51 protein-coding genes (1 of these 51 only partly in view) are annotated in these 56109 nt (G+C 73.0%); 30 read left to right on the top strand and 21 right to left on the bottom strand.

The window, feature by feature from the left end:
• On the bottom strand, positions 1-1434 hold the 5' portion of the coding sequence (locus ACFVU7_RS16615) for an AMP-binding protein (protein WP_388045629.1). It extends 666 nt beyond the left edge of the window; 1434 of the gene's 2100 nt are visible here — the first part of the coding sequence; its start codon is at positions 1432-1434; the stop codon falls past the left edge of the window.
• A 202-nt stretch (positions 1435-1636) separates the two neighbouring features.
• On the opposite strand from ACFVU7_RS16615, the gene ACFVU7_RS16610 reads away from it, so the two are divergent.
• The 5 genes from ACFVU7_RS16610 (at position 1637) to ACFVU7_RS16590 (ending at position 6981) form a co-directional block, all read left to right on the top strand.
• Complete coding sequence (locus ACFVU7_RS16610) at positions 1637-2461, top strand: ABC transporter ATP-binding protein (protein ID WP_049655803.1); 825 nt, start codon at positions 1637-1639, stop codon at positions 2459-2461.
• Positions 2462-2655: 194 nt separating this feature from the next.
• Positions 2656-3804, top strand: a complete 1149-nt coding sequence (efeO, locus tag ACFVU7_RS16605; protein WP_117486588.1) for an iron uptake system protein EfeO — start codon at positions 2656-2658, stop codon at positions 3802-3804.
• 114 nt (positions 3805-3918) lie between these two features.
• A complete protein-coding gene (efeB, locus tag ACFVU7_RS16600; protein ID WP_049655800.1) occupies positions 3919-5220 on the top strand; it encodes an iron uptake transporter deferrochelatase/peroxidase subunit in 1302 nt (433 codons plus the stop codon).
• A 48-nt stretch (positions 5221-5268) separates the two neighbouring features.
• Positions 5269-6117 (top strand): iron uptake transporter permease EfeU, encoded by an 849-nt coding sequence (efeU, locus tag ACFVU7_RS16595; protein WP_380741450.1) that lies wholly within the window; start codon positions 5269-5271, stop codon positions 6115-6117.
• A 252-nt stretch (positions 6118-6369) separates the two neighbouring features.
• On the top strand, positions 6370-6981 hold the full coding sequence (locus ACFVU7_RS16590) for a DUF4232 domain-containing protein (protein ID WP_388045626.1): 612 nt from the start codon (positions 6370-6372) through the stop codon (positions 6979-6981).
• A 139-nt stretch (positions 6982-7120) separates the two neighbouring features.
• On the opposite strand, the gene ACFVU7_RS16585 is transcribed toward ACFVU7_RS16590, so the two are convergent.
• From ACFVU7_RS16585 to ACFVU7_RS16575, 3 genes are all read right to left on the bottom strand, one after another.
• Positions 7121-9682 (bottom strand): ABC transporter permease, encoded by a 2562-nt coding sequence (locus tag ACFVU7_RS16585; protein WP_388045624.1) that lies wholly within the window; start codon positions 9680-9682, stop codon positions 7121-7123.
• Positions 9683-9744: 62 nt separating this feature from the next.
• Complete coding sequence (locus tag ACFVU7_RS16580) at positions 9745-10515, bottom strand: ABC transporter ATP-binding protein (protein ID WP_049655792.1); 771 nt, start codon at positions 10513-10515, stop codon at positions 9745-9747.
• A gap of 213 nt (positions 10516-10728) precedes the next feature.
• A complete protein-coding gene (locus ACFVU7_RS16575) occupies positions 10729-12855 on the bottom strand; it encodes a restriction endonuclease (RefSeq protein ID WP_388045622.1) in 2127 nt (708 codons plus the stop codon).
• Positions 12856-13146: 291 nt separating this feature from the next.
• Here ACFVU7_RS16575 and ACFVU7_RS16570 point away from each other — a divergent pair, with 291 nt between their 5' ends.
• Together ACFVU7_RS16570 and ACFVU7_RS16565 are read left to right on the top strand one after the other, a co-directional pair.
• Positions 13147-13560 (top strand): hypothetical protein, encoded by a 414-nt coding sequence (locus tag ACFVU7_RS16570; RefSeq protein ID WP_143204592.1) that lies wholly within the window; start codon positions 13147-13149, stop codon positions 13558-13560.
• A 40-nt stretch (positions 13561-13600) separates the two neighbouring features.
• Entirely contained in the window at positions 13601-16321 is a 2721-nt protein-coding gene (locus ACFVU7_RS16565) for a KGGVGR-motif variant AAA ATPase (RefSeq protein WP_388045899.1), read from the top strand.
• Between the two features lie 1080 nt (positions 16322-17401).
• Here the strand turns inward: ACFVU7_RS16565 and ACFVU7_RS16560 are convergent.
• Entirely contained in the window at positions 17402-17725 is a 324-nt protein-coding gene (locus ACFVU7_RS16560) for a hypothetical protein (RefSeq protein ID WP_388045620.1), read from the bottom strand.
• A gap of 165 nt (positions 17726-17890) precedes the next feature.
• Between ACFVU7_RS16560 and ACFVU7_RS16555 the strand changes: the two genes are divergently transcribed.
• Both ACFVU7_RS16555 and ACFVU7_RS16550 read left to right on the top strand, forming a co-directional pair.
• The gene (locus ACFVU7_RS16555) at positions 17891-18844 is read left to right on the top strand and encodes a DUF2797 domain-containing protein (protein WP_388045618.1); all 954 of its coding nucleotides are present in this window, start codon (positions 17891-17893) and stop codon (positions 18842-18844) included.
• 105 nt (positions 18845-18949) lie between these two features.
• Positions 18950-19894, top strand: coding sequence for an alpha/beta fold hydrolase (locus ACFVU7_RS16550; protein WP_388045616.1), 945 nt, complete (start codon positions 18950-18952; stop codon positions 19892-19894).
• 41 nt (positions 19895-19935) lie between these two features.
• Here the strand turns inward: ACFVU7_RS16550 and ACFVU7_RS16545 are convergent, their stop codons facing one another.
• The 6 genes from ACFVU7_RS16545 to ACFVU7_RS16520 all read right to left on the bottom strand — a co-directional run bounded on the left by ACFVU7_RS16545 (position 19936) and on the right by ACFVU7_RS16520 (position 25226).
• Positions 19936-20304, bottom strand: coding sequence for a hypothetical protein (locus ACFVU7_RS16545; RefSeq protein WP_388045614.1), 369 nt, complete (start codon positions 20302-20304; stop codon positions 19936-19938).
• Entirely contained in the window at positions 20301-20990 is a 690-nt protein-coding gene (locus ACFVU7_RS16540) for a DUF6232 family protein (RefSeq protein WP_117486581.1), read from the bottom strand. The genes ACFVU7_RS16545 and ACFVU7_RS16540 overlap by 4 nt, the downstream gene beginning before the upstream one ends.
• A 144-nt stretch (positions 20991-21134) precedes the next feature.
• Entirely contained in the window at positions 21135-21440 is a 306-nt protein-coding gene (locus ACFVU7_RS16535; protein ID WP_074003642.1) for a hypothetical protein, read from the bottom strand.
• Between the two features lie 338 nt (positions 21441-21778).
• Positions 21779-22516: a succinate dehydrogenase/fumarate reductase iron-sulfur subunit gene (locus tag ACFVU7_RS16530; protein ID WP_074003641.1), complete on the bottom strand. Its 738-nt coding sequence runs from the start codon at positions 22514-22516 to the stop codon at positions 21779-21781.
• Positions 22513-24456 carry a fumarate reductase/succinate dehydrogenase flavoprotein subunit gene (locus tag ACFVU7_RS16525; RefSeq protein ID WP_388045897.1) on the bottom strand — a complete coding sequence of 648 codons (1944 nt, stop codon included), beginning with the start codon at positions 24454-24456 and terminating at the stop codon, positions 22513-22515. The genes ACFVU7_RS16530 and ACFVU7_RS16525 overlap by 4 nt, the downstream gene beginning before the upstream one ends.
• 65 nt (positions 24457-24521) lie before the next feature.
• Entirely contained in the window at positions 24522-25226 is a 705-nt protein-coding gene (locus ACFVU7_RS16520) for a succinate dehydrogenase cytochrome b subunit (RefSeq protein ID WP_049652714.1), read from the bottom strand.
• Between the two features lie 96 nt (positions 25227-25322).
• On the opposite strand from ACFVU7_RS16520, the gene ACFVU7_RS16515 reads away from it, so the two are divergent.
• On the top strand, positions 25323-26246 hold the full coding sequence (locus tag ACFVU7_RS16515) for a LysR family transcriptional regulator (protein WP_074003639.1): 924 nt from the start codon (positions 25323-25325) through the stop codon (positions 26244-26246).
• A gap of 28 nt (positions 26247-26274) precedes the next feature.
• Here the strand turns inward: ACFVU7_RS16515 and ACFVU7_RS16510 are convergent, their stop codons facing one another.
• The 4 genes from ACFVU7_RS16510 to gcl form a co-directional block, all read right to left on the bottom strand.
• A complete protein-coding gene (locus ACFVU7_RS16510) occupies positions 26275-27543 on the bottom strand; it encodes a metallophosphoesterase (protein ID WP_388045613.1) in 1269 nt (422 codons plus the stop codon).
• Between the two features lie 163 nt (positions 27544-27706).
• Positions 27707-28912, bottom strand: coding sequence for a hypothetical protein (locus ACFVU7_RS16505; RefSeq protein ID WP_388045611.1), 1206 nt, complete (start codon positions 28910-28912; stop codon positions 27707-27709).
• A 148-nt stretch (positions 28913-29060) separates the two neighbouring features.
• On the bottom strand, positions 29061-29549 hold the full coding sequence (locus ACFVU7_RS16500) for a glutathione peroxidase (RefSeq protein WP_049652707.1): 489 nt from the start codon (positions 29547-29549) through the stop codon (positions 29061-29063).
• A 218-nt stretch (positions 29550-29767) separates the two neighbouring features.
• A complete protein-coding gene (gcl, locus tag ACFVU7_RS16495; protein ID WP_074003637.1) occupies positions 29768-31549 on the bottom strand; it encodes a glyoxylate carboligase in 1782 nt (593 codons plus the stop codon).
• Positions 31550-32298: 749 nt separating this feature from the next.
• Here gcl and ACFVU7_RS16490 point away from each other — a divergent pair.
• Together ACFVU7_RS16490 and ACFVU7_RS16485 are read left to right on the top strand one after the other, a co-directional pair.
• On the top strand, positions 32299-33780 hold the full coding sequence (locus ACFVU7_RS16490; RefSeq protein ID WP_388045895.1) for a SulP family inorganic anion transporter: 1482 nt from the start codon (positions 32299-32301) through the stop codon (positions 33778-33780).
• Between the two features lie 114 nt (positions 33781-33894).
• Entirely contained in the window at positions 33895-34206 is a 312-nt protein-coding gene (locus tag ACFVU7_RS16485; RefSeq protein ID WP_049652700.1) for an MTH1187 family thiamine-binding protein, read from the top strand.
• Between the two features lie 18 nt (positions 34207-34224).
• Here ACFVU7_RS16485 and ACFVU7_RS16480 read toward each other — a convergent pair whose 3' ends face one another.
• Complete coding sequence (locus ACFVU7_RS16480) at positions 34225-34698, bottom strand: DoxX family protein (protein WP_074003636.1); 474 nt, start codon at positions 34696-34698, stop codon at positions 34225-34227.
• A 154-nt stretch (positions 34699-34852) separates the two neighbouring features.
• Here ACFVU7_RS16480 and ACFVU7_RS16475 point away from each other — a divergent pair, with 154 nt between their 5' ends.
• From ACFVU7_RS16475 to ACFVU7_RS16465, 3 genes are all read left to right on the top strand, one after another.
• Positions 34853-35431 carry a TetR/AcrR family transcriptional regulator gene (locus ACFVU7_RS16475; RefSeq protein ID WP_074003635.1) on the top strand — a complete coding sequence of 193 codons (579 nt, stop codon included), beginning with the start codon at positions 34853-34855 and terminating at the stop codon, positions 35429-35431.
• 78 nt (positions 35432-35509) lie between these two features.
• On the top strand, positions 35510-36940 hold the full coding sequence (locus ACFVU7_RS16470; protein WP_388045609.1) for an MFS transporter: 1431 nt from the start codon (positions 35510-35512) through the stop codon (positions 36938-36940).
• A complete protein-coding gene (locus tag ACFVU7_RS16465; protein ID WP_049655613.1) occupies positions 36937-37698 on the top strand; it encodes an SDR family NAD(P)-dependent oxidoreductase in 762 nt (253 codons plus the stop codon). The genes ACFVU7_RS16470 and ACFVU7_RS16465 overlap by 4 nt, the downstream gene beginning before the upstream one ends.
• Positions 37699-37765: 67 nt before the next feature.
• Here ACFVU7_RS16465 and ACFVU7_RS16460 read toward each other — a convergent pair whose 3' ends face one another.
• On the bottom strand, positions 37766-38452 hold the full coding sequence (locus ACFVU7_RS16460; protein WP_143204591.1) for an SMI1/KNR4 family protein: 687 nt from the start codon (positions 38450-38452) through the stop codon (positions 37766-37768).
• Positions 38453-38667: 215 nt separating this feature from the next.
• Between ACFVU7_RS16460 and ACFVU7_RS16455 the strand changes: the two genes are divergently transcribed.
• From ACFVU7_RS16455 to ACFVU7_RS16445, 3 genes are all read left to right on the top strand, one after another.
• Positions 38668-39588 carry a carbohydrate ABC transporter permease gene (locus ACFVU7_RS16455; RefSeq protein WP_049655615.1) on the top strand — a complete coding sequence of 307 codons (921 nt, stop codon included), beginning with the start codon at positions 38668-38670 and terminating at the stop codon, positions 39586-39588.
• Positions 39585-40487, top strand: coding sequence for a carbohydrate ABC transporter permease (locus tag ACFVU7_RS16450; protein WP_079272327.1), 903 nt, complete (start codon positions 39585-39587; stop codon positions 40485-40487). Before ACFVU7_RS16455 ends, ACFVU7_RS16450 begins: the two co-directional genes overlap by 4 nt.
• A 61-nt stretch (positions 40488-40548) precedes the next feature.
• Positions 40549-41949 carry an ABC transporter substrate-binding protein gene (locus tag ACFVU7_RS16445; RefSeq protein ID WP_388045607.1) on the top strand — a complete coding sequence of 467 codons (1401 nt, stop codon included), beginning with the start codon at positions 40549-40551 and terminating at the stop codon, positions 41947-41949.
• A 92-nt stretch (positions 41950-42041) separates the two neighbouring features.
• On the opposite strand, the gene ACFVU7_RS16440 is transcribed toward ACFVU7_RS16445, so the two are convergent.
• Complete coding sequence (locus ACFVU7_RS16440; RefSeq protein ID WP_049655616.1) at positions 42042-42311, bottom strand: helix-turn-helix domain-containing protein; 270 nt, start codon at positions 42309-42311, stop codon at positions 42042-42044.
• A gap of 98 nt (positions 42312-42409) precedes the next feature.
• Between ACFVU7_RS16440 and map the strand changes: the two genes are divergently transcribed.
• The 5 genes from map (at position 42410) to ACFVU7_RS16415 (ending at position 48618) form a co-directional block, all read left to right on the top strand.
• Complete coding sequence (gene map, locus ACFVU7_RS16435; protein WP_388045605.1) at positions 42410-43177, top strand: type I methionyl aminopeptidase; 768 nt, start codon at positions 42410-42412, stop codon at positions 43175-43177.
• A 24-nt stretch (positions 43178-43201) separates the two neighbouring features.
• On the top strand, positions 43202-43897 hold the full coding sequence (locus ACFVU7_RS16430; protein ID WP_388045603.1) for an HAD-IA family hydrolase: 696 nt from the start codon (positions 43202-43204) through the stop codon (positions 43895-43897).
• Positions 43898-43981: 84 nt separating this feature from the next.
• On the top strand, positions 43982-44407 hold the full coding sequence (locus ACFVU7_RS16425) for an acyl-CoA thioesterase (protein WP_387971055.1): 426 nt from the start codon (positions 43982-43984) through the stop codon (positions 44405-44407).
• A 169-nt stretch (positions 44408-44576) separates the two neighbouring features.
• The gene (locus ACFVU7_RS16420) at positions 44577-46109 is read left to right on the top strand and encodes an alpha/beta hydrolase (RefSeq protein WP_388045601.1); all 1533 of its coding nucleotides are present in this window, start codon (positions 44577-44579) and stop codon (positions 46107-46109) included.
• A 199-nt stretch (positions 46110-46308) separates the two neighbouring features.
• Positions 46309-48618 carry a transglycosylase domain-containing protein gene (locus ACFVU7_RS16415; protein ID WP_380744869.1) on the top strand — a complete coding sequence of 770 codons (2310 nt, stop codon included), beginning with the start codon at positions 46309-46311 and terminating at the stop codon, positions 48616-48618.
• 123 nt (positions 48619-48741) lie between these two features.
• On the opposite strand, the gene ACFVU7_RS16410 is transcribed toward ACFVU7_RS16415, so the two are convergent.
• Positions 48742-49338 (bottom strand): hypothetical protein, encoded by a 597-nt coding sequence (locus tag ACFVU7_RS16410; RefSeq protein ID WP_049660092.1) that lies wholly within the window; start codon positions 49336-49338, stop codon positions 48742-48744.
• A gap of 49 nt (positions 49339-49387) precedes the next feature.
• Entirely contained in the window at positions 49388-49936 is a 549-nt protein-coding gene (locus tag ACFVU7_RS16405; RefSeq protein WP_049660091.1) for an alpha/beta hydrolase, read from the bottom strand.
• Between the two features lie 257 nt (positions 49937-50193).
• Between ACFVU7_RS16405 and ACFVU7_RS16400 the strand changes: the two genes are divergently transcribed.
• From ACFVU7_RS16400 to ACFVU7_RS16390, 3 genes are all read left to right on the top strand, one after another.
• Positions 50194-50760, top strand: coding sequence for a DJ-1/PfpI family protein (locus ACFVU7_RS16400; protein ID WP_388045599.1), 567 nt, complete (start codon positions 50194-50196; stop codon positions 50758-50760).
• Between the two features lie 174 nt (positions 50761-50934).
• Positions 50935-52233, top strand: coding sequence for a serine hydrolase domain-containing protein (locus ACFVU7_RS16395; protein WP_388045597.1), 1299 nt, complete (start codon positions 50935-50937; stop codon positions 52231-52233).
• Between the two features lie 56 nt (positions 52234-52289).
• On the top strand, positions 52290-52808 hold the full coding sequence (locus tag ACFVU7_RS16390) for a gamma carbonic anhydrase family protein (RefSeq protein ID WP_049659101.1): 519 nt from the start codon (positions 52290-52292) through the stop codon (positions 52806-52808).
• An 11-nt stretch (positions 52809-52819) separates the two neighbouring features.
• On the opposite strand, the gene ACFVU7_RS16385 is transcribed toward ACFVU7_RS16390, so the two are convergent.
• Positions 52820-54016 (bottom strand): MFS transporter, encoded by a 1197-nt coding sequence (locus tag ACFVU7_RS16385; protein ID WP_388045595.1) that lies wholly within the window; start codon positions 54014-54016, stop codon positions 52820-52822.
• Between the two features lie 199 nt (positions 54017-54215).
• Here ACFVU7_RS16385 and ACFVU7_RS16380 point away from each other — a divergent pair, with 199 nt between their 5' ends.
• From ACFVU7_RS16380 to ACFVU7_RS16365, 4 genes are all read left to right on the top strand, one after another.
• Positions 54216-54461 (top strand): DUF2277 domain-containing protein, encoded by a 246-nt coding sequence (locus tag ACFVU7_RS16380; RefSeq protein WP_117486559.1) that lies wholly within the window; start codon positions 54216-54218, stop codon positions 54459-54461.
• Positions 54462-54476: 15 nt separating this feature from the next.
• Positions 54477-54713 (top strand): DUF6296 family protein, encoded by a 237-nt coding sequence (locus ACFVU7_RS16375; RefSeq protein WP_049659098.1) that lies wholly within the window; start codon positions 54477-54479, stop codon positions 54711-54713.
• A gap of 68 nt (positions 54714-54781) precedes the next feature.
• Positions 54782-55066 carry a DUF427 domain-containing protein gene (locus ACFVU7_RS16370; RefSeq protein WP_049659097.1) on the top strand — a complete coding sequence of 95 codons (285 nt, stop codon included), beginning with the start codon at positions 54782-54784 and terminating at the stop codon, positions 55064-55066.
• 45 nt (positions 55067-55111) lie between these two features.
• Positions 55112-56053: a hypothetical protein gene (locus tag ACFVU7_RS16365; RefSeq protein WP_388045593.1), complete on the top strand. Its 942-nt coding sequence runs from the start codon at positions 55112-55114 to the stop codon at positions 56051-56053.
• Positions 56054-56109 lie beyond the last annotated feature (56 nt).

Here is a 56109-nt window from a genome sequence, read left to right as displayed (position 1 = left end):
GTACACGGCCGGATCGGTCACCGCGTAGCCGACCAGCCGCCGCCGCCCCGGTACCGGCTCCACATAGACGACGGCCGCCTCCCGCACCGCCGGGTGCCCGCGCAGCGCGCCCTCCGCGTGGACCGCCGCCCGCACCCGCGCCAGCACGCCGGTCGGCCGCTCCGCGCCGAGCGGGCCGACCACGGTCGCGGCCCGGGCGGTGAACTCCAGCACGCCGTCCGCCCGCAGCACCCCGAGGTCGCCGGTCAGCAGCACCCGGCCGTCCGGGTCGAAGTCCGCGCGGACGAAGCGGCGGGCGGTGTCCGCCGGCCGGTTCAGGTAGCCGCGGGCCAGGCCGGCGCCGGCGATCGCGACCTCCCCCGTCATGCCCTGCTTGGCGGGGGTGCCGTTCGGGCCCAGCACGTACACCCGGGTGCCGGGGAAGGGCCGGCCGACCAGCGAGACCCGTTCGGCGCCCTCGGCGGCCGCGGTGCCCCGGGCGTCGAACCAGGTGCTGTCCACGGTGGCCTCGGCCAGCCCGTAGACGTTCAGCACCCTCGCCTCCCCGCCGAGCAGCCGTTGCAGGCCCAACTGCTCGTCCAGGTACCACTTCTCGGCGCCCACGGTGAGCAGCCGCACCCCGGGCAGCCTGCCGCCGGTCCGCGCCAGCAGGGCGGTCAGCCGGCGCGCGGTGCGGACGTTCAGCTCCAGGACGGTGATCCGCTCGGCGGCGACCAGGGCGGGCAGCGCGCCGAGGTCGGCGGCGCGGTCCAGGGTGAGGTTGAACGGGGTGACGACCAGGGTCGCGCCGGTGCCGAGGGCCCGGACCCAGTCGGCGGTGAAGACGTCGAACTCCAGGCTCGCGGTCTGCAGGATCCGGTCCTCGGCGGTGAGCCCGTACACCTCGCGCCAGCCCTCGTACGCGGCCAGCAGGTTGCGGTGCTCGATCAGCGCGCCGAGGGGCAGGCCGGTGGAGCCGGAGGTGTAGAAGACGCAGGCGAGGTCGGCGGCGGTGACCTCGGGCGGCTCGAAGGGGGCCCGCGCGGGGGCGGCCGTGTCGACGCAGACCAGCGGCGCCCCGCCCGCGTCCGCCAGTCGGACCCGGTGGCGCTCCTCGGTCACCACCACGTCCGGTGCGGCGTCCGCCAGCACGTGCCGCAGCAGCGCGTCCGGTGCGGTGGGCTCCAGCGGCACGAACGCCGCGCCCGCCGTCAGCACGGCCAGCAGCGCCACGTACACCTCGGTGCCCCGGCCCAGCGCGACCGCCGCCCGGCCGCCCGGGGCCAGGCCGCGCTCCGCCAGCACGGCGGCCAGCCGCCCGGCCCGCTCCACCAGCTCCCCGTACGTGAGCTCCTGCCCGCCGCAGCGCACGGCCACCGCGGCCGGCGCCCGGCGGGCCCGTTCCTCGACCAGCCCGTGCAGCGTGCCGGCGGCCCGTTCCCCGTCCGCGGTCATCGAGTCCCCCCTCGTCCCCCCTCGGAAAGGGCACCATCCTCCTCCCAACTCCCGCCGGGCGACAGGGTTCTGGCGCGTCCACCCCTCGGACGCCCCGACCTCCCGCGACTCGACGGTTGTACTCTGCACGCGGACGGACGGCGCCGGACCGTCCCGTGCGGCGCCCCGCCCGCACCCTGCCCGGCACCGTGATCGGAGTCCCATGAACTCATCCGCCCCCGACTTCGCCGGGCCGGTGCTGCGCACCCGCGACGTGGACGTCGTGCGCGACGGCCGCCACCTGCTGCGCGGGATCACCCTGGAGATCCGGCCCGGCGAGCACTGGGCGCTGCTCGGCCCCAACGGCGCCGGCAAGTCCACCCTGCTCGCGCTGCTCGGCGCCGTCTCCCACCCCACCCGCGGCGAGGTGGACGTGCTCGGCCGCCGGCTCGGCCGGGTGGACGTCCGCGAGCTGCGCGCCCACCTCGGGCACGTCAACCCGCGCCACCCGCTGCGCTCGCCGCTGAGCGTGCGCGAGGTGGTGCTCACCGGCTACACCAACACGATCGAGCCGGAGTTCCACCGCAAGCCGGCCCCGGAGGCGCTGGAGCGGGCCGAGCAGCTGATCGACACGCTCGGCATGCGCGCGATGGCCGAGGCCGCGTGGACGACGCTGTCCCAGGGCGAGCGCGGCCGGGCCCTGATCGCCCGCGCGCTGATGCCCAGCCCCCGGCTGCTGCTGCTCGACGAGCCCGCCACGGGGCTCGACCTGACCGCCCGGGAGCTGCTGCTGGACAGCCTGGACCTGCTGCGCCACCAGCACCCGGAGCTGGCCAGCGTGCTGGTCACCCACCACCTGGAGGAGCTGCCGGAGAGCACCACCCACGCCCTGCTGCTGCGCGGCGGCGAGTGCGTGGCGGCCGGGCCGGTGGACGAGGTGATGACCACGGAGCTGATCAGCGAGACCTTCGGCCACCCGATCCGGATCAGCCGGCACGAGGGCCGCTGGACGGCCCGGGCCGCGGCCCGCCGGACACCGGGACGGTAGCCGCCGGCCGGGACGGTGGCGGCCTGCCGGGCAGGACGGCCGCCCGCCGGACACCGGGACGGTAACGGTTCAGGGGGTGGGTGTAGACGGAAAATCGTCTTTACGTAAGGTATGCCTTAGCTAATGATGGTCTGCTGGTCCCCGGTCGGCCGCACTGCCTTGGCACACCCATGCCCTTTCCCGTTGGAGCCCGCATGTCCGCCCGTCGCCGTTCCACCGCAGCCGCGCTGCTCACCCTCGCCGTGGCGACCGCAGCCCTGGCCGGCTGCGCGTCCAAGAAGGACGACAAGGCCGGCGGCTCCGACGCGGTCAAGGTGAACGCGACCGACACCGCCTGCGAGGTCTCCAAGACCACCTTCCCGGCCGGCCACGTCGTCCTGGACATCAGCAACAAGGGCTCCAAGACCACCGAGGTCTACGTCTACGGCGACGGCGACAAGATCGTCACCGAGCGCGAGAACATCGGCCCCGGCACCAAGGCGAGCATCAACGCCGAGATCAAGGCCGGCTCGTACGAGATCGCCTGCAAGCCCGGCATGGTCGGCAACGGCATCCGCCAGAAGATCACCGTCACCGGCGAGGGCGGCAGCGCCGCGCCGGCCGACCCGCGCCTGGCCGCCGCCGTCGACGCCTACCGGAAGTACGCCCAGGAGCAGGCCGACGCCACCATCCCGGCCGTCGAGGCCTTCGCCGCCGCGATCAAGGCGGACGACCTGGAGAAGGCCAAGTCGCTGTACGCGCCCTCGCGCACCGGCTGGGAGCGCACCGAGCCGGTCGCCGAGAGCTTCGGCGACGTCGACCCGAAGACCGACACCCGCGAGGACAAGCTGGAGCCGGGCCAGGCCTGGACCGGCTGGCACAAGCTGGAGAAGTCGCTCTGGGCCGACGCGAAGATCGGCGACGACGAGAAGAAGCTCGCCGACCAGCTGGTCGCCGACCTCAAGGACTGGCAGAAGAAGATCCCCGAGGCGGAGATCACCGCGACCAGCATGGCCAACGGCGCCAAGGAGCTGCTGGACGAGGTCGCCACCAACAAGATCACCGGTGAGGAGGACCGCTACAGCCACACCGACCTGGCCGACTTCCACGCCAACGTCGAGGGCGCGCAGAAGGCCTACGAGCTGCTGAAGCCGGTCGCCTCCGAGAAGGACGCGGAGCTGGCGAAGACGCTGGACTCCGAGTTCGCCGCCATCAACACCCTGCTGGCCAAGTACAAGCAGGCCGACGGCACCTTCACCTCCTACGACAAGGTCACCGAGGCCGAGCGCAAGGCCTTCTCCGACGCGGTCAACTCGCTGGGCGAGCCGCTGTCGAAGCTGGCCGCCGCCGTGGTCGTCAAGTAACCGGCCACCCCACCCCGAAGTACCCCGCCGACGCCGTGGCGGCCCGCGATCCGGGCCCCACGGCCTCCGCGGGTCAGCGCAGAAGTCCAGCACAGTAGAAGGGCCCGCCCGCCGATGGACGCGGAGAACGAGCAGCAGAACGGGACGCCGGCCGCCGCCGACGCCACCGGGACCAGGGGCGCGGTCAGCCGACGCGCCGTCATCGGCTGGGCCGGCGCGGGCGTCGCGCTCGGCGCCGCCGCCGTCGGCTCGGTCGCCGCGGCCACCCGGCAGGACGACGCCGTCCCGGTCGCCGCCCCCGTCGGCGCCGAGGTGCCGTTCTACGGCGAGCACCAGGCGGGCATCTCCACCCCGGTCCAGGACCGGCTGCACTTCGCCGCCTTCGACGTCTCCGAGAAGGCCACCCGGGAGTCCCTGGTCAAGCTGCTCAAGGAGTGGACCAAGGCCGCCGCCGCGATGACCGGCGGCCGCGAGGTCGGCACCGGCGCGGTGCCCGGCTCGCCGGAGGCGCCGCCGGACGACACCGGCGAGGCCCTCGGCCTGCCCGCCTCCCGGCTCACCCTGACCATCGGCTTCGGGCCGAGCCTGTTCGAGAAGGACGGCGTCGACCGCTTCGGCCTCCAGGCCAAGCGCCCCGAGGGCCTGATCGACCTGCCGAACTTCAAGGGCGACAAGCTCGACCCGACCCGCAGCGGCGGCGACCTCTGCGTCCAGGCCTGTGCCGACGACCCGCAGGTCGCCGTGCACGCGATCCGCAACCTGGCCCGGATCGGCATGGGCACCGTCAACATCCGCTGGTCGCAGCTCGGCTTCGGCAAGACCTCCTCGACCACCCCGGACGAGCAGACCCCGCGCAACCTGATGGGGTTCAAGGACGGCACCCACAACATCGCGGGCACCGACGGCGCGAAGCTGGCCGACCACGTCTGGGCCGCCCCCGGCGACGGCCCGGAGTGGATGACCGGCGGCTCCTACCTGGTCGCCCGGCGGATCCGGATGCACATCGAGACCTGGGACCGCGCCTCGCTGAAGGACCAGGAGGACACCTTCGGCCGCACCAAGGGCGAGGGCGCCCCGTACGGCAAGGGCAAGGAGCACGACGCGCCGGACCTCGCGGCGATGCCCGCGACCTCGCACGTCGCCCTCGCCCACCCGGACGCCAACAGCGGCCTGATGATCCTGCGCCGCGGCTTCTCCTTCACCGACGGCACCGACGGTCTCGGCCGCCTGGACGCCGGGCTGTTCTTCCTCGCCTACCAGCGCGACACCCGCAAGGCCTTCGTCCCGCTCCAGCAGAAGCTCGCGGCGAGCGACAAGCTCAACGAGTACATCCAGCACGTCGGCTCCGCCCACTTCGCCTGCCCGGCGGGCGTGCGCAAGCCGGGGGAGTGGTGGGGCCAGGCCCTCTTCGGCTGACACCCCTCCTGTTCTCCCGTACCATCTCGACACCCCCCAGGAGCCCGCGTGTTCGGCAACTACCTGATCGGCCTGCGCGAAGGCCTCGAAGCCAGCCTGGTCGTCTGCATCCTGATCGCCTACCTGGTCAAGACCGGCCGCAAGGACCGGCTGCCGCCGGTGTGGATCGGCGTCGGCTCGGCCGTGGCGCTCTCCATGGCCTTCGGCGCGGTGCTCCAGTTCGGCTCCTCGCAGCTCACCTTCGAGGCCCAGGAGGCGCTCGGCGGCTCGCTGTCGATCATCTCGGTCGGCCTGGTGACCTGGATGGTCTTCTGGATGCGGCGCACCGCCCGGCACCTGAAGACCGAGCTGCACGGCAAGCTGGACGCGGCGATCGCGATGGGCACCACCGCCCTGGTGGTCACCGCCTTCCTGGCCGTCGGCCGTGAGGGCCTGGAGACGTCCCTGTTCATCTGGACCGCCGTCCAGGCCACCGGGGACGGCTGGAACCCGCTGATCGGCGCCGCGCTCGGCCTGCTCACCTCGGTGGTGCTCGGCTGGCTGTTCTACCGGGGCGCGCTGAAGATCAACCTGGCCAAGTTCTTCACCTGGACCGGCGCGATGCTGGTCGTGGTCGCGGCCGGCGTCCTCGCCTACGGCGTGCACGACCTCCAGGAGGCCGGCTGGCTGCCCGGCCTGCACAGCACGGCCTTCGACATCTCCAGCACCATCCCCAAGGACAGCTGGTACGGCACCCTGCTGAAGGGCGTGTTCAACTTCCAGCCGGACCCGACGGTGCTGCAGCTGGTGGTCTGGCTGCTCTACCTGGTCCCGACCCTGGCGGTGTTCTTCAACGTCCTCGGCGGCGGCAGGAGCAAGAAGCCCGCCCAGCCGGTGGCCGCCAAGCCGGCCGCCTGATCCGGCCGTTCGACCTGTTCCACCCGTAGCACCCGCTCCACCCCGCTCCACCCGTACCGCCCCGTCCGGCACCCGCCGGTCGGGGCGGTTTCGTACGAGCGGAGCCAGTTCTCGCCAGGAGCGGTCGGAACCAGTCAGGAAGACGACGAAAACGGTCAGCTCTGACAAACTGCAGTCCCAGTGGAACCGTTGCGCCACCACCTTCGTACTTAGGGTGACAGCACCATGCCATTACCCACACATGGGGGGAACATGACCGTTCGCAGGCCTGCCAGGTTAGTCGCCGCCGGTGTCGCCGCCCTCGCGGCGACCGTGTTGCTGACCGCGTGCGACGACGTGAAGTACACCGACGACAAGCCGGGCGACCCGAAGGCGAGCGCCGCCGGGGCCACCGTCCCGGGGGACCCGATGGCCGGCCAGGCGGCCGGTTCGCGCTGCAAGAGCGACGACATCACCGCCACCGTGCAGCTCAAGGGCGCGGGCTCGGCGATGCTGACGATCAAGAACAAGAGCAGCCACAACTGCACCCTGTACGGCTACCCGGGCTTCGGCGGCCTGAAGGCCGACAACAGCGCGGACGCGCTGGCGGCCAACCGCGAGTCGCACCCCGGGCCCGCGGTGCTGGTCACCCTGAAGCCCAACAAGTCCGGCTACGCGGGCATCAAGTGGAGCGCCTGCGACAAGTCGGACGCGACCTGCCACGTGCTCACCGGCCTCCAGGTCACCGCGCCGGACGAGACCACGGCGGTCAACGCCGAGGTGCTGGGCACCGACGGCAAGCCGGCCGGCCAGCTGCTGGTCTCGGCCGCCGGGCTGACCACCGGCACCCTGCAGCCGAACAACGAGAAGGTGCTGTTCAACTGATCCGCTTCACCCGATCCGGTTCACCTGATGCTGTCCGGTTGACGATGTCCACCTGATGATGCTCGCCTGATGACACGACGGAGCCCCCGGGCCGGTTCTTCCGAACCGCCCCGGGGGCTCCATCCGTTCCGGGCCCGGACTACTGGCTCTTGATCGAGTCCAGGATGTCCAGCTTCGCCGCCCGGTGGGCCGGCCAGAGCGCGGCCAGCAGGCCGATCACGGCGGCCGCGAGCAGGAAGCCGACGGTCTGCACCGGCGGCACCACGGTGGTGATGCCCTTGAGGCTGTCCGCCAGCGTGCGCACACCCGCCCAGGCGACCAGGATGCCGAGTCCGACACCCACCAGCCCGCCGAACAGCGCGATCAGCAGCGACTCCAGCCGGACCATCCGGCGGATGCCGAGCCGGTCCAGGCCGATCGCCCGCAGCATGCCGATCTCCCGGCGGCGCTCGAACACCGACATGGCCATGGTGTTGACCACGCCGAGCACCGCGATGACCACGGACATGCCGAGCAGCCCGTACATCATGTTCAGGATGCCGGTGATCATCTGGCGGTTCTCCGCCTTGATCTCCTTCGCGCCCTTGACCGCGATCAGCGGGTTGCCGCCGGTCGCGTCGCGCAGCGCCTGCTTCAGCTCCTCGGTCGCGCCGTTGGTGCCCTTGACCAGGACCTTCTCCAGGCCGGTGGCGGGCGCCAGGTGCGGGGCGACCACGGCCTCCGGGACGATGACCGAGGCCAGCGCGGTGTTGGCCTCCAGGATGCCGCCGACGGTCAGCGAGCCCTTGGCGCCGTCCGGGTAGGTGACGGCGAGGGTGTCGCCGACCTTGTAGCCGGCGCGCTCGGCGCGGCCCGAACTGACCAGCAGCCTGCCCTGCTTGAGGGCGTCCGGGGAGCCCTCCTTGACCTTGACGGTGGCCACCTGGTCGATGGTCGCGGCGTCCACCGCCGTCATCCACTCGCTGTCCTCGCCGTTCTGCCCCGTCTTGACGGTGACGCTGCGCTCGGCGCTGATCACGCTGACGCCGGGCGCCTTGGCGATCTGGGCGGCGACCTCGGGGGAGAGCTTCGAGAAGTTCTGCATGGCGACGGTGTAGTCGGCCTTGAGGTCGGTCTCGGCGGCCTTGTCCACGGCCTGGTTCACCGAGGCGCCGATCACCGTCAGCGAGGTGATCAGGGTGACGCCGATGGTCAGCGCCGAGGCGGTCGCGGCGGTGCGGCGCGGGTTGCGGACCGCGTTCTCCTGGGCCAGCTTGCCCGGGGCGCCGTACACGGCGCGCAGCAGCGGGGCGAACAGCGCGATCAGCGGCCGGGACAGCAGCGGAGTCAACACGAACACGCCGATCAGCAGCGCGCCGGCGCCGAGGCCGACCAGCTTGACCTCCTTGCCGCCGACACCACCGGCCAGCGCGGCGAGGCCGGCCAGGGAGAACAGCAGGCCGATGGTGTTGCGGATCCGCAGGCCCTTCTGGGTCGCGGGCTGCTCGGCCGAGCTCATCGCCGCCACCGGGGCGATCCGGGAGGCCCGGCGGGCGGGCAGCCAGGCGGCCAGCACCGTCACCAGCACGCCGACCGCGAGCGCGGCGACCACCGTGGTCGGGGCGATGATCAGCGGGCCGTCCGGCAGGTTGGCGTCCATCGGGCCGTTGAGCAGCGACTTGAGTCCGGCGGCGATGCCGATGCCCGCCAGCAGACCGGTCACCGCGGCGGTCAGGCCGACCAGCACGGCCTCGATCAGCACCGAGCGGGTGATCTGGCGGCGGGTGGCGCCGACGGCGCGCAGCAGCGCCAGCTCCTTGGTGCGCTGGGCGACCAGCATGGTGAAGGTGTTGGCGATGATGAAGATCCCGACGAACAGCGCGATGCCCGCGAAGCCCATCAGGACGGTGGTCAGGACGGTGGTGCCCTTCCTGATCATCTCGTCCTGCTCGGCGGCGAGTTCGCGGCCGGTCTTCGCCTCGATGGAGTCGCCCTGCGGGACGGCCTGCTTGACGGCGGTGAGCAGCGCGGCGTCGTCGGTGCCCGGCTTGGACCTGACGTCCAGCTCGGCGTAGCGGCCCGGGGTCAGGTAGAGCTGCTGGGCGGTGGCGGTGTCGAAGGCGGCCAGCGAGCCGCCGGCCACCACGCGCGGGTCGTTGGTGGTCAGGGTGCCGGTGAGCTTGAGCTTCATCACCGGGCCGTTGACCGCGACCCGGACGGTGTCGCCGACCTTGTAGCCGCCCTTGTCGGCGGTCTTGCGGTCCAGCGCGATCTCGGTGGCGTCCTTCGGGCCGCGGCCCTCGACCAGCGGGTAGCGCGGGTCGGTGCCGTCGGCGCCCGGCACGTAGTTGGTGCCGGTGGTGGAGAAGCCGTTGCCGATCAGCGCGCCCTTGGTGTCGGCGATGCCGGCGAAGCCGCTGACCACGCCGCGGACCTCGGCGACGCCGGGCACCGCGGCGACCTTGGCACGGGTCTCCTCGGTGAGCGTCGGGCCGGCGAGCTGCTCGCCGCGGTCGTCGCTGAGGTTGCGGGCCTCGCGGTCGGCGACCGTGACGGCGACGTCGGTGTAGCTCTTGGAGTTCTGGGTCCTCAGCGCGTTGCCGAAGGTGTCGGAGAAGACCAGCGTGCCGGACACGAAGGCGGTGCCGAGCATGACGGCCAGTACCGTCATCAGCAGCCGGCCCTTGTGGGCGAGCACATTGCGCAGTGCGGTGCGGAACATGAGGGAGTGTCAGTCCTGGGGGTACTCGGGGGACGGGTGGCTTCGGGCCTCGGTGGGCCGGATCAGCTGGTGCGGCCCTTGGCGTCGAAGCGGCGCATGCGGTCCAGGACGGTGTCGGCGGTGGGCTGGTGGAGTTCGTCGACGATGCGGCCGTCGGCGAGGAAGACGACGCGGTCGGCGTAGGAGGCGGCGACGGGGTCGTGGGTGACCATGACGACGGTCTGGCCGAGCTCGCGCACGGAGTTGCGCAGGAAGGAGAGGATCTCGGCGCCGGAGCGGGAGTCGAGGTTGCCGGTGGGCTCGTCGGCGAAGATGATGTCGGGCTTGCCGGCGAGGGCGCGGGCGCAGGCGACGCGCTGCTGCTGGCCGCCGGAGAGCTGGGAGGGGCGGTGGCTGAGGCGGCCGGAGAGGCCGACGGTGTCGACGACGCGGTCGAGCCAGGGCTTGTCGACCTTGCGGCCGGCGATGTCCATGGGGAGGGTGATGTTCTCCAGGGCCGTCAGCGTGGGGAGCAGGTTGAAGGCCTGGAAGATGAAGCCGATGTGGTCCCGGCGCAGCTGGGTGAGCTGCTTGTCCTTGAGGCCGACGAGCTCGGTGTCGCCGATGGTGGAGGAGCCGGAGGTGACGGTGTCGAGGCCGGCCATGCAGTGCATGAGGGTGGACTTGCCGGAGCCGGAGGGGCCCATGATGGCGGTGAACTCGCCCTGGGGGAACACGACGCTGACGTTGTCGAGGGCGACGACGCGGGTCTCCCCCTCCCCGTAGACCTTGTTCAGGCTGGTGGCTCGGGCGGCCGCGCGGCCGGTGTGGACGGCGGTTGCGGGGAACGTCACGTGGACTCCTCGGGCTGATTAACGGAATGTTTAACTCCGTAACATCATCCCAAGCTGTTCGAATGCGATTCGTATGCCACGCGGAGGGTCGGCCCCCGCCGACCCGGCGGGACGGCGGGGGGCCTTCTCCTCCTCAGGTATGACGCCGGACCCTGAGGACCAAGGGCCCCGGCAGGTTCCGGACGGTTCCGGAAGGGGCCGGGGCCCGGCCGACTACTCGACCGCCACGCCGAAGGCCGCCGCCAGCCCGGCCAGGCCGTTCGTCACCGCCCGCCCGGACGGGCTGAACTCCCAGCCGCCGGCGGCCCGGCGGAACGCCCCGAGCAGCATCGCGCTGTCCGGCACCCCGCCGGTCGGGCCCGCCCAGGCGTCCGGTCCGCCGGCGCCCGGCCCGTACGCGGCGGCGAGCGCCAGCCCGTGCACGTAGCCGAGCGGCAGCGCCGGGTGGTCCTCCTCCTCGGTGGAGACGGCGACCACCACCTCCTCGACGGCGGCCGGCAGCCGGTGCAGGTCCAGGGCCAGCCGGGCCGCCCGGGTCGGCTCGCCCGGCACCGAGCGGGTCGGGTGCAGCCGCACGGCGCCGTCCGGGTCCTGCGGGCTGTTGAAGAACACGAAGTGCTCGTCGCTCAGCACCCGGCCGCCGGCGCACAGGAAGGCGGTGACGTCCAGCTCCACCGCGTCCCCGCCGGCCGTCCGGCTCTGCCAGCTCACCGTGAGGGCGGTCTCGCGCGCCTCCTCGGACCGGTCGTTCGCGACGGCCGAGGCGGCAGCGGAGGAGCCGTCGCCGCCGAGCCGGCCGCGCAGGCCCTGCTCGGCGAGCAGGGCGACCAGCTCCGGGCCGCTCACCAGGGCCAGCGGCTTGCCCTCGATGTAGCTGTACGAGCCGCGGCCGAAGCCCGCGGTGGTGACCAGGATGCCCTTGATCGCGCCGTGGTGGCGGACGGTGGACTCCAGGTCGCGCACCGCCGTCGGCGGGACGGTCTTCTTGTAGCGCTTCGCCTGGATCACGATCGTGCCGCCGGTCACCGGGTCCAGGTCCTCGGCCACCACGTCCACCCCGACGTCGCCGCTGCGGGCCGTGGTCATCACCCGGAAGCCGCGCAGCCGGAACAGCTCGGCGATCAGCTCCTCGAAGTCCAGCGGGTCCATCTCGAACAGGTCCGGCTCGTCCTCGCCGCCGTGCCCGGCCAGGCTCCCGCCGACGCTCTCCGGCCGCCGGTCCGGCCGCACCTCGTCCAGCCGCTCCGGGCGCGCCGACAGCCGGCCGCCCAGGCCCTGGAAGCACTCCACCGGGTCCACCCGGTCCAGCGCCAGGGCGGCGAAGCCCGCCCGGGTGGCGGTCAGCGTGGAGAGGAAGCGCTCGGCCTCCCGGCCGGTCGCCGGGTCGATGCCGAGCACGAAGCCGTTCAGCACCACCGAGTCCAGCAGCCCGTCCCGGTCCGCCCGGAACAGCTCCACTGCCACCCGCAGCGCCGACTGCGCCAGCACCTCCCGGTACAGCGCCTTGCGCTCCGTCGCCGGGCGGGCCACCTCCGCCTCGCGGTCGTCCGACTTCACGTACCGCACCCGGCCGGCGGCCGGCACCACGTCCGGCCCGGGCAGCTCCCAGTCCACCACCAGCTGCCGGCTCCCGGCGTCGAACGCCGCCGCCAGCCGGTGCGGGAAGCCCTCCGGCCAGGCCGCCGAGGCGTACAGACCGGCCGTGAAGTACTCCTGCACCGCCTCCGGCTCGCCCGCCCGCAGCCGGCGCAGCAGCTCCTCGGTCCGGGCGGCCAGCTCCTCCTGCTGCCGGCGGGACTGCTCGACCCCGGCCAGGTACTCCTGGTGGTACGCGGCCAGCCGGTGCTGCCGGTCCACCTCCCGGGCCTGCGCGGCGTACCAGTCCTGCTCGAACCGGGCCCGGGCCTGGGCCAGGTACTGCTCGTACTGCTGCCGCACCCCCGGGTTGCGGGCCTGCACCGGGTCCGGCGGCGGCACGAAGTACCGGGCCGAGGACTGGTCCGGCATCGGCACCGGCTCGCCCAGCGGCCCCGGATCGAACGGCGGCACCGCCCGCGGCGCCAGCAGGGCATGCGGGCCGAAGGCCGGCGCGGCCAGCCCGGCGGCCAGCAGCCCCCGCAACTCCTCGACCCGGGCGTCCAGTTCGGCCGTCCGCCGGGCCACCTCCGCCTCCCGCGACTGCTGGTAGGCGCGCTGCGCCTCGCGCTCGCCGCGGGCCGCCGCCTTCTGCACCTCCCGCTGCTCCCGCTCCCGGCGGCGCTGCTCCGCCGCCTCGGCGCGCCACCGGGCCTCCTCCCGGCGCTGCTGCTGTCGCTGCGCCTCCGCCCAGATCGCCAGCACCCCGCTGCTCCGCCGCCCCGACACCGTCCGCCCACCCCATTCGCCTCGCGCCCGATGCGGCCGCCGCGGCGCCGCCTCCCGACCGCGCCGCCGACCGCGCCCGCCACAATAGAACGTGAACACCCCGCCCGGCCAAGCGCCAGTGACCAGCCCCGCGACCGTCAGCGCCGAAGGCCGCCGGGGGCAGTAGACATGATCACGCGATCCGTTGGTCGATCAAAAAGCGATCTCTATCGACCTTTTGATCACATCGCTGCCTCTCAAGCGAGCCGCAGTGCCATGATGTGCGCCATGGTGCTTCACGTGGGGGTGGCTGCGCTCCGCAAACGACGGTGGCAGTTGCGGGTCAGTGCGGGCAGGGTGGCTGACGGCGGGGACACGGTCACATCCTGTCTTCTCCTCTTCTATGCGGCGGAGTGCGCGCTCAAGGAGAGAGTGCTGGTACGCCGGGGTCTAAGGGACACGTCGTACCTCGAGCCGACGCACGATCTCTGGAAGCTGGCCCGGGATCTAGGCATGCCGGCGCGTCTTGGCGCTGCGCTGAAGGGGATGAAGAACTGCCGCGCGGCAGGGAATCCGGGCGTGAACGTGGCCCTGGCCGAACTGCACCAGGCTTGGCGTTATGGTGTGAAACTGCATGTCGAGGACGAGAAAAAGGCCCGCGATCTTTTGGATGAGCTCATCTCATGGTGCGAGCAGGACTGAGGGGGATCGACTCGTGGCAGAACATGGAAAGTTGGAGATCATGGACAGTGGAATCGTTCCCCCTGATCACCTCTTCAGCTGGGTCAATGTGGATGAGCATTTGGCGAGGTTGGCTGCGGCGGGACAATGGCCCGACTGGCTCGTTGCCACGGACAGCTGGTGGGACTGTCTGGAGCTGGTCACCAGCACCAAGGTCGATACGGAGACGGTGAAGCGCTGGCTGGACCAGGCGTTCGGCACGGGGTCGGCGGGGTGGGTCGAGGGCGACCTGCTGCTCGGCCTCGACGACCCGCGGAGCACTGAGTTCACCGGATTGCGGGTCGAACTCACAGTGGACGCCGATCAACGTGGTGCGGGGAGGCGGCGCGTTCCGTTGCTTCGGGAGAAGCACATCACGCGTGAATTGGCTGAACCCCTGCAGCGGCCCGAGGTGCCGGGATATTCCGGTGATGTCCAGCTCATGGCGTTCCACTCGTTCAAGGGAGGTGTCGGGCGCACTGTCCACGCGGTTGCGGTCGCGGACAGGCTGGCGCGGAGCGGTGGGAAGGTCCTTCTGATCGACGCCGACCTGGAAGCTCCCGGCATCACGTGGATGCACAAGGAGCAGGGTGGGCAGTGCGACTTCACCTACGAGGACTTCATCACCCTCCTGCAGGGAGGGGACAACGGCGATCCTGCGGCAGCGGTCGACATCGCAGCCGCGTACCTGCCCAATCAGCAGGCCGGTCACTATGCGAGTGGCGGGACTCTGACGGTCATGCCGTCGAGCCGTCGCGCGACGCTGACTCCGCCCCGAATCGAGCCGGCGGACCTTCTTTCCCCCGGGAGGTCCGTGTACTTCGTGACGGAGGCCCTGGCAGCTCTGGGGGCGCGACTCGGAGTGGACACGGTCGTCATTGACCTCAGGGCCGGCGCTTCCGAGCTCTCGGCCCCGGTGCTTCTCGATCCGAGAGTCCAGCGTGTCTTCGTCACGACGCTGAGTCATCAGTCCCTTGTCGGTACCGAGTTGATGATCCGACAGCTCGGTGGAAAGGCTCCTACGGTCCAAGGCGTCGACCCCGCGACGTCTGTCATTGTCACCCAGTACCGGATGGATACCCACACGGTCCAGGCGGAAGCTGCGCGCAGCGCTCTCTCGGCAGCTCTGGGAGGTGCGCTCCGCGTTCCGGAGGGGGGCGACGGAGACGAGACGGAACCCGTTGATGCCGCGCTGCTCGCCCGGCCGGTGCTGAGCCCCTTCAGAGAGGAACTTCTCGCGCTTCCCTCATCGTGGGACGCGGTGTTGGAGGTGATCTCATCGTGCGGAGTAGCCGACGGACTCGAATCCCTGCTCCCAAGCCCCGTACCCCGCAGCGCGACCGAACCTGAGCCCGGGGCGATGGAGGTGGAATACGGTCAATTGCGGCGCAACCTCGCTCGGACCGCTGAGAACCTCGTCTATGCGGAGCAGAGTGGGCTCTCCTCGGCCGGCGGCTTTCTCGTGACGGAACCCCTTCGTCGTCTCCTCGCCGATCATCGGACCGAGCTGCCGCAGGCTCTCGTGGTGGGGGCGAAGGGATCCGGAAAGACCTTCATGTACGCGAAGGCGTGTGCGGCGCGGACATGGCAGACTTTCGCGGGGCAGTCCGGGATCAGGGGCGTCACGGTCGAGGCGCCCATTGTTCCTGTTCTGGAGTCGGCGAATCTGGAGTACGGGGATTTTGAGCCGCAGGACCTGCGTGATGACTTTGCCTCGAAGTACGGGGACGTGCCGCGACGGAATCTCACTGCATCAAGCATTCCGGACCGGCTGAAAGCTGGTCTGGGAAGGTTGGACGGCCTGGATGAACTCGGTTGGCGGAGCCTGTGGCTGGAGTGTCTGGCCGTGGCCTGCGGACTGGAGCCATCCGAGCAGCGGACCTCGGAAGAGGCCCTGATCGATCTCGGCCGGCAGGCCAAGGCGGTCTTCGTGGTCGACGGCCTCGAGGACCTCCTGCAGAACTTGGACAACGATACGAAGCGCACCGCATTGCGAGTGCTACTGATCGACGTCCTGGGATGGCTCCGCTCGCTGCGAGGCCGGCCCTTCGGGCTCGTGGTGTTCGTCAGGCGTGACCTTGTCACCGGTGCGGTTCGGCAGAACAACGCGCAGCTCCTAGGCAGGTACGCTCACTACGCTTTGCACTGGAGCAAGGTGGAGGCGTTGCGCCTCGCGCTTTGGGTGGCCTCGCACGCCGAAGCGCTGCCCGAACCTGTGTCGCCCTCCGGGATCACAGATCTCTCGGAGGAGGATCTGATCAACGGCCTGATCCAGCTGTGGGGTTGGAAGATGGGGAGCGCGAAGTCTCGTGAGGCGCGTTCCCACATGTGGGTACCTGCGGCGCTCGGGGACTTCAAGGGCCAGGTGCAGGCGCGTGATGTAGTCATGTTCCTCGCAACGGCCGCCAAGAATTCGGAGCAGTACAACGACACGGTGGACGATCGCGTGCTCGTTCCCACTGCCATGCGTAAGGCCCTGCTCGAATGCAGTAGTAACAAGATCACTGCAGTGGGGGAAGAGGACAAGGAGATCGGCCGACTCCTGACGCACATGCAGGGACTCAGCCATTCGATTCTGGTCCCGTTCGAGCTGGAACAGGTCGAGCTGGCTGTCGCGGAAGCGGATCTGCTGATCGAGTTCGGGGTTTTCAGCAAGGGAGCTGACGGGCGCTACTGGGTGCCGGAAATCTATCGACATGGTCTCGGATTCAACAGCGAAGGGCGTGCAAGGGTGCTCTGGTAACGAATGTGCTGCCTCAAGGCGATCGTCTAGTTCCCCGGTCCGGTCTTTTTATTAGTGCGTCGCCTCATGCCGAGGCAACGGGCTGGTGGGGTGGACGGGCTGCTGGCGGTCCGGTGTGACCGGGGGTAGAAAGGAAGCCGAATGGGAACCGGTGCGGGAAGTCGATTCGGTCGACCTCCCGCACCGGCCGACCGTTGAACACCCGCAGGTTGCGCCCGGGCGTCGGCGTACCAGCGCCAGCCGGTGCGCAGCGGGACGCCGGGCAGGTCGGGGGGCGCCGATGGCCGGGACATCGGGGAAGAGCCGGGCCAAGGTGTGCTCGCAGACGTCGGCGGGCGGCGTCCAGGGAAGGCCGAGGGCCTCGGGTGACGTCGTGTAGGTGGTTCAGGGTCTCGACCAGGCTCATGGCCACGAAGCCGACAGAGTCAGTCAGGTCCCAGGGGTGGAAAGCGCGAGTGTCCGGTGGGGCGACCCGGACCATGGCGGCCATCAACCCGCCGCTAGTGTCCAGCACTTCGAGCAGTCCCGGGACGCGATCGGCGGCTTCGACGCGGACGGAGTTGTTCGGGTCGCCGGGGACATGGCGGGTCGCCGCGAAGGGCACATACTGCTCGCACGGCGGCGGTGTCGGGCCGAGCCGGGCGTCGCAGGCGAGAAGGTCGTCGGCGAGGTGCTCGATGGTCTCCCAGTGCCTCCAGTCGAGCGGGCTGGCGGGCCGGATCCAGTCCGTGGCCGCTGGCGCGGCCGACAGGGCGTCGAGGGCGAGGCGGAGCGCAAGGGCGAGGGCGGGACCAGGGCCGGTGAGTCGATGACGGGCGGACGGCAGCAGCGGCCAATGGCTGGTGACCGCGGAAGGTGTGGTGGAGGGTTGATCCTGCTCTCCGTCAGTCTCGATCCAGGAGATCCGGTGGGGAGCGGTCGGGTGAGCAGGCAGTCGGGGACTCGCCGAGGTCGGGGGCGAGGGCTCCAGCGGGGTGTGGGTGGCGAAGTGGCGGTGGAGCCCGGGGGAGCGGGCGCGGGCCCGCCCGGCGGTGTGTCGCCGGACGGGCCCGCGGTCTTCCGCGTGGCGCTGCCGAGGGGTCAGGAGGGGACGCCGTCGGCCTTCTGGATCGTCGCGCCGAGGTCGCACCAGATGGTCGAGGTGCCGCCGGACTCGACGCGGTTGCCGTAGTGGGTGTAGTTGCCGTAGCCCGGCTTGTAGCAGACGATCCGGCCGGTGAAGGCCGAGCCGACGCAGCGGATCGACGCGCCCGCGTGGCCGCCGCTGCCGGTGAAGTAGGACGGCGCGTTGCAGCTCAGCCCGGTGGTGGTGGCCGAGGCCGGCACGGCGGCGGCGAGGACGAGGCCCGAGGCCGCGAGGGCGAGCGAGCCGGTGACGGCCGCGGCACGCTGGAGGATGCGCATGGTTGTTCCCTTCCCGAAGTGGATCGTTCGTGGGGGATGCACTGGGAAGGACGCTAACTGCTTTGACGGAGTCACGTCAATGAGCTTCCGGTGCGGTTCCGCCGGGCCGCCCGGCCTGTCGGTGGCACCGGGTAGTCTCGTCGGCTACCGACGGCCAGGAGAAACGTGACGATCCCCCCGCAGCCCCCGCAGACCCCCGAGCACCGGGCCCGCCCCGCCGGCTGGGTCTCCACCGGCCTGAGCTGGCGGGACGGCCGCGCCGTGCTCGGGGCCGCGCGCGGCGCGCAGGTGCACGAGCGCGCCGTGGCGCCGGGGGTGGAGGTCGGCTGGCTGCTGGGCGGCCCGCGCCGCTGCGTGGGGGCCTGGCTGGTCGGGGCGACGGAGCGCACGCCCTGCCCGCACCACGCGGTGATCGACCCGGGCGGCGGCGCGACGCAGTGCCCGGCCTGCCAGAGCGTGGACCGCGGCCTCGCCCTCGCCCGGGACCAGATCCTCGACGACGGCCGCACCTACCTGCTCTACCTCGCCTGGTTCGGCGAGGGCCTGCTCAAGGTCGGCCTGACCGCCGAGCAGCGCGGCGACAGCCGGCTGCTCGAACAGGGCGCGCTGGCCTACGCGTTCACCGCCCGCGGCGCCCTGCCGGCGGTCCGGCGCGCCGAACTCACCGTCGCCGCCTCGGGCCTGGCCCGCGAGCGGTACAAGTCCCGGATCAAGACCGAGCAGTGGTGGTCGCACGGCGACGTCCCGTACCGCCGTACGGTGCTCGGCGACGCCCGCGCCCGGGCGCACCGGCTGCTGGACGGCCACGCCGTGGAGCTGCTCGCCGACCGGCCGGTGGTCGACCACGTCGAGCGCTACGGGCTGGCCGGCGGCGCCCCGGAGGCGTACCGGGAGATCGCCGGGCTGGCCGACGGCGCGGTGCTCGCGGGCCGGCTCCGCGCGCCGGTGGGCCGGCACCTCTTCCTGGATCAGGCGGACGGCTCCGGCCCGCTGCTGCTGGACACCCGGCTGCTCACCGGCTGGACGCTCAGCCCGGTCACCGGCCGCGGGTCCGAGGGCATGGTCCTCCAGGAGCGTCTGCGCCCGCCGGAGCCGGACACCCAGGAGGCGCTGTTCTGAGACCGCCAATGACCGCTCCGACCAGCATGGTTGCGTAATAAAACCGCAAGGCCTAGCCTCGGCCTTGCGGTTTTAAGTTGCTACCACCTTGGAGCGAGCCCGACCATGATCGCCGCCCACGAGACCTTCGACGGCACCTTCCCGTACCGGCCGCACTTCAGCACCGCCGCCGGCTTCCGCCAGCACTACGTGGACGAGGGCAGCGGCCCCGTGGTGCTCTGCCTGCACGGCGAACCCACCTGGGGCTACCTCTTCCGCGACCTGGTCCGCCGCCTGGCCCCGACCCACCAGGTGGTCGTCCCCGACCACATGGGCTTCGGCAAGAGCGCCACCCCGGCCGACCGGACCTACTGGCTGCAGGACCACGTCGACAACCTGGAGGCGCTCGTCCTGGACCTCGGCCTGCGCGAACTCACCCTGGTCCTGCACGACTTCGGCGGGCCGGTCGGCATGGGCCTGGCCGCCCGCCGCCCGGAGCTGATCGCCCGGGTGGTGAGCGTCAACGGGCCCACGCCGTTCGGCCAGCCCGGCCTCGGCGCGGCGCTCGCCGCCAACGCGGCCGAGTCCCCGTGGTTCGGCTGGATCGCCCGGGCGCACGCCGACGGCAGCCTGGACGCCGTCCTCGGTGAACTCCGGCACACCGTCCTCAGCACCCTGAAGCTCAACGGCTTCGAGAACAACGCCCTGATCACCGACACCTGGCTGGCCGCGTACGGCGCGGCCTTCCCGTCCCCCGCGGAGGCCGTCGGGGCGATCGGCTGGGCGAAGGGCTTCGCCACCGGGGCGCACGCCTTCGAGACCCCGGGCGCCGAGGCCCGCGCGGCGCTCGCCGCCCTGCCCGCGCTCGCCCTCTGGGGCGCGGCCGACCGCACCCTCGCCGCCCGGCACTTCCTGCCCCTGTTCGCCGAGGCGTTCCCGCGCGGCCGGGCCGTCGAACTGCCCGGCGTCGGCCACTACAGCCCCGAGGACGCCCCGGAGACCGTCGCCGAGCTGGTGGAACGCTTCCTCGCCGAGACGGCGGCGGAGACGGGGGCAAGGGGTACGGCGTAGGCCGGCGCCCGCCCGCGAGTGGGTGGGCGCCGGCCGGTCGGTCAGCCGCTGAGCAGGGCCAGGAGCTGGTTCGCCAGGCCCAGCGCGGGCGCGGCGGCCTCGCCGACGCTCTGGGCCAGGCCGGCCAGCAGCAGCAGGGTGTTGCGCCGGCTCCTCGGCTCCTCGGCGGCGGGGCTGGTCAGCACCGGCAGGGCCTCGGCGAGGCTCTGCCGGTCCGCCTCGTGGAGCCGCCCGTCCCGGGCCAGGTCGGTGACCACGGCGGCGAGCCGCGCGAACAGCGCGACGACCTCCGGCGGCAGCGCCTTGTCCCCGGCCGGCCCGTTGTTGTGCTGGATGCCGACGTTGCCGCTGCCGCCGTGGATGGTGACGCGGTCGCCGTACTGGACGTCCGGACGCTCGTTGTCGTTCACTTGCTGACTCCCGTGTTTCCCTGGCCGCCGTAGATGTTGACGCTGTCGCCGAACTGGTACTGCCGCAGGTCCACGCTGATGGTCTGGACGATCTGCTGGAACTCGGCCTGCGGGTTCTCGATCGCGCGGGTGATGGTGGCCTGCAGCTCGAACGCCGGCTCCGCGGTGAGCCAGGCCAGCACCGCGGTCGGCGGGCCGGCCGTGTCCACGGCCAGCACGTACAGGTCGGGCCGGCGCAGCACCGGCCAGGTGAAGATCAGGAAGTAGAGCGCCACGAGGATCATCGCGACGAGGAACAGCGTGCCGGACCCGGAGTCCGAGGACGATCCGTCGGTGGCCTGCGCGATCACGAGCACCGGCAGGAAGACGACCAGGGCGAAGGCGAGCAGCCGCAGGAGCGCGCGGCGCCGGCCGGGCACGATCAGGGAGGTGCCGACCCGGGCCACGTTGGCCAGCGGGTACGCGGCCTGCCCGATCCAGAGGATGCGGTTGGTGACCGCGACGCGGGTGGTGGTCGGGGTGCCGGCGGGACCGCTCGTGAAGGCCGGCGGCGGGGTGGTGGGCGGCGGCGGCCCGAACGGGGCCGGTGTCGGCGGCCCGCCGGGCGGAGGCGGCGGAACGAACGGGAAGGAGCCGGTCTGTCCGGCCCGGGTCGAATCGGAAGGATCGGTCGGCTGCATGGCCATGTCCCCCAAGGCTGTCGTGCGAGGGAGGACAATGTGCCAGCACGTCCCGGGTCCGCACAAGTTCATTGTCGTGGCGGATAACTGACGCACCGTCGGTTCGTGTGCCCCGGCCCTGGCCCCGCCGACCCGTCGTCCCGCGGGCCGTCAGCCCAGCTTGCCGCGCAGCACGCCGGGGCCGGAGCGGGCCCGGCGGGACCGCGGCGGGCGGGACGGGCGGACATCGGGGCGGGCGGGCTGCTCGGCCGCCTCCGCGGCCCGCCGGGCCAGTGCGGCCCGGGCGGCGGCCAGCGCGACCCGGGCGAGCAACGGGTCCTCCCGGACGCCGGCCGCGCGCTTGGCGCTCTGGCAGGCGGTGCACCAGACCGGCGAGGCCGGCCCGTCCGGGTACACCATCTCCTCGGGCGGCAGGTAGTGCCCGCCGCACTCGACGCATTCGAAGACGAACCTCATCCGACGATCACCGTTCCGGATCCGTGGCACCGGCCGCAGGGCGACCAGAAGGTGTGGACACTGGGCACCATGCTTCCTTCCTCGTCCAGTTCGACCGTGGCCTCGGTCTTCTGGGTCCCCCCGGACCCGCCGCAACCGGAACAGGACTGAACCTCGGGCATATGCCGTCCTTCCGTAGCGGACACCACCGTAGCGCGATTCCCCGTCAGGAAGCACGGCCCCGGGCGATCCACCACCCGTACGGGTAGCGCGAACCGCGACCGCACGCCCTGTTCCAGAACGGCGTCGGCCCCTCGCCTGAGCACCAGAGCGAGGGGCCGACCGTCGTGGGGGAGTCGTCAGCCGCGGGCGGCCCGCAGGAACTCCCGGTTCATCGCCGCGATGCTGGGCAGCGGGATGCCCTTGGGACAGGCGGTGGCGCACTCACCGGTGTTGGTGCAGCCGCCGAAGCCCTCGGCGTCCATGGCCGAGACCATGTCCCGTACCCGGGCGGCCCGTTCCGGCGCGCCCTGCGGCAGCACGTTGAGGTGCACCACCTTGGCGGAGGTGAAGAGCATCGCCGAGCCGTTCGGGCAGGCCGCCACGCAGGCGCCGCAGCCGATGCACTCGGCGTGCTCGAAGGCGGTGTCGGCGGTCTCCTTGGGGACGGGCGTGGCGTGCGCCTCGGGGGCGCTGCCGGTGGGGGCGGTGATGTAGCCGCCGGAGCCGATGATCCGGTCGAAGGCCGAGCGGTCCACCACCAGGTCCTTGACCACCGGGAACGCCGCCGCCCGCCAGGGCTCGACGTCGATGGTGTCGCCGTCCTGGAAGTGCCGCATGTGCAGCTGGCAGGTGGTGGTGCGCTCGGGGCCGTGCGCCTGGCCGTTGATGACCATGCCGCAGGCGCCGCAGATGCCCTCGCGGCAGTCGTGGTCGAAGGCGACGGGCTGGTCGCCGCGGGTGATCAGCTCCTCGTTGAGGGTGTCCAGCATCTCCAGGAAGGACATGTCCGGGCTGATCCCGTCGACCCGGTAGGTGGTCATCGAGCCGGGTGCGTCCGGGCCCGCCTGGCGCCAGATGCGCAGGGTGAGGTTCATGCGTAGCTCCGCTGGGTGGGGTGGACGTACTCGAAGTCGAGGTCCTCGCGGTGGAGGACGGGTGCCGCGCCGGTGCCGGTGAACTCCCAGGCGGCGGCGTAGGAGTAGTCCTCGTCGCGGCGGGCGGCCTCGCCGTCGGGGGTCTGGCTCTCGGTGCGGAAGTGGCCGCCGCAGGACTCGGCGCGGTGCAGCGCGTCCAGGCACATCAGCTCGGCCAGTTCGAAGTAGTCGACCAGCCGGTTGGCCTTCTCCAGCGACTGGTTGAGCTCCTGCCCGGTGCCCGGCACCTTGATCCGGCGCCAGAACTCCTCGCGCAGCAGCGGGATCCGCTCCAGCGCCCGGCGCAGCCCGGCCTCGTCGCGGGCCATCCCGCACTCGTCCCAGAGCAGTTCGCCGAGTTCGCGGTGGAAGGAGTCCGGGGTGCGGTCGCCGTCCACCGCGAGGATCAGGTTGAGCCGGTCCTCGACCTCGGCCTCCACCTCGGCGAGCACCGGGTGGTCGGCGGGCACGGCCGGCAGCGGGTGGCGGGCCAGGTAGTCGTTGATGGTGGGCGGCAGCACGAAGTAGCCGTCGGCCAGGCCCTGCATCAGGGCGCTGGCGCCGAGCCGGTTGGCGCCGTGGTCGGAGAAGTTGGCCTCCCCGATCGCGAACAGGCCCGGGACGGTGGTCTGCAGGTCGTAGTCGACCCAGAGCCCGCCCATCGTGTAGTGGATCGCCGGGTAGATCCGCATCGGCACCCGGTACGGGTCCTCGGCGGTGATCCGCTCGTACATCTCGAAGAGGTTGCCGTACTTGGCCTCGACGGCGTCCCGGCCCAGCCGGCGGATCGCGTCGGCGAAGTCCAGGTAGACGCCCTGGCCGCCGGGGCCGATGCCGCGGCCCTCGTCGCAGACGTTCTTGGCGGCCCGGGAGGCGATGTCGCGCGGCACCAGGTTGCCGAAGGAGGGGTAGATCCGCTCCAGGTAGTAGTCCCGCTCCTCCTCCGGGATCTGCCCGGGCGGCCGGTTGTCGCCCTTCGCCTTGGGCACCCAGATCCGCCCGTCGTTGCGCAGCGACTCGCTCATCAGGGTGAGCTTGGACTGGTGGTCGCCCGAGCGCGGGATGCAGGTCGGGTGGATCTGGGTGAAGCACGGGTTGGCGAAGTACGCGCCGCGCCGGTGCGCCCGCCAGATCGCGGTGGCGTTGGAGTTCTTGGCGTTGGTGGAGAGGTAGAAGACGTTGCCGTAGCCGCCGCTGGCGAGCACCACGGCGTCCGCGGTGTAGGAGCGGATCTCGCCGGTGACGAGGTCGCGGGCGACGATGCCGCGGGCCCGGCCGTCGACCACCAGCAGGTCGAGCATCTCGGTGCGCGGGTGCAGCTCCACGTTCCCGGCGGCGACCTGCCGGGAGAGCGCCTGGTAGGCGCCGAGCAGCAGCTGCTGGCCGGTCTGGCCGCGGGCGTAGAAGGTCCGGGAGACCTGGACGCCGCCGAACGACCGGGTGTCCAGCAGGCCGCCGTACTCGCGGGCGAAGGGCACGCCCTGGGCCACGCACTGGTCGATGATCTCCACCGACACCTGGGCCAGCCGGTGCACGTTGGACTCGCGGGCCCGGAAGTCGCCGCCCTTGACGGTGTCGTAGAACAGCCGGCGGACCGAGTCGCCGTCGTTGCGGTAGTTCTTGGCCGCGTTGATGCCGCCCTGGGCGGCGATCGAGTGGGCCCGCCGTGGGGAGTCCTGGAAGCAGAACTGGACCACGTGGTAGCCCTGTTCGGCCAGGGTGGCGCCGGCCGCGCCGCCGGCCAGGCCGGTGCCGACCACGATCACGGTGTGCTTGCGCCGGTTGGCCGGGTTGACCAGCTTGGCGTCGAACCGCCGCTGGTCCCAGCGCTGTTCGATCGGCCCGGCGGGGGCCTTGGCGTCGGCGACCGGCTCGCCGAGGGTGTACTCCAGGTAGCTCATGTCACCACTGCTCACTTCACCGCTCCGGTCAGCACTGCTCACTTCACGCCTCGGGCCACCACTGCTCACTTCACGACTCCGGTCATCACGGCCACGGGGACGGACAGGAAGCCGGCGGTCAGCACCAGCGCCAGGCCGTTCGCGACCAGCTTGAGCGCCCGGTCGCGGCGGGCGTTGTTGGCGCCGAGGGTCTGCGCGGCGCTCCAGAACCCGTGCCGGATGTGCAGGCCGACGGCCAGCATCGCGACGACGTAGAACACGTCGACGTACCAGCGGCCGAAGGAGGCCACGATGTTCTGGTACGTCTGGCCGTGATCGGTGCCCGGGTTCACGGTCAGCGTGGTGAGGTCGAGGATGTGCCAGACGATGAACAGCGCCAGGATCACCCCGCCCCAGCGCATGGTCCGCGTCGCGTAGCTGGCGCGGCGGCGCTTGTGCACGTACCGGCTCGGGCGGGCCGCGAGGTCGCGGCGGCTGAGCTGGTACGCGGAGACGCCGTGCAGCACCACGGCGGCCAGCAGGCCCGCCCGGGCGATCCACAGGAACCACTCGTGGCCCAGAAAGGGCTGTCCGATGGTGCGCAGCCAGGCCGCGTAGCCGTTGATGTCGTCCGGGCCGAAGAACACCTTGAGGTTGCCCAGCATGTGCGCGACCAGGTACAGCAGCATGGCCAGTCCGGTGACGGCCATGACCGCCTTCTTGCCGACGGTCGACCGCCACAGGGTCGCCAGGGTGGACGGATGCCGGGCCGTCCGAGTCGCGGTTGTCATGGCAGCAACGGTAGGGACGGCGGCGAGGGTACGTCCAAGACATGATGCGGCTCATGACGATAGGCATGGACTATCGATGCGGCCTATCCTGGCCCTGTGCAGCTCCAGCAACTCCGCTACTTCCTGGCCGTCGCCGAGACCCGGCACTTCACCCGGGCCGCCGAGGCGGCACACGTCGCGCAGCCGTCACTCTCGCAACAGATCCGGGCCCTGGAACGGGAGTTGGGTGCGGAGCTGTTCCACCGCACCCGGGGCAACATCGCGCTCACGGACGCCGGGGACGCCCTGCTGCCGCTGGCCCGGCGCATCCTCGCGGACACCGAGACCGCCCGGCTGGCCGTGCAGGAGACGGTGCAGCTGCGCCGCGGCCGGGTCCGGCTGGGCGCACCGCCGAGCCTGTGCACCAGCCTGGTGCCGGACGTGCTGCGGGTCTTCCGGGACCGCTACCCGGGGGTGGCGCTGGTGGTCCGCGAGGGCGGCTCGCGCGACCTGGTCGGCTGGCTGGCGGCGGGGGAGCTGGACCTCGCGCTGACCATCACCCGGCCGAGCGGCGAGCAGGAGCCCGCGCTGGCGGTCACCGAACTGCTGCACGAGGAGCTGGTGCTGGTCGCGGCCGGGCGGCCGGCCCGGCGCAAGGTCCGGGTGACGGAGCTGAAGGGCCGGCCGCTGGTGATGTTCCGGGAGGGCTACGACGTCCGCGAGGCGACCCTGGCGGCCTGCCGGGCGGCCGGGTTCGAGCCGGAGTTCGCGGTGGAGGGCGGCGAGATGGACGCGGTGCTGGGCTTCGTCCGGGCCGGGATCGGGCCCGCCGTCGTCCCCGGCATGGTGGCCGCCCGCTCCGGCCTCGCGGTGACGGCCTTCGCCGGGCCCGGACTGGGCCGCACCATCGCCGTCGCCCACGGCCACGAGGTGCCGCTCACCCGCGCGGCGGAGGCGCTGCGGGACACCCTGCTGGCGCACCTGCGCGACGCCGCCCGGGACGGCGAACTGCCACCGGGGACGCGGCTGTTGCTGCCCTGAGCCCCGGTTCGAGCCTTTCAGTGGTCGGTCACGCGGTGGGCGACGGACCGCCCGAGCGCAGGGTGAGCAGGGTGATCTCGCTCGGGGCGAAGACCCGGAACGGCGGGCCCCAGAAGCCGGTGCCGCGGCTGGTGTAGAGCTGGGTCCGCTCCCCGTGCCGGCTCAGGCCGTGCACCACCGGCTGGTCGATCCGGACGAGGAAGTTGAACGGCCAGATCTGGCCGCCGTGGGTGTGCCCGGAGACCTGCAGGTCGATGCCGGCGGCAGCGGCCTGCGGGACGTACTTGGGCTGGTGGGCGACGAGCAGGACCGGCAGGGCCGGGTCCGCCCCCGCCAGCGCGCCGACCAGGTTCGCGCGGTGTCCGGCCAGGCCGGAGGACTCCGCGGTCACGTCGTCCACCCCGGCGAGCACGAGGGCGTCGCCGCCGCGCTCCACCACGACGTGGCGGTTGTGCAGCGGCTCCCAGCCCAGGTCCGCCATCCGGTCCAGCCAGCCCTGGGCCTCGCTGCCGTACTCGTGGTTCCCCGTGACGTAGACCTTGGCCAGCCGGGAGCGGACCGTCCCGAGCGGCGCGGACTGCTCCCGGCGCTGGGCCGGGGTGCCGTCGGCGATGTCGCCGGCGTGGACCAGGACGTCCGCGTCGAGCGCGTTGACCGCCTCGGCGACCCGCGCCGACCAGTCCGCCCGGTCGATCGGCCCGTAGTGGGTGTCGGCCAGCACCACGACCCTGGTCCCGTCCAGGCCGGCGCCGAGCCGCGGGAGGTGCACGTCCACCCGCTTCACCCGGGGCACGCGCATCGCCTCGTGGTGCCCCCAGCCCAGCAGCGCGGCCGAGACCACGGCGACGGCCACGGCCACGGCCCTGGCCCGGTCGGTGCCGCCGACGTCGAGCCCGGCCAGCAGCAGGTCCACCGAGCCGCCCAGCACCGACCAGGTGAACAGCACCCAGACCACCCCGAGGCTGGTGTCCGCGACGCGGGCGGCCCGGTCGCTACGCCGCCGCCCGTGGCCCGCGACCATCAGGAAGGGGAAGGAGACCATCCAGGCCGCGAGGACGACCGTGCCGGCCAGGAGGACCGGGAACGGCCAGTCGGCGCCGGAGGCGAACAGGGTCCACCAGGGCGGGAGGCAGAGCAGGACGAGGACGAGCACCAGGACCGCCAGCCGCCGGACCAGGGAACGCCGGCGCCCCGCGCCCCCGCCCGGGGGCTCCGTGCCCGCCTCGGGCCGGCCGGCGGCCGCGACGGTCTCCGGACCCTCGCGGTCCGCCGACCGGTGTCCCGACTCCAACCCCATGGATTCGCCTGCTGTCACCGTGTCGCCCTCACATCCGCTGCCGTGCCCCTGCCCCCATCATCCGGCAGACCGTCGCCGACGGTCCCGCCCGGGGGCCGCCGCCGACCGGGTCGTGGGTCACGGGGCCCCGGCGAGTCGTTCCCGACGGCCCCGAGCCAGGGGCTCAGCCGCCGCCGTAGGTGGACTGGGTGACCGCGAAGACGTTGCGCCCGCCCGTGGTCTCCTGCAGCGACCACAGCAGGTCGGGGCCGGTGGCGTCCTCCCAGTAGGAGAGGCTCTCGCCGCCGCCGACCCAGGCGAAGGTCGAGGCGCCCGCGGTCGGGGTCCAGTAGTAGAGCTTCTTCTGCCCCGAGGAGTTGAACCACCACCGGCCGTTGTGGGAGGCCACGCCGTTGAGGTTGTACCAGGGCAGTTGGAGGGCCTGGCTTGCGGTCGTCGTCGCGGCGAAGGTCGTCGCCCCGGCGGCGAACGGGAAGCGGACGGCCCGCGGCGGGCGGTTCGGGTAGTCGACGCAGTCCGCCTGGCAGGTGTACTCCGTCATCACGATCGACTTGCTGACCCGGTCGAGGGAGACCGACGACCACACCAGCTTGGCTCCGGAGGCGGTCTGCGCGGTGACCGTGCCGACCTGGGGCAGCACGTAGGCGTAGTTGTGGGCGTAGTAGGCGCCTCCGGGCTGGCGGCCGATCTGGTCGGCGGTGCCGCCGGTGTCGGTGTTGAGGATCTTGCGCAGGTCGAAGACGCGCATGCCGCGGCCGGTGTCGGCGACGTAGAGGTGGTCGCCGTACCAGGAGACGCCGCCGGCGTGGATCGGGACGTCCTTGAAGTCCGGTGCGGCCGCGGTGCCGGTCGGTTCCACCAGGAGGATCTTGCGGTAGGTGTCGGGGTAGGTGGCGTCCCAGTCGACCAGGGTGATCCGGCTGCGCTGCTGGGCGCCGCCGCAGCCGTCCTTGGTGTACCAGCTCACCAGCACGAGCTGGTGGCCGTCGTAGTTGCCGCTGTTCGCGGTCCCCACGGCGTCCCGGCTCGTGGTGATGCCCTGGGGGAAGCTCTGGCAGTCGGAGTTGTCGCCGTCGTCGAACCGGAAGCCGGTGGTCAGGCCGGCCACGGAGAAGGACGCGGGGAGGGCCTGCCGGTCGTGGTTCGCGTGCTCCATCACGGTGTGCACGGCGGAGGTCCCGAGCGTCGTGGCGAGCGCCGAGTCGAGGGTGTCGTACTGGTGGTAGTCGGAGGTGAGGGTGTAGTCGGACGCGGTCAGGGCCGTCGGCGCCGCGGCGGCCGCCGCCGGCGAGGCACCGGCCGGTGTGCCGGTGACGAGCAGGCCGGCCGCGAGCAGCGCCCTTGCCGCTGTTCTGATGTGACGGATCATCAGGGTGGGCCCTCCGTGGGCGATGGATCAACGGGGGCACACACGGTAGGGGCGCTTGGGCATGTCCGCAACACCCCGAGGAGGGCCTTGCGTGCGCGCACGACGGAGGCCCGGGGCCGCGGGCCCCGGGCCTCCGCGGTGCGTGTGGTCAGGCCGGCAGGACGGCCTCGAGCGCGGCGACCAGCTCCGGCGACTCCGGCTCGACGGGCGGGCGCAGGCGCGCGACGACGGTGCCGTCCGGGGAGAGCAGGAACTTCTCGAAGTTCCAGGCGATGTCCCCGGCCTGGCCCTCGGCGTCGGCGACCTCGGTGAGCTTGGCGTACAGCGGGTGGCGGTCCTCGCCGTTGACGTCGATCTTCTCGAACAGCGGGAAGGTCACGCCGTAGGTGGTGGAGCAGAAGGTGCGGATCTCCTCGGCGCTGCCGGGCTCCTGTCCGGCGAACTGGTTGCAGGGGAAGCCCAGCACGGTGAACCCGCGCCCGGCGTACCGCTGCTGGAGCCGCTCCAGGCCCTCGTACTGCGGGGTCAGACCGCACTTGGAGGCGACGTTGACGATCAGCAGCGCCTTGCCCTTGTGGTCGGCCAGCGAGGTGGCCGCGCCGTCGAGGGTGCGCAGCGGGATGTCGTACAGGCTCACGGGGGTGGTCCTTTCGGGAAGTCGTCGGGCCGGGCCTCTTCGTGGGCCACGGTAGCGGCCGTCACCTGGTCAACTGCGGTCGGCGTGCCGATGTTCCGGGCACGGGAGTGGGTGGGGGCGTGCGGAGCGGCTCGTCCGCCCCCACCCGCCCGGCGCGGACGACCGGCGCGGACGGCCGGTGCGTGCGACCGGCGTGCGCGACCGGTGCGTGCGCCGCGTTACGGCACCAACGGCCGGATCGCCGTCGGCGCGTGCTCGGGGAGGGTGGCCAACTCCTCGAACTCGTTGACCTTGTCGATGTCGGCGGCGGCCATCGAGATGTTGGTGACCCGCTCCAGGATCGCCTCGACCACGACCGGGACGCGGAACTCGGCGGCCAGTTTCTTGGCCTCCTCGAAGGCGGGCAGCAGGCCCTCCGGCTCGGTGACCCGGATCGCCTTGCAGCCCAGGCCCTCGACGACCTTGACGTGGTCCACGCCGTAGACGCCCAGCTCCGGCGCGTTGACGTTCTCGAACTCCAGGTTGACCTGGTAGTCGATGTCGAAGGCGCGCTGCGCCTGGCGGATCAGGCCCAGGTAGGAGTTGTTCACCAGCACGTGGACGTACGGGATGCGGTGCTGGGCGCCGACCGCCAGCTCCTCGATCATGAACTGGAAGTCGTAGTCGCCGGAGAGCGCGACCACCTGCCCTCCCGGGTCGGCGGTGGCGACGCCCAGCGCGGCCGGGATGGTCCAGCCGAGCGGGCCGGCCTGGCCGCAGTTGATCCAGTGCCGCGGCCGGTAGACGTGCAGCAGCTGCGCGCCGGCGATCTGGGAGAGGCCGATGGTGGTGACGTAGCGGGTCTCCGGGCCGAACGCCCGGTTCATCTCCTCGTACACGCGCTGCGGCTTGAGCGGCACGTCGTCGAAGTGGGTGCGGCGCTGGAGCCGGGCCCTGCGCTCCTGGGCGGCGGCGGCCCAGGCGGTGCGGTCCTTGAGCGTGCCGGCGTCCCGCAGTTCGCGCGCCACCTCGACGAACAGCTCCAGCGCGGCCCCGGCGTCGGAGGCGATGCCGAGGTCCGGGGCGAAGATCCGGCCGAGCTGGGTGGGCTCGACGTCGACGTGGACGAAGGTGCGGCCCGCGGTGTAGACGTCCAGGCCGCCGGTGTGGCGGTTGGCCCAGCGGTTGCCGATGCCGAGGACGAAGTCGGAGGCGAGGAAGGTCTCGTTGCCGTAGCGGTGCGAGGTCTGGAGGCCGACCAGGCCGGCGTTGAGCGCGTGGTCGTCCGGGATGACGCCCCAGCCCATCAGGGTGGGGACCACCGGGACGCCGGTGAGTTCGGCGAACTCCCGCAGCAGCTCGGCGGCGTCGGCGTTGATGACGCCGCCGCCCGCGACGATCAGCGGGCGCTCGGACCGCTGGAGCAGCGCGACCGCCTTCTCGATCTGGACGCGGTTGGCGGCCGGCTTGTAGACCGGCAGCGGCTGGTAGGCCTCCGGGTCGAAGTCGATCTCGGTCAGCTGGACGTCGATCGGCAGGTCGATCAGGACCGGGCCGGGGCGCCCGGAGCGCATCAGGTGGAAGGCCTGCTGGAACACGCCGGGGACCTGCGCGGCCTCCAGCACGGTGGTGGCGGCCTTGGTGACGGGCCCCGCGATCGAGGCGATGTCGACGGCCTGGAAGTCCTCCTTGTGCAGCCGGGCGACGGGCGCCTGGCCGGTGATGCAGAGGATCGGGACGGAGTCGGCGATCGCCGAGTACAGGCCGGTGATCATGTCGGTGCCGGCCGGCCCCGAGGTGCCGACGCAGACCCCGATGTTGCCGGCCCTGGCGCGGGTGTAGCCCTCGGCCATGTGGGAGGCGCCCTCGACGTGCCGGGCCAGCGTGTGCCCGATCCCGCCGGCGGCCTTGAGCGCGGCGTAGAACGGGTTGATGGCCGCGCCCGGCACGCCGAACGCGACCTCAACGCCTTCGAGCTTGAGGATCTCCACGGCCGCGCGGGCGGCTGTCATACGAGGCATCGGATCTCTCCTGCGTCGGCCCGCAGTGGCTCGGAGGGCTCATCTCCTGAATTCCACCATACGGAAGAACGGTTTCTGTATGTGGAAACACGGTAGGGCGGGGCTCGTCGGGGCGTCAAGGGGACTTCAACAGAATGTGGAAGGCGCTGGGCGGACCGTCGGGCGGCGGGGATTCGCACGCCAGGACGGCGATCGCGCTGGTGTGCCCGGGGAAGCGGACGCTCCGCGCCGGGAAGAGCGGCCGGTGTGCAGTGGCGGTGAAGGGACGGTGCCTGCTGTGGGCCCGCCCCGCCGGGCTGGGTACCGTCGGTGCCACGCCGGGCCCGTGACGTCCAACTGAGGCCGCGGCAGGGGGGTTTCGGGAGCACCGCGGAGCGGGGGAACTCCGCCGGTGGCCCCGTCCAGGACCAGCGCGCCCGGTCCGCCGCACCCGAGCGAGGGACGCACCCCCCGGCCGCACCGACCCGACACCCGCCGCCGCGCTCTGGTCCGCCCGGACCCGCGGCCGTACCGCTGTCGCCGCTGTTTCCCCTGCCCTCCCGTTCCCCGCTCCTCCTCCTGCTCCCCGCCCTTGCAACGGCGCGCCCGCTGCGGCGGACGCGCGGAAGGAACGTCCCCATGCGCTGCTGCACCCCTGCCCGGTCCCTGGCGGTGACCGGGTGAACCCGCCGCCCCACCGGAGCGACAGCCCGCCGGGCCGCCTCCGCAAGCACGGCCCGCCGGGCCGGCCCCGCACCCCGGCCGCCGTCCTGCGCGCCGTCCCCTGGCGCCACGACCTGCCGGCCTCGCTGGTGGTGTTCCTGGTCGCCCTCCCGCTCTGCGTCGGCGTGGCCGTCGCCTCCGGCGTCCCGGCCGAACTCGGGCTGGTCACCGGCATCGTCGGCGGCCTGGTGGCCGGCCTGCTGCCCGGCAGCAGCCTCCAGGTCAGCGGGCCCGCCGCCGGACTGACCGTCCTGGTCGCCGACGCCGTCCAGCGCTTCGGCGTCGGCGCGCTCGGCCTGCTGGTGCTCGGCACCGGCCTGCTCCAGCTGGCGATGGGCGCCCTGCGGCTCGGCCGCTGGTTCCGGGCGATGTCCGCCTCGGTGGTGCACGGCATGCTGGCCGGCATCGGACTGACCCTGGTGTTCGGCCAGCTCTACGCGCTCGCCGACCGCCGCGCCCCCGCCACCGGGCCCGAGAAGATCGCCGGACTGCCCGACCTGCTGGGCGACGTGCTGACCGCTGCGGCCAACCCGAGCGCCGTCGCCCTCGGCCTCGGCACCCTGCTGGTCCTGGTCGCCTGGAAGTACCTGCCGGAGCGGGCCGCCCGCGCCGTCCCCGCCCCGCTGGCCGCCGTCGGCCTGGCCGCCGCCGTCACCGCGGCCGCCGACCTGCCGGTGGCCCGCGTCCACGTGGCCGGGCTGCTCGACGTGGTGCACCTGCCCGGCCGCGACGCCCTGACCGCCCTGGCCGGCCCCGCCGGGATCGGCACGGTCGTCGCCTTCACCCTGATCGCCTCCGCCGAGACGCTGTTCAGCGCCGCCGCCGTCGACCGGATGCACCACGGCCCGCGCACCGACTACGACCGCGAGCTCACCGCCCAGGGCATCGGCAACACCGTCTGCGGGCTGCTCGGCGCGCTGCCGATGACCGCGGTGATCGTGCGCAGCGCGACCAACGTCCAGGCCGGCGCGCGCACCAAGGCCTCGCGGGTCCTGCACGGCGGCTGGCTGCTGGTGTTCACCGCGCTGCTGCCGGGCGCGCTCGGGCTCGTCCCGCTCACCGCGCTGGCCGCCGTCCTGGTGCACGCCGGCGCCAAGCTGGTGCCGGTGCGCCGGATCGTCGCGCTCTGCCGCGGGCACCTGGGCGAGGCGGTGGTGCTGGTGGTCACGACGGTCGCGATCATCGCCACCGACCTGTTCGAGGGGGTGCTGATCGGCGTCGGCCTGGCGGTGGCCAAGTCGGCCTGGCAGACCTCGCACCTGCACATCGCGGTGGAGGAGCAGGAGCAGCCGGCCGGGCAGCCGCTGCACCGGGTGCGGCTGAGCGGCAACGCCACCTTCCTGCGGCTGCCCCGGCTGCTGGACACCCTGGAACGGCTGCCGGGGGACCGGCCGGTGGAACTGGACTGGTCCGGGCTGCGCCACCTGGACCACGCCTGCACGGTGGCGCTGGTCTCCTGGGCCGACCAGCACCGGGCCCGCTCCACCGCCCCGCTGGCCGTCGAACCGCCGCTGCCTTCGGTGGCTTGAGGTCCGGTCCGGTCGGGGGGCGTCCAGCCCGGTCGCGGGACGTCTAGCCTGGTCGCGGTCCGGGTGCAGGCCCGGGCCGCGACCGGTGCCGTCGACCACAAGGAGCGCAGAGCCGTGATCGCAGCCTTTTCGGTGACCCCGCTGGGGATCGGCGAGGACGTGGGGGAGGCGGTGGCCGCCGCCGTCCGGGTGGTCCGGGAGAGCGGTCTCCCGAACCGCACGGACGCGATGTTCACCAGCATCGAGGGGGAGTGGGACGAGGTGATGCCGGTGATCAGGGCGGCGATCGAGGCGGTGAAGGCGCATAGCAACCGGGTGAGCACGGTCATCAAGATCGACGACCGGGCCGGGGTCACCGACGGCCTCACCGCCAAGGTCGCCTCGGTCGAGCGACACCTGGCGGCGGGCGGTCCGTCGGACCGTTGACCGGCCCCGGGCGGTGCGTCAGACCGCCGACGTCGGCCGGACCGCCGGTTCGGCCGACGCCGCCAGGGGCCGGCGGGTGAGCAGGCGGTCCACGGCGTACGGGCCGGAGCCGAGCGCCGCGATGGCCAGGAAGGCCCAGCAGAACAGCACCGAGGGCTCGCCCCCGTTCTGCAGCGGCAGCAGCGCGTGCTCCTGGTGGACGGTGAAGTAGGCGTAGGCCATCGAGCCGGAGCAGAGCAGGGCGGCCACCCTGGTGCCGGCGCCGAGCAGCACCAGGACGCCGCCGACCAGCTGGATCAGCGCGGCCCACCAGCCGGGCCACTGGCCGAGCGGGACGGTGCCGCCGCCCTTGGCGCCGCCGAGCACGCCGAACAGCGAGGCGGCGCCGTGGCAGGCGAAGAGCAGGCCGACGACGATCCGGAACGCCGTCAGCACGACGGGTCTGACGGCGTCGGCGGTCTGCCGGGAGTGGGCGGGACGGGATGTGGACATGCGAAGCGCCTCCTGTGGGGGAAGGAGGTGGATGTGGGAGCGGTAAGGGTAGCCATGGTCTAGTCCACTTGGCAATGCTCCGTCAGAGATCAGGTCTGGACCACTGATCGCCCTTTCTTGACCGACCGATCCAGAAAGGGCTACTGTTCCCGGCATGGCGCGAACGAAGGAATTCGACCCGGACGCGGCGCTGCAGGCGGCCCTGGAGCTGTTCTGGCAGCGCGGCTACGAGGCCACCTCGATGGCCGACCTGGTCGAGCGGCTCGGCATCGCCCGGGCCAGTCTCTACGCGACCTTCGGCAGCAAGCGCGAGCTGTACCTGCGGGCGCTGGAGCGCTACTGCGAGCAGAGCGACTCGGCGCGGCTGGACGACCTGTCCCAGCCGGGCCCGGCGCTGCCGGCGGTCCGCGCGCTGGTCCGCCAGTACGCGACGGCGGAGGAGGGGGAGCGGCGGCTCGGCTGCTTCGTCACCAACACGGCGGTGGAGCTGGCCCCGCACGACCCGGCCGCGTCCCGCCGGGTGGAGGCGAGCTTCGACCGCCTGGAGACGCTGCTCGCCGCCGCCCTGGCGCGGGCCGCCGCGCAGGGCGAACTGCCCGCCGGGCGGGACCCGCGGGCGCTCGCCAGGATGCTGGTGGTGCTGCTCCAGGGCATCCGGGTGGTGGGCAAGACCGCCGACGGCGCGCCCCTGGCGCGGGACGCCGCCGAACAGGCGCTGGCACTGCTGGACTGACGCCCGGTCGGCTCGGGTCGGGGTCTTCTGCTGGGCTCATACTGGACCGAACGGTCTACATAGGGGGGAGGGTTTTACATGCCTGTCATCGCTACCGGCCGGTACGGCTTCGCGCTGCTCGGCGTCGTCCAGGCGGTGCTGATCTTCACGATCATGATCCTGACCGTGCCACTGCCGCTGGTGGCACGGGAGTTGGGGCTCGGCCCGTCCGGGGTGCTGCTGCTCAGCGCCGCCTACGGCCTCTCCTTCAGCTCCCTGCTGCTGCTCGGCGGACGGCTGACGGACCGTCACGGCGGACGCCCGGTGCTCCGCGCCGGCCTGGTGCTGCTCGCCGCCGCCTCGATCGCCTGCGCCCTCGCGCCCGGCTACCCCGTCCTGCTGGCGAGCCGCTTCGTCCAGGGCGCGGGCGCGGCCCTCACCGCCCCGGCGGCGGTCGCCGTGGTCCGGGTGCTGCACCCCGAACCGGCCGCCTACCGGCGGGCGATGGCCACCTGGGGCGGCCTGTCGGTGCTCGGTGCCACCGTCGGCAGCGTGGTCTCGGGCGCGGTCGCCGCCGCGGTCTCCTGGCGCTGGCTGTTCGCGGTGCCCGTCGTGGTCGCCCTGGCCGGGCTCGCCTGCTCCGGATCCCTGCCCGCCGCCCTGCCCGCAGCCCCTGGTCATGCCCCCGCCGTCCGCCGACCGGCCCTCGACCTGCCCGGCGCCGCCCTCGCCACCGCCGGTGTCTGCGCGGCGAGTTACGCCCTGGTGGCCTCCACCGAGCAGGGCTGGCGCAGCCCCGGGACGTACGGCCCGCTGGCCGCCGGACTCGCCCTGCTGCTCGCCTTCGCCGCCGTCGAGCGCCGCACCGCCGACCCGCTGCTGCCACCCGGCTTCCTCGCCGACCGGCGCCGCGCCACCGCGCTCGCCGCCGTCATGGCCACCGCCGCCGGCACCGCGCTCACCTTCGTCCTGCTCTCGCTCTACCTCCAGCAGCTGCGCGGCTGGAGCGCCGCGGCCACCTCCGCCGCCTTCGTGCCGTACGCGGTGGTCCTGCTGCTCTCCGGCCGACTGGCCGGCCCGCTGACCGTCCGGTACGGACCGGTGGCGGTCACCGCCGGCGGCCTCGCCGTGGCGGCCGCCGGACTCGGCCTGCTGGCCGGGCTCGCCCCCGGCAGCGGCTACGCCTCCGGCCTGCTGCCCGGACTGCTCCTGCTGCCCGCCGGCGCCGCCGCGGCCTTCGCCGGGGCGGCCGTGCTCGCCACCGGCGGGGTGCCGCCCGAGCGCACCGGGCTGGCCGCCGGAGTGTTCAACACGGCCATGGAACTCGGCCCCACGGCCGGACTGGCCGCCCTGATGGCGCTCGCCGCCACCCGCCCGAGCGTCGTCGGTGGCTACGCCGCGGCCTTCGCGGCGGCCGCGGCGGGGCTGGCGCTGACCGCCGTCGCGGTCGCCGCCCTGCCTCGCGCCACCCCTACCACCCGCACCACCGCACCCGAACACACCACCCGGATCAAGGAGTTCACCTCATGAGCACGCGTTTCGCCGACAAGTCCGTCCTGGTCACCGGCGCGGGCAGCGGCATCGGCCGGGCCATCGCGCTCGCCTTCGCCCGCGAGGGCGCCCGGGTCGCGGTCGCCGGCCGCACCGCCGGACCGCTCGCCGAGACCGTCGAGCTGATCGAGCGGGCCGGCGGCAAGGCTGCGGCGCTCACCGGTGACGTGACGAACGCCCAGGACGCCGCCCGGCTGGTCGGTGAGACCGTCGAGCTGTTCGGCGGCCTGGACGTCGCCGTCAACAACGCCGGGGTGTTCGGCGCCGCCGGCCCGGTCGCCGACATCGACGAGGCCGAGTGGCAGCGGGTGTTCGGCATCAACGTCACCGGCACCCTGCTCGCCATGCAGCCGCAGATCGCCCACATGCGGGCCCACGGCGGCGGCGCGATCGTCAACGTCTCGTCCAACCTGGGCGCCCACAAGCGGCTCGCGGGCGTCGGGGCCTACGCCGCCAGCAAGGCCGCGGTCACCGTGCTGACCAGGGCCGCCGCCCTCGACCACATCGCCGAGGGCGTGCGGATCAACACCGTCAGCCCCGGCGCGGTGGACACCCCGATGTCCTCCCGGCCGGGCGAGGACGCCGCGACCAAGGCCGGGCGGATGAAGGCCGAGGTCCCGGTCGGCCGGGCCGGGGCGACGGAGGAGGTGGCCGCCGCGGTGCTGTACCTGGCTTCGGACGAGGCGGGCTACACCGTCGGCAGCGACCTCGTCCTGGACGGCGGCTCCTCGGCCTGACCGCCTGACCGCCTGACCGCCCGATCGCGTGACCGCCTGACCACCCGATCGCGTCATCCCCGCCGGGCTACTCGTCCGGCGACTCCCCGGGCACCACCCCGTAGAACGCGTCCAGCGCCTGCGGGGTGCGTGCCCGGACCACCACCCAGGCCTCCTCGGCCACCCCGACCAGCACCTCCGGGCCCTGGTACCAGCGGAAGTGGCGACCGAGCGCCGGCAACTCGCCCAGACCGTCCGGCAGTTCCTCGTCCCAGTCGAGGAAGTCGGTCAGCTCGTGGTCCTCCAGCAGCTTCTCCATCAGCGCCATCGCCGCGGCCGTCGCCGAGAAGCGCTCGTCCCAGGGCTCCCACCGCTCCTGCGCCTTGTCCGCCAGGTCGAGCCGGAACACCGTCGGCGGATCCTCCCGGTCGAGGCCGTCCAGCGGCACGCCCCAGTGCGCGCAGCCCTGGTTCTCCGCCCGGAACACCAGGGCGCCGTCCAGCACGTGCAGCTCGTCCGGCGTCAGCAGCACGTCCTGGTTGCTGGTCAGGTCCGCCCGGCGGCCGAACAGCCGGTACGCCTCGCGCAGCGCCACCGGCAGCCGCAGGCCCAGCCGCCGCTCGGCGGCGTCCAGCTCCGCGTCCGTGAAGCCGTCGCCGGGCCCCAGCGGCTCGCCCCAGTACGCGGCGAAGCCCCTGACGAGTGCCCAGGCGCCCGCGCGGGAGCGCACACTTTCGGCCATTGCGGCCGGGATGTCGAATTCCGTTTCGTCCACCCGCGCACCGTACGCCACCCCTCCGACAGCGCGGTGGCCCGCCCAACTGCCCCTCTGCCGCCGGTTCGCCGCCCGTCCGGGCACGACCGGCCGGATCTGACGCGAACGCGTAATCCCCGCGACACCCATTGATCACCGCGGGGTTTCCGCGCCGTCGTTCGGGCAAGACACGGTTTCGGCCGGAACCGACATCACGAAAGGCGGACGCGCGACACATGCCGACCGCACCGCACACCGGGCCCCTCCCGGCCCGTCGAAGCCGCTGGGGAGAACACGGGCTGGCCTGGGCCTTCCTGCTGCCCTCCCTGGTGGTCTTCGTCCTCTTCATCGGCTACCCGCTGGGACGGACCCTCTACCTCAGCGGGCACGCCAACGACCTCTTCGGCGCGCCCTCCCGCTACGTCGGGTTCAAGCACTACACCGACCTCTTCGCCTCGGCCGACTTCGTCCGCACCCTCACGACCACGGCGCTGTTCACCCTGCTCACCGTGGTGCCCGGGGTGCTCGGCGCGCTGGTGCTGGTGCTGCTCCTGGAGAACCGGATCCGGGGCGTGCGACTGCTGCGCTCGGCCTTCGCGCTGCCCTTCGCGTTCTCGGTGGCCAGCGCCTCGGTGGTGTTCGCGGTGTTCTTCAACCCCGCCAGCGGGGTGCTCAACGGGCTGCTCTCGCACGTGGGCCTCGGCCCGATCGGCTGGCTGACCGACTCCCGGTACGCCCTGCTCTCGGTGGCCGTCACCACGGTCTGGATGAACCTCGGCTACAACGTGCTGGTGCTCTCCGCGGGCATCGGCTCGATCCCGGGGGAGATCCTGGAGGCGGCCCGCATCGACGGCGCCTCCGGCCTGCGGCTGGCCCGTTCGATCACCGTCCCGATGCTCGGTCCGAACCTGTTCTTCCTGACCGTGGTCTCCACCGTCCACGCGCTCCAGAGCTTCGGCCAGATCCACATCCTCACCAAGGGCGGGCCGGACGGCTCCACCCGGACCCTCGTCTACTCCGTCTACGAGAAGGCCTTCGCCTACGGCTCCAGCGACTTCGGCACCGCGAGCGCCCAGGCCGTGGTGCTGCTCGTGGTCGTCCTCGCCTGCACGGCCGTCCAGTTCGGCGTCCTGGAGCGGAAGGTGCACTACGCATGACCACCCTCACCACCGAGGCCGAGCCGAAGGCCGGGGCGCCCCGTCCGCCCGCCCGCGCCCGCGCCCTCGCCGGGCGCTCCGCGCGCGACCTTCTCGGCCGCGCCGCCGTCTACCTGCTGCTCGCCGTCGCCGTCGTCACCGTGGCCTTCCCGGTCTACTACGCCGTCGCCGGCGCCTTCATGGGCCCCTCCGAGCTCTCCTCCTACCCGCCGGCCCTGGTGCCGCACTCGGTCACCGGACGGAACTTCTCCGGCGCCGTGGACGCCATCCCGCTGGCCCGCCAGTACGCCAACTCGGCGATCGTGGCGACCGTCATCACCCTCGCCCAGCTGTTCACCTCGGTCCTCGCCGCGTACGCCTTCGTCTTCCTGCCGATGAAGGCCCGCGCCGTGGTGTTCGGGGTGTTCCTGGCCACCCTGATGGTCCCGTGGGAGGCCATCATCATCCCCAACTACCTGACGCTGTCCGGCTGGGGGCTCGGCAACACCTACTTCGGCCTGGTGCTGCCCTTCCTGGCCTCCGGCTTCGGCACCTTCATGCTGCGCCAGGCCTTCCGCCAGCTGCCCGGCGAACTGCGCGACGCCGCCCGGATCGACGGAGCCGGCCACTGGCGCTTCCTGTGGCGGATCGTCGTCCCGCTCAACAAGCCGGCCCTCGCGGCGCTGTCGATCTACGTCTTCCTGTCGGCGTGGAACCAGTACTTCTGGCCGCTGATCATCACCCGCACGGCGAACATGCAGACCCTCCAGATCGGCCTCACCTCGCTGCGCGACGCCGAGATGGCCGACCCCGGGCTGATCCTGGCCGGCGTCGTGCTCTCCCTGCTGCCCACCCTCGCCCTGGTGGTCTTCGGCCAGCGCTTCATCGTCCGCGGCCTCACCGCGGGCGCGGTCCGCTGACCGCGCCCCTCCCGCTCCTCCCGTGTCCCCCCTCCTCGAACGCTCGAAAGAGAGAACCCTCGTGAAGAAGAGTGCGCGCGCGCTCGCTGCCCTGCTGGTGGCCGGCCTGTCCCTGACCGCCTGCAGCTCCAGCGGCTCCGGCTCCGGTTCCGGCTCCGGCGGCTCCGCCGACGCCGGCGCGCCCGGCGCCCAGGCGCTCGACCAGGCCTCCGGTGTCACCAGCGTCGAGTTCTGGCACTCGATGACCGGCAAGAACGCCGAGGTGCTGAACGGGCTGGTCGGCCAGTTCAACGCCGCCCACCAGGGCAAGATCGAGGTCAAGGCGCAGTTCCAGGGCAAGTACGACGAGCTGGTCACCAAGTACAAGGCCGCGGTGCAGCAGAAGGGCACCCCCGCCCTGGCGCAGGTCTACGACATCGGCACCCGGTTCATGATCGACTCCAAGCAGACCGTCCCGGCCCAGGCCTTCGCCGACAAGGACGGCTACTCGCTGGACGACCTGGACGCCAACATCCGCAACTACTACTCGGTCGGCGGCAAGCTCCAGGCGATGCCGTTCAACTCCTCGATGCCGTTGCTCTACCTGAACACCGACGCCTTCAAGGAGGCCGGCCTCGACCCGGCCCAGGCCCCCAAGGACCTGGCCGAGCTGGGCGAGCTGGCCAAGAAGCTGACCAAGAAGGACGGCGACGGCAAGACCGTCCGGTACGGCTTCGGCGCCGCGATCTACGGCTGGTTCGTCGAGCAGCTGCTCGCCGAGTCCGGCACCATGTACTGCGACAACGACAACGGCCGCGGCAACAAGGCGGGCAAGGTCGTCTTCGACTCCGCCCAGGGCGCCCAGATCGTCCAGTGGTGGGCCGACCTGGTCAAGGGCGGCTACGCGGCCAACACCGGCCGCACCACCGACGACGCCCAGGCCGCGTTCAAGGCCGGTACGGTCGCGATGCACCTGGAGTCCACCGGCGTGCTGCGCGGCTACACCGAGGCGGCGAAGTTCGGCGTCGGCACCGCGGCCTTCCCGAAGGTCACCGCCGCCGACCAGGGCGGCCCGGTGATCGGCGGCGCCTCGCTGTGGATCAGCGGCCCCGGCCACTCCGACGCCGAGAAGCGCGCCGCCTGGGAGTTCGAGAAGTTCGTCTCCGCCCCCGAGCAGCAGGCCGTCTGGCACACCGGCACCGGCTACTTCCCGGTCAACACCAAGGCCCTGGACGACCCCAAGGACAAGGAGTGGGTGGCCAAGTACCCGCAGTTCCAGACCGCGATCGACCAGCTGAAGGCCACCAAGCCGACCCCGGCCACGGCCGGCTGCCTGCTCGGCGTGATGCCGCAGGCGCGCAAGGGCGTGGAGACCGCGATCGAGCAGACCATCGCCGGCACCAAGCCCGCCCAGCAGGCCCTGGCCGACGCGGCCAAGGAGCTCCAGCCGGCGATCGAGAGCTACAACAGCTCGGTCGGCTGACCTCCTGGCCCACGACGACGGCCCGCCCCGCGCACCACGCGCGGGGCGGGCCGTCGTCGTTCGTCGGTCCGCCGCGGGCGGGCATGCGCGGGCTAGGCGGAGAGCGCCTCGCCGTCCTCCGAGGGGGCGCACGCGGCCGCCAGTTCGTCCAGGGACAGGTCGAGCGCGAAGGCCAGCGCCGCGATGGTGAAGAAGGACGGCGTCGGCGCGCGGCCGGTCTCGATCTTCCGCAGCGTCTCCGCCGAGACGCCGGCCACCGCCGCCACCTCGACCATGCTGCGCTCGCCGCGCGCCTCGCGCAACAGCGCTCCGAAGTGCTCGCCGCGCTCGCGCTCCCACGGGGTCAGCGGAGTCCTCACCATGCCGACGAGTCTAGGGCCTCCCGTCCGGCGACGCCCCCACCCCCACGACCGTGATACAAATACCGGTATAAGAATTGGATCCAGGGGAGAGAAGCACCATGGTCGAACTCAAGTCGGACGCCGGGCTGGCCGCGATGCGCGAGGCCGGGCGGGTGGTGGCGGACGCGCTGGCGGCCGTCCGGGAGCAGGCGGCGGTCGGAGTGAGCCTGCTGGAGCTGGACGAGGTGGCGCGGGGCGTGCTCAAGGCGGCCGGGGCCACCTCGCCGTTCCTCGGCTACCGTCCGGCCTTCGCGCCCGTCCCGTTCCCGGCCATCATCTGCGCCTCGGTGAACGACGCCGTGGTGCACGGCATCCCGGACGGCTACCGGCTGCGCGACGGCGACCTGGTGAGCATCGACTGCGGCGCCCTCCTGGACGGCTGGGCCGGGGACGCGGCGGTCAGCTTCACCGTCGGCACCGCCCGGCCCGAGGACACCGCCCTGATCGAGACCACCTGGCGCGCCCTGGAGGCCGGCATCGCCGCCGCCGTGGTCGGCAACCGCACCGGCGACATCGCCCACGCCATCGGCGCCGTCGCCCGCGCCGGCCGGTACGGCCTGCTGGACGGCTACGGCGGCCACGGCATCGGCCGCCGGATGCACGAGGACCCGCACGTGCCCAACGAGGGCCGCCCGGGCCGGGGTTACCCGCTGCGCCCCGGTCTGGTGCTGGCGATCGAGCCGATGCTGCTGGCCGGCGGCCGCGACGACCACCGCACCGACCCGGACGGCTGGACCCTGCGCACCGTCGACGGCGCCCGGGCCGCCCACGTCGAGCACACCGTCGCCATCACCGAGGACGGCCCGCGGATCCTCACCCTGCCCTGATCCGGAAGGACTTAGGCTCTGGCCATGACCAAAGCTGTGATGTTCGACTTCTCCGGCACCCTCTTCAGGGTCGTCTCCACCGCCGAGTGGCTGGCGGCCCACCTCGCCGCCACCGGCCTCGCCCTGCCCGCCGGGGAGGAGGCCGAACTGATAGCCCGGCTGGAGGAGTTCGGCGCCCTGCCCGGCGGTGTGCCGCCGCGCCGCATCCCGCCGGAGGTCCAGCAGGCCTGGGACACCCGCGACTTGACCCCCGAGCTGCATCGCACCGCGTACACCGCGCTGACCCGCGCCGCCGAGCCGCCCGCGGCCATCGACGTGGACGCCCTCTACGAGTCCCACCTGGCGCCCGCGAGTTGGCGCCCGTACCCGGACGCCGCCCCCGTGCTGCGCGAGCTGCGCCGCCGGGGCGTGCCGGTCGCCGTGGTGAGCAACATCGCCTGGGACCTGCGGCCGGTCTTCCGCGCGTACGGCCTGGAGGAGCTGGTCGACGTCTACGTGCTGTCGTACGAGGTCGGTGCCCAGAAGCCCGACCCGGTGATCTTCGAGACCGCCTGCGAGCGGCTCGGCCTCCTCCCGGCGGACGTCCTGATGGTCGGCGACGACCGGACCTGCGACGGCGGTGCGACCGCGCTCGGCTGCGGCTTCCACCCGGTCGAGCACCTGCCGGTCGACCGGCGGCCGGACGCCCTCACACCGCTGCTGGCCGTCCTGTCCGGGTGATCCGGGTGGGACGGGTGGGACGGGTGGGACGGGTGACGGAGGACACGAGGTGGTGCCCCGGGGGCCCGGAGTACCGTGCGGGGCATGAGTGATCAGGACTTCACCACGCACATCACCGTCCGCGGGTACGAGACGGACTCCCAGGGGCACCTGAACCAGGCGGTCTACCTCCAGTACGCCGAGCACGCCCGCTGGGAGTACCTCCGGGCGGCCGGGATCCGCCAGGCGGACCTGGTCGCCAAGGGGGTCGGCCCGGTGGTCCTGGAGACCACGGTCAAGTACCTGCGGGAGCTGCGCGCGGGCGACTCGGTGGCGGTCAGCTGCTCGTTCACCTGGCGGGACGGCAAGACCTTCCAGGTGGTGCAGCGGCTGGTCCGCGAGGACGGCGTGCTGGCCGCCGAGATCACCGGTGTCGGCGGCATCCTCGACCTGGCGGAGCGCAGGCTGGTCGCCGACCCGCGCGAGCCGCTGCGCGCCCTGGCCGCCGAACCGGGCCTGCTCGGCCTCTGAGCCGGACCGGACCCCGCCGTACCGCTCCTACCACCCCCACCCCGCGCGGCCGGAGACCGCGGCCGGAAGCGGTCTCCGCCCCTTCCCCGGCGCCCGGGGGATTTCCCCACCCCCGACCGGCCCGCTGCCCGCATGGTCCCAAGTCCCGTGCCCCAGCAGACTCTTGGGCATGACGAAGCCCACCCGCACCACAGCCGCCCGCACCACCCCCACCCGCACCGTCACCGCCGCGTTCACCGCGGCCGCCGCCCTGGCCGTGACCGCGCTGAGCGCCCTGCCCGCCGGTGCGGCCGAGAGCGCGAAACCCGGGAGGGAGGGCCTCGCCTGGGCCGCATGTCCGGGCGCCCCGGCCGACAGCCCCCAACGGTGCGCCGAGGTCACCGTCCCGCTGGACTACGCCGATCCGGACGGCGCCCGCGTCACCCTCGCCGTCTCCCGGATCAGCGCCGCCGACCCCGGCCGGCGCCGAGGCGTCCTGCTGGCCGTCCCCGGCGGACCGGGAGGTTCCAGCCTCGACCTCGTCCACGGCATGGCCGGGCGCCTGCCCCAGTCCGTCCGGGACCGCTACGACGTGGTCGGCTTCGACCCGCGCGGCGTCGGCCGCTCCACCCCGGTCAGCTGCGGCCTCGACCCCGCCGACCTGTCGATGGTCAAACTGCGTCCCTGGCCGGCCGCCGACGGCTCGATCGACGGGAACCTGGCCACCGCACGCCGCATCGCCGACACCTGCGCCCGCAACGGCGGCCCGGTGCTGCGCGGCATCTCCACCGCCAACGAGGCCCGCGACCTCGACGGCATCCGCCGCGCCCTCGGCGAGCGCCGCCTCTCCCTCTGGGGCGTCTCGTACGGCACCTACGCGGGCGCCGTCTACACCACCATGTTCCCGGAGCGGACCGACCGGGTCGTGCTGGACAGCAACGACGACCCGGACCCGTCGCGGATCGGGCGCGGCTGGCTGGACGCCTACGGCCGGGGCGTCGAGGACCGCTTCCCGGACTTCGCGAGGTGGGCGTCCGCGCCGGACAACCCGGACCGGGTCGCGGACACCCCCGAGGAGGTCCGCCCGCTCTTCCTCGACCTCGCCGCCCGCCTCGACCGGGACCCGCTGCCCTGGCCGGGCGCCAACCCGGCGGAGCTGAACGGCAACGTGCTGCGCCAGGCCCTGCTGGACGGCATGAACGCGGACGCCCGCTTCCCGGACGTCGCGGGGCTGATGCTGGCCGGTCTCGGCCGCCGTCCGCTGCCCGCCCCGGTGGTGCCGCCGGAGGCGGCGGTGCAGAACACCATCGCCGTCTCGGTCGGGACCCTCTGCAACGACGTCCGGTGGCCCGCCGACCCGGCCGGCTACGCCAAGGCCGTCACCGCCGACCGCGCCGCCCGCCCGCTCACCGCCGGCCTGCCGGTGAACGTGATGCCCTGCGCCTTCTGGCCGTTCGCGCCCGCCGAGCCGCCGGTGCGGGTCACCGACCGGGGCCCGTCCAATGTCCTGCTCACGCAGAACCTGCGCGACCCCGCGACGCCGTACACCGGCGCGCTCAAGCTGCGTGCGGCGTTCGGGGACCGGGCGCGGATGGTGACGGTGGACTCGGGCGGCCACGACGTGTACCGGGCCAACGGGAACGCCTGCGGCGACGAGGTGGTGACGGACTACCTGGTCACCGGCCACCGCCCGGCCCGGGACGTCTTCTGCCCGGCCGGCTGAGCGGGTTCGGCTGAGCAGAACCGGCCGAGCGAGGTCGGCCGGGCGGCACGCGGGGCAACGGGCCGTGGACGAACGGTCCTTGCCCCGTCGTGCACGCCCGTTCGACCCTCGGGAATGAGTCGAATCCGTCGCGATTTTGTGACAATCCTTCGCCAACACCCGCTCCCCACGGCCTGTTCACGGCCGTAATGTTCGATCTATGTCACCGAAGAGCCGCATACCCGCCGCTTCGGACCCGGGCGACACCTGGGTGCCGCGACCGAGGCGCCGCGAGACCCCGATCGGCTTCCTGGGCCACGCGGCCACCTTCCTCGGCTCCAGCGTGCTGGGCGGGGTGCTGCTGGCGGGCCTGATCCTCCCGGCGGCCGGGGCGGTCGGACTCGGCGCGAAGAACGGCGCCGAGGGCTTCGAGAGCATCCCCGACGACTTCAGGACCCCGCCGCTGAGCCAGGCGACGCAGATCTTCGACGCCAACGGCGGCCTGATCGCCAAGGTCTACGAGCGCGACCGCACCGTCATACCCGCCGACCAGATGTCCCCGCTGATCCGCACGGCGCAGGTGGACATCGAGGACGCCCGGTTCTACGAGCACGGCGCCGTCGACCTCAAGGGCATCCTGCGCGCGATCACCAAGAACGCGGAGAGCGGCGCCGCCGTCCAGGGCGCCTCCACCCTGACCCAGCAGTACGTGAAGAACGTCAATGTGGAGAAGGCCGGGGACGACGCCGACGCGGTGCGCGAGGCGCAGCGCAAGACCCTCGGCCGCAAGATCCAGGAACTCCGGTACGCCATCAAGCTGGAGGAGGACCTGAGCAAGGAGCAGATCCTCACCAACTACCTCAACATCACCTTCTACGGCCACCAGGCGTACGGCATCCAGGCCGCCTCCCAGCGCTACTTCAGCAAGGACGCCAAGGACCTCAGCCTGCCCGAGGCGGCGATGCTCGCCGGGCTGGTGCAGAACCCGTCCCAGTACGACCCGAAGCTGCACCCGGTGGCCGCGCAGAAGCGCCGCGACACCGTCATCGACAAGATGGTGGAGAACAAGCACATCACCGCGGACCAGGCCAGGGAGGCGAAGGCCGCCCCGCTCGGCCTCAACTACCGGGACCCGCAGAACGGTTGCATCACCGCCAAGGCCGGCATGGGCTTCTTCTGCGACTACGTGCGGCACGTGGTCAAGCAGGACCCGGTGTTCGGCAAGAGCTCGGCCGAACGCAAGAAGCTGTGGGACACCGGCGGCCTGAACATCTACACCACGATGGACCCGGACAAGCAGGCCGCCGCCCAGAACGCCGTCTCCACCAAGGTGTACGTCACCGACCCGGTCTCGGCCGCGATGACGATGGTCGAGCCCGGCAGCGGCAAGATCCTGTCGATGGCGCAGACCCGCCCGTACGGCCTGGCCAAGGAGAAGAACGAGACCGTCGTCAACTACAACGTGGACGCGGCGATGGGCGGCGGCATCGGCTTCCAGCCCGGCTCCAACTTCAAGCCGATCGTGGCCGCCGCGGCCCTGGAGGCCGGCCTGTCGCCCACCCAGCGGTACGACTCGCCGAACCGGATGGACTGGCCGACGATGAAGACCTGCGACGGCACCTGGAAGAACCTCAGCAAGGGCAAGAAGGAGGGGACCATCCCCAACGAGAGCGCCGGTGAGGTCGGCCCGTACGAGCTCAAGCAGGCCATGGCGCTCTCCGTGAACACCTACTTCGTGCAGATGGAGCAGGAGATCGGCCTCTGCGCGGTCAAGCAGATGGCCAACAAGCTGGGCATGGAGGGCAAGGCGAACGGCGAGCCGCTCCAGGAACTGCCCGCGCTCGGCCTCGGCACCCAGGAGGTCAGCCCGCTGACCATGGCCAACGTGTACGCGACCTTCGCCGCCCGGGGCACCTACTGCGCGCCGCTGGCGATCAACAGGATCACCACCGTGGACGGCACCGACGTCCCGGTGCCCCCGGTCCACTGCTCCCCGGCGATGTCCGAGGACACCGCCGACGTGATCAACAGCGTGCTGCTCGGGGTGACCGAGAAGGGCGGCACGGCGCGCGACCTCGGCCTGGACGACGGCCGCCAGATCGCCGGCAAGACCGGGACGACGGACGAGAAGAAGTCGGCCTGGTTCACCGGCTACACGGGCAACCTGGCGGGCTCGGTCTGGCTGGGCAGCCCGGGCACCAAGGTGCCGATGCGCAACATCCGGATCGGCGGCAAGTACCAGGCCGAGGTCTTCGGCGCCACCGGCCCCGGGCCGATCTGGCAGCAGGCGATGAGCGACGCCGTCCGGAGCATGCCGGAGAAGCCGTTCGCCACCGTCCGCATCCCGGACCCGCCCCGGCGGGACGCCAACTGCACCACCGCCAGCGGCTCGCCGGGCTCGGTCACCTGCAGCGGCGCGCCCGCCACCGGGGGCCCGGGCAACACCGGCAGGCCGCGCGACACCGGCCCGACGACCGGCCGCACCGCGCCGTCCGCCCCGCCCGGCACCACCGACCCGTCGGACCAGTGACCCGTCCGACCAGTGACCCCGAGGAGCAGCGACTCCGGGCAGCGGTGACCCCGGGCAGCGGTGACCCCGACGACCGGTGAACTGCCCGGCCCCGCCTGAGTACCCGTACCCAGGCGGGGCCGGCTACCGCGCCTCGACCGGTTCGCCGCTGTCCTGGTCGAGGTTGAACACCCGCCGGTAGGAGTCGGTCACCACGGTGATCTGCGAGCGCCCGGTCCAGCTCGCCTCCACCAGCCGGGCGTCGCCCGGTCGCCGGCCGATGTCCGCCAGCGACCAGCGCCGGGCCGACCAGCCCTCGCCGCTCTCCAGCAGCACCTGCCAGCGCTCGTCCGGGCCCGGCCCGGTGGCGTACGAGCGGTGCACCACCACCAGGGCCCGCTCGGCCCCGGCCGGGGCGTCCTCCCGGCTGCGGGTCTCGGCCGCCGACACCTTGTGCGCGGCCAGCACGCCGAGCAGGAACACCACGCCGGCGGTCACCGTGACCGCCCGGGTGGCCGTCCGCACGGCGGCGCGCGGGTCACTCAGCCAGGCGGCCGCGATCAGCGCCGCCAGCGCCCCGCCGATCAGCAGCTCCGGCTGGTTGAGCAGGTCGGCGACCAGCATCAGCCCGCCCGAGCGGCTCTCCCACTGGCCCTCGGTGTAGAGCAGGACGGCGGCCAGCCCGCTGCCCGCCAGCAGCCGGACCAGGACGCGCCTGGTCCGGGACGTCCGTCGGTTCATCGTCCCCCGGTTCATCGTCCCCGCGCCCCCGTTCCCCCCGTCGCCGCGGTCACAGCCCGGCGAGCAGTTCGCGGCCTTCCGGCCAGTCGCCCAGTCCGGAGTCGGAGTTGAGGTGCCCGTACGCGCCCGGCTCGACGTACCGGGCGCCCCAGGCGGCGGCGAACGCGCGGGCCCGCTCGGCCGAGACCCACGGGTCGTCGGTCGAGGAGACCACGACGGCCGGGAACGGGAACCGCTCCAGCGCCACCGGGCGGAAGTTCACCAGCTCCGGGACCTCGGCGGTGTCGACGTCCGCCGGGGCGACCAGCAGCGCGCCCCGGACGGCGGCGGTCCGCTCGGCGGAGGCGGTGGCGACCCAGTGGGCCGCGGTGACGCAGCCCAGGCTGTGGGCGACCAGCACCACCGGGCCTTCGGCGGCGGCCGCGGCCACCGCGGCGTCCACCCGGGCCACCCAGTCCGTCCGCTCCGGGTGGTCCCAGTCCGCCTGCTCGACCCGGCGGAAGGACTCCGGCCCGGCCGCCTCCCAGCGGGTCTGCCAGTGCTCGGGGCCGGAGTTCTGGTAGCCGGGGAGGACGAGGTAGGTGGTGCGGTCGGGCATGGGCTCCTCCGGGAGCGGGACGGTCGTGGGCAGCAGGAGTCTAGGACGCGGGCCGCCGACCCCCGCAGCCGGGCGCCCGACCAGGCGCGCACTCCCCGCAATCGGCGCGCGTAGCTCCGTATGCGCCGTCGTACGCCCGGTGCGCCCCGTTGCCAACGGTGTCGCCGGTACGGGAGGTTGGACCGGGCCCGGGCCGGCCGCCACCGCCCGGCGCCCGTACCCGATCCGAGGCTCGACCACGTGGAGGGATGTCGGCGATGACATCGAAGATCCTGCTCGTCACCGGGGACGCCGCCGAGTCACTGGAGGTGTTCTACCCCTACCAGCGGCTGCGCGAGGAGGGCTACCAGGTCGACATCGCGGCCCCGACGAAGAAACGCCTCCAGTTCGTGGTGCACGACTTCGTCGAGGGCTTCGACACCTACACCGAGAAGCCCGGCTACACCTGGCCCGCCGACGTGGCCCTCGCCGACGTCGACCCGGCCGACTACGTGGCCCTGGTCATCCCCGGCGGCCGCGCCCCCGAGTACCTGCGCAACGACCCGGACGTACAGCGGATCGCCCGGCACTTCTTCGCCGAGGACAAGCCCGTCGCCCAGATCTGCCACGGCCCGCTGATCACCGCCGCCGCCGGCCTGCTGGACGGCCGCCGCAGCTCCGCCTACCCGGCGCTGGCCCCGGACATCAAGGCGGCGGGCGCCGAGTTCGTGGACGGCGAAGCGGTGGTGGACGGCGTCGTCGTCTCGGCCCGCGCCTGGCCCGACCACCCGGCCTGGCTGCGGGCCTTCATCGAGGTCCTGCGCACCAAGGCGCCGCTCGCCTAGCGCTGATCCCGGAGCCGGACCCCGACACGTCTCGGGGTCCGGCTCCGGGATCCCTCGGGGGCGGGACCCCCTCCCCAGGCGGACGATCCGGCCCGGCCGATCCGGCAAGGTGTCAGGTGAGCACCAGCCGACCGGAGTTGCCCACTCCGCCAACCCCGGACCAGGGAGGACGGCATGACCGCCGACCCGACCGCCCCCGCCCGCCGCCGGACCGCCCCGCGCGTCGCCGTCGCCGCCGCCGTGGGCGCGGGACTGCTCACCACCCTCGCCCCGACCGCCGTCGCCGGGCCCGCCGGCTTGCCGCCGGCCCCGGGCTGCCACGGCGCCGTGCACCTCTCGGTCACCGGCGGCACGCCCGGCGATGGCACGGGCACCGACGGCGCCGCCGAACGGCGCGGCGACTGGACGGCCGCCGACGCCGCCCTCGCCGGGATGACCGACCCCGGCTACTCGACCTCCGCCCTCGCCGCCGTCCGCGAGAACGGCCGACTGGTCTGGCGCAACGCCACCGGCGTCGCCGAACTCGGCACCGGCGAACCCGCCGACCCGGAGGGCGCGTTCCGGATCGGCAGCGCCACCAAGACCTTCGTCGCCACCACCCTGCTCCAACTCGTCGGCGAGCACCGGCTGGACCTCGACGACCGCCTGGAGTGCCTGCTGCCGGGCATCGTCCCGAACAGCACCGCGATCACCGTCCGGCAACTCCTCGACCACACCAGCGGCGTCGCCGACTACACCCGGGACCGGGCCTTCGAGGTCGACCGGGACTGGCTGGCCGACCGCCGCTACAAGTCCTACCGGCTGCGGGACCTGGTGGACCTCGCGAACACCTACCCGCCGGACTTCGCCCCCGGCGAGGGATGGCAGTACTCCAACACCAACTACATCCTGGTCGGGATGATCATCGAGAAGCTCACCGGCCACAGCTGGAACGACGAGGTCACCCGCCGGATCATCCGCCCGCTGCGGCTCACCGGCACCTGGATGCCCGGCGACCTCCCGTTCATCCCCGGCCCGCACGCCCACGGCTACGTCAGGACGGACACCGGTCCGGCCGACGTCACCGTGCTCAACCCGTCCATGGCCGGCTCCGCCGGCGGCGGCATCTCCACCACCACCGACCTGACCGCCTTCCTCGACGCCCTGCTCGGCGGCCGCCTGCTGCGCCCGGCCGAACTCGCCGCGATGAAGCGGACCACCGACCACGGCGAGGGCCGGACGTACGGCCTCGGCCTCCAGCGCCTGGACACCCCCTGCGGCCCGTTCTGGGGCCACGCCGGCGGCATCCCCGGCTACAGCACGATGATGCTCGCCGCCCCGGACGGCGGCCGCTCGTTCGCCGCCGACACCACCTTCTACGACGCCCCGGACCCGGACGCCGCCAACACCGCCTGGCGCAAGGTGACCACGACCGCCCTGTGCGGCGCCCAGGCGGCGGCCGCGGCACCCGACCTCGCCCGCATGGCACCGTGACCGACCCCCTACGCTGACCGGCGACAGAACCGCCGACCGTCACAGGAGGACGACCCATGGCAGAGCCGCTGATCGCCGCAGTCGGGGGCCGGGTGCCCGCCGTCGACCCGGGCGCCTTCGTGGCGCCGAACGCCGTCGTGGTCGGGGACGTGACCGTCGCCGCCGGCGCGAGCGTCTGGTACGGCGCGGTGCTGCGCGGCGACGCCGAGTCGATCAGCGTCGGCGCGGGCAGCAACATCCAGGACAACTGCACCCTGCACGCCGACCCCGGCTTCCCGCTGGTGGTCGGCGAGCGGATCTCGGTCGGCCACAACGCCGTGCTGCACGGCTGCACGGTCGAGGACGACGTCCTGGTGGGCATGAACGCCACCGTGCTCAACGGCGCCCGGATCGGCACCGGCTCGCTGGTCGCGGCCGGCGCGGTGGTGCCGCAGGGCATGGTCGTCCCGCCCGGCTCGCTGGTCGCCGGCGTCCCGGCCAAGGTCCGCCGCGAGCTGACCGAGGACGAGAAGACCGGCATCAAGGCCAACGGCGCCGGCTACCAGCTGCTCGCCGACGCCCACCGGGAGATCTAGCGGCTGCCTGGCTAGGCCGTGGTCATCGCTGCCGCGGCCGCCGGTTCCGTCGCCACCGGGGCGGGCCGGCGGCGGTCGGCCGCCCAGGCGAGCACCGCGACCACCGCGCCCGCGGCCGCCAGGACGGCGCCGACCAGCGTCGGCGCGGTCCAGCCGAGCCCGGCGTTCAGCGCCAGCCCGCCGAAGTACGCGCCCTGGGCGTTGGCCAGGTTGAAGGCGCCCTGGACGGTCGCCGAGGCGAGGGTCGGCGCGCTGCGCGCCTTCTGGAGCACCAGGGTCTGCACGGCCGGCACGATCGCGAAGCCGAACAGCCCGATCAGCACCACCGTGACGGCCGCCGACCAGCGGGCGTGCGCGGTCAGCGCGAACAGCGCCAGGGTGGCGGAGAGCAGCACGAAGGCCGCGCAGACGGTGGGGCGCAGCGCCCGGTCGGCGGCGAACCCGCCCAGCACGTTGCCGATCGTCATGCCGACCCCGAACAGCGCCAGCACCAGGGTCACCGAGCCGGTCGCGTACCCGGAGACCTCGGTGAGCAGCGGCGCGATGTAGCTGTAGCAGGCGAAGAAGCCGCCGCAGCCGAACACCACGGTGGCCAGCGCCAGCCAGAGCTGGCCGCTGCGGAAGGCCCGCAGCTCGTGCCGGAGTCCGGACTGGCCGGAGGAGGGGAGCGCGGGCACCAGCCGGGCGATGGCGACCGTGCCGGCGGCCGCGATCAGCACGACCACCAGCATGGTCGCCCGCCAGCCCAGGTGCTGGCCGAGCAGGGTCGCGGCCGGGACGCCGACGATGTTGGCGACGGTCAGTCCGGAGAACATCACGGCCACCGCCCGGGCCCGCCGGTCCGGCGCGACCAGCTCGGCCGCCGCCACCGCGCCCGCCCCGAAGAAGGCGCCGTGCGGCAGCCCGGTGATCAGCCGGGCGGCGGCCAGCGTCCAGAAGTCCGGGGCCACCGCGCACAGCAGGTTGCCGGTCGCGAACAGCGCGGCCAGCGCCACCAGCACCGCCTTGCGCGGCCGTCCGGCGGCCAGCGCGGTCAGCAGCGGCGCGCCGACCACCACCCCCAGCGCGTACGCGGAGATCAGCCAGCCCGCCTGCGGGATGGAGACGTGGAGACTGTCGGCGACCTGGGGGAGCAGCCCCATGGCGGCGAATTCGGTGGTTCCGATGGCGAACGCGGTGACGGCCAGCGCGAGCAGCGCGAGAGGCAAGGGGGTGACTCCGGAGTGATGCCGACGGACCGGGGAAGCGCGCGGCGGGATGAAGGCGGGAATGAAGGCGGGATGAATTCGTTCGTCCGGAATCCTAATCCGGCCGGATGACGGCGCCGTGAGGTGCGTGTGACGAAAGGGCGTCGCCGGCTGACGAAAGGGGGTCGCCGACGCGGCTCCCGCGCGCGAGACTGGGAGCATGTGCCGCAACATCAAGACGCTGCGACCTCCCGTCACGCCCGACGCCGACGAGGAGGACTTCCACGCCGCAGCCCTCCAGTACGTCCGCAAGGTGTCCGGGTTCCGCGCCCCCGCGGCGCACAACCGGGAGGCCTTCGACCGGGCGGTGGACGCCGTCGCGGAGGCCACCGCCCGGCTGCTCGCCGAGCTGGAGGTCCGCGGCCCGCACGCCCGGGCCGCCGTGCCGGCCGAGGCCGCCGGGTAGGCAGGAGCAGCTGTGATGAGCCACGCCGAGCGTTACGCCCTCACCTTCCCCGGCACCCCGGGCACCCAGGCCCCGCAGGACGTCGTGGTGGTCACCCGCACCGACGCGACCGGTCCGGGCGGCCACCCGGTGTACGAGGACGAGAGCGGCATCGTCCGGGCGGAGATCAGCGACGCCGGCGAGGTCCGGATCCTCGCCAGCGGCGGCCACCAGAGCCCGCACCTGCCGGTGCACGCCCACCCGCTGCCCTGACCGCCCGGAACCCTGGGCGGGCACTCGGAACCCCGGCGCGGATTCCGTCCGTCGGGCACAATCGCGGTATGACCACAGCGAGTTGGCAGGGCGTCGTCATCGCCGAGAGCGACGACACCGTCGTCGTCGAGGGCAACCACTACTTCCCGGCCGAGGCGGTGCGCACCGAGTACCTGCGCCCCTCGGAGACCACCACGGTGTGCGGTTGGAAGGGCACCGCCGGCTACTACAGCCTGGAGGTGGACGGGCGGACCAACCCGGACGCCGTCTGGTACTACACCGACCCGAAGCCCGAGGCCGAGCACGTGCGCGGCCGGGTGGCCTTCTGGCGCGGGGTGGTGGTCGCCGAGTAGGCGGCCCCGGGCCGTGCCGTCCTCGCGAAAGGGGTACCGGAGCCCATGGCAGTCTTCCGCAGGCCGGACCGCTTCCGGCCGCGTCCCGGATCCGACCCGGCCGAGCCCGACCCGAGCGGGCCCGACGTGGCAGAGCCCGACCTGGGCGAGCGGCTCGCCGAACTGGTCGAGGAGTCCGAGCAGCCCGTCGGCCGGGGCCCGGTCGCCGCGTACGCGGCGAGGCAGCGCGGCCGCGGCCGGGCCGTGGTCCTGCACACCGCCCGGCTGCTCGGCCACGGCGGCCGGGTCGCCGCCAAGGGGGCGGCCAGGGGAGCGGCCAAGGGCGCCGCGTTCGGCGGCAAGGCCCTGACCGACCAGCTGGTGCGGACCGCGCCGCGGATCCCGGTGCGCGACCTGGCCACCCTGCGGGCGCAGCACCCCGACGCGGCCTTCCCGGAGCAGCTGGCCGACCTGCTGGTCACCGGCGCCGTCCGGGCCTCCGGCGCGCTCGGCGCGGGCGTCGGCGCGGCGGCCATGCTGCCGGTGCCGCCCGCGATGCCGCTGGAGATCGCGGCCGAGACGCTCGCGGTCGCGGCCGTGGAGATCAAGCTGATCGCCGAGCTGCACGAGGTCTACGGCACCCCGGCACAGGGCACCGCCACCCAGCGGGCCGGCGCCTACCTCGGCGCCTGGGCCAACCGCCGCGGGATCGACGCGGGCCTGCTGGTGCGCCCGGCCGGCTTCGCCGCGCTGGCGATCGGCTCGGAGGTGCGCCAGCAGGTCCGCCGCCGGCTGACCCGCAGCTCGCTGCGCCACCTGCCGGCGGTGACGCCGCTGCTGGTCGGCGCCGGCATAGGCGCCACCATGAACCGCCGCGACACCCGCCGGCTGGCCGGCGAGGTGCGCGAGGACCTGCGCGGGCGCCGCCCGGCGGACGGCGCCTACTGGGCCGCGGCCGCGCCGCCGCCGAAGGGGGAGACGGCTCCGCGGCCACCGGGGGAGGAGTGACAGGCGGCGCCCCGGCCCCGGCCGGGGGCCGGGGTGCGGCACATCCGGGCTGGTGG

It is taken from the genome of Kitasatospora sp. NPDC058046 (assembly GCF_042885595.1).
In the GTDB taxonomy this organism is placed as follows: Bacteria; Actinomycetota; Actinomycetes; order Streptomycetales; family Streptomycetaceae; genus Kitasatospora.
The sequence above is the reverse complement of the archived record's forward strand: the minus strand, read 5'-3'. Positions and strand labels throughout refer to the sequence as shown.

Coding starts and splice junctions, on each gene's coding strand:
- ACFVU7_RS16450 (WP_079272327.1), top strand. CDS start 39,585: ATGACCACCCTCACCACCGAGGCCGAGCCGAAGGCCGGGGCGCCCCGT.
- ACFVU7_RS16510 (WP_388045613.1), bottom strand. CDS start 27,543: ATGGGGTTGGAGTCGGGACACCGGTCGGCGGACCGCGAGGGTCCGGAG.
- ACFVU7_RS16465 (WP_049655613.1), top strand. CDS start 36,937: ATGAGCACGCGTTTCGCCGACAAGTCCGTCCTGGTCACCGGCGCGGGC.
- ACFVU7_RS16415 (WP_380744869.1), top strand. CDS start 46,309: ATGTCACCGAAGAGCCGCATACCCGCCGCTTCGGACCCGGGCGACACC.
- ACFVU7_RS16585 (WP_388045624.1), bottom strand. CDS start 9,682: ATGTTCCGCACCGCACTGCGCAATGTGCTCGCCCACAAGGGCCGGCTG.
- ACFVU7_RS16380 (WP_117486559.1), top strand. CDS start 54,216: ATGTGCCGCAACATCAAGACGCTGCGACCTCCCGTCACGCCCGACGCC.
- ACFVU7_RS16470 (WP_388045609.1), top strand. CDS start 35,510: ATGCCTGTCATCGCTACCGGCCGGTACGGCTTCGCGCTGCTCGGCGTC.
- ACFVU7_RS16565 (WP_388045899.1), top strand. CDS start 13,601: ATGGACAGTGGAATCGTTCCCCCTGATCACCTCTTCAGCTGGGTCAAT.
- ACFVU7_RS16520 (WP_049652714.1), bottom strand. CDS start 25,226: ATGACAACCGCGACTCGGACGGCCCGGCATCCGTCCACCCTGGCGACC.
- ACFVU7_RS16420 (WP_388045601.1), top strand. CDS start 44,577: ATGACGAAGCCCACCCGCACCACAGCCGCCCGCACCACCCCCACCCGC.
- ACFVU7_RS16475 (WP_074003635.1), top strand. CDS start 34,853: ATGGCGCGAACGAAGGAATTCGACCCGGACGCGGCGCTGCAGGCGGCC.
- ACFVU7_RS16610 (WP_049655803.1), top strand. CDS start 1,637: ATGAACTCATCCGCCCCCGACTTCGCCGGGCCGGTGCTGCGCACCCGC.
- ACFVU7_RS16365 (WP_388045593.1), top strand. CDS start 55,112: ATGGCAGTCTTCCGCAGGCCGGACCGCTTCCGGCCGCGTCCCGGATCC.
- ACFVU7_RS16395 (WP_388045597.1), top strand. CDS start 50,935: ATGACCGCCGACCCGACCGCCCCCGCCCGCCGCCGGACCGCCCCGCGC.
- ACFVU7_RS16560 (WP_388045620.1), bottom strand. CDS start 17,725: ATGCGCATCCTCCAGCGTGCCGCGGCCGTCACCGGCTCGCTCGCCCTC.
- ACFVU7_RS16590 (WP_388045626.1), top strand. CDS start 6,370: ATGACCGTTCGCAGGCCTGCCAGGTTAGTCGCCGCCGGTGTCGCCGCC.
- ACFVU7_RS16390 (WP_049659101.1), top strand. CDS start 52,290: ATGGCAGAGCCGCTGATCGCCGCAGTCGGGGGCCGGGTGCCCGCCGTC.
- efeB (WP_049655800.1), top strand. CDS start 3,919: ATGGACGCGGAGAACGAGCAGCAGAACGGGACGCCGGCCGCCGCCGAC.
- ACFVU7_RS16550 (WP_388045616.1), top strand. CDS start 18,950: ATGATCGCCGCCCACGAGACCTTCGACGGCACCTTCCCGTACCGGCCG.
- ACFVU7_RS16405 (WP_049660091.1), bottom strand. CDS start 49,936: ATGCCCGACCGCACCACCTACCTCGTCCTCCCCGGCTACCAGAACTCC.
- gcl (WP_074003637.1), bottom strand. CDS start 31,549: ATGCCTCGTATGACAGCCGCCCGCGCGGCCGTGGAGATCCTCAAGCTC.
- ACFVU7_RS16370 (WP_049659097.1), top strand. CDS start 54,782: ATGACCACAGCGAGTTGGCAGGGCGTCGTCATCGCCGAGAGCGACGAC.
- ACFVU7_RS16535 (WP_074003642.1), bottom strand. CDS start 21,440: ATGAGGTTCGTCTTCGAATGCGTCGAGTGCGGCGGGCACTACCTGCCG.
- ACFVU7_RS16400 (WP_388045599.1), top strand. CDS start 50,194: ATGACATCGAAGATCCTGCTCGTCACCGGGGACGCCGCCGAGTCACTG.
- efeO (WP_117486588.1), top strand. CDS start 2,656: ATGTCCGCCCGTCGCCGTTCCACCGCAGCCGCGCTGCTCACCCTCGCC.
- ACFVU7_RS16540 (WP_117486581.1), bottom strand. CDS start 20,990: ATGGCCATGCAGCCGACCGATCCTTCCGATTCGACCCGGGCCGGACAG.
- ACFVU7_RS16570 (WP_143204592.1), top strand. CDS start 13,147: ATGGTGCTTCACGTGGGGGTGGCTGCGCTCCGCAAACGACGGTGGCAG.
- ACFVU7_RS16410 (WP_049660092.1), bottom strand. CDS start 49,338: ATGAACCGACGGACGTCCCGGACCAGGCGCGTCCTGGTCCGGCTGCTG.
- ACFVU7_RS16455 (WP_049655615.1), top strand. CDS start 38,668: ATGCCGACCGCACCGCACACCGGGCCCCTCCCGGCCCGTCGAAGCCGC.
- map (WP_388045605.1), top strand. CDS start 42,410: ATGGTCGAACTCAAGTCGGACGCCGGGCTGGCCGCGATGCGCGAGGCC.
- ACFVU7_RS16425 (WP_387971055.1), top strand. CDS start 43,982: ATGAGTGATCAGGACTTCACCACGCACATCACCGTCCGCGGGTACGAG.
- ACFVU7_RS16525 (WP_388045897.1), bottom strand. CDS start 24,456: ATGAGCTACCTGGAGTACACCCTCGGCGAGCCGGTCGCCGACGCCAAG.
- ACFVU7_RS16440 (WP_049655616.1), bottom strand. CDS start 42,311: ATGGTGAGGACTCCGCTGACCCCGTGGGAGCGCGAGCGCGGCGAGCAC.
- ACFVU7_RS16530 (WP_074003641.1), bottom strand. CDS start 22,516: ATGAACCTCACCCTGCGCATCTGGCGCCAGGCGGGCCCGGACGCACCC.
- ACFVU7_RS16375 (WP_049659098.1), top strand. CDS start 54,477: ATGAGCCACGCCGAGCGTTACGCCCTCACCTTCCCCGGCACCCCGGGC.
- ACFVU7_RS16430 (WP_388045603.1), top strand. CDS start 43,202: ATGACCAAAGCTGTGATGTTCGACTTCTCCGGCACCCTCTTCAGGGTC.
- ACFVU7_RS16480 (WP_074003636.1), bottom strand. CDS start 34,698: ATGTCCACATCCCGTCCCGCCCACTCCCGGCAGACCGCCGACGCCGTC.
- ACFVU7_RS16505 (WP_388045611.1), bottom strand. CDS start 28,912: ATGATCCGTCACATCAGAACAGCGGCAAGGGCGCTGCTCGCGGCCGGC.